At 70.1% G+C, this 55,472-nt stretch carries 56 protein-coding genes and 2 tRNA genes (1 of these 58 running past the window's edge); 33 read left to right on the top strand and 25 right to left on the bottom strand.

Translation table 11 applies throughout. The features are described from left to right. Positions 1-798, bottom strand: partial view of a hypothetical protein gene (locus tag DJ73_RS15120; protein WP_094558368.1) — the 5' portion only. 240 nt of this gene lie to the left of the window's left edge; the window shows 798 of its 1,038 coding nt (coding positions 1-798); it begins with the start codon at positions 796-798; the stop codon falls past the left edge of the window. Between the two features lie 88 nt (positions 799-886). On the opposite strand from DJ73_RS15120, the gene DJ73_RS15115 reads away from it, so the two are divergent. Beyond that, positions 887-1,249 (top strand): DUF5518 domain-containing protein, encoded by a 363-nt coding sequence (locus DJ73_RS15115; RefSeq protein WP_094522521.1) that lies wholly within the window; start codon positions 887-889, stop codon positions 1,247-1,249. Positions 1,250-1,294: 45 nt separating this feature from the next. Here the strand turns inward: DJ73_RS15115 and DJ73_RS15110 are convergent, their stop codons facing one another. Together DJ73_RS15110 and DJ73_RS15105 are read right to left on the bottom strand one after the other, a co-directional pair. Beyond that, positions 1,295-1,768 (bottom strand): redoxin domain-containing protein, encoded by a 474-nt coding sequence (locus DJ73_RS15110; RefSeq protein ID WP_094522519.1) that lies wholly within the window; start codon positions 1,766-1,768, stop codon positions 1,295-1,297. 108 nt (positions 1,769-1,876) lie between these two features. Further along, complete coding sequence (locus DJ73_RS15105) at positions 1,877-2,380, bottom strand: DUF367 family protein (RefSeq protein WP_094522517.1); 504 nt, start codon at positions 2,378-2,380, stop codon at positions 1,877-1,879. Positions 2,381-2,842: 462 nt separating this feature from the next. Between DJ73_RS15105 and DJ73_RS15100 the strand changes: the two genes are divergently transcribed. The 3 genes from DJ73_RS15100 (at position 2,843) to DJ73_RS15090 (ending at position 6,487) form a co-directional block, all read left to right on the top strand. Continuing rightward, positions 2,843-3,601 carry a coenzyme F420-0:L-glutamate ligase gene (locus tag DJ73_RS15100; RefSeq protein WP_094522515.1) on the top strand — a complete coding sequence of 253 codons (759 nt, stop codon included), beginning with the start codon at positions 2,843-2,845 and terminating at the stop codon, positions 3,599-3,601. 24 nt (positions 3,602-3,625) lie between these two features. Beyond that, positions 3,626-4,609: a 5,10-methylenetetrahydromethanopterin reductase gene (locus tag DJ73_RS15095; protein ID WP_094527480.1), complete on the top strand. Its 984-nt coding sequence runs from the start codon at positions 3,626-3,628 to the stop codon at positions 4,607-4,609. 159 nt (positions 4,610-4,768) lie between these two features. Further along, a complete protein-coding gene (locus DJ73_RS15090; protein WP_094558369.1) occupies positions 4,769-6,487 on the top strand; it encodes a methyl-accepting chemotaxis protein in 1,719 nt (572 codons plus the stop codon). A gap of 89 nt (positions 6,488-6,576) precedes the next feature. On the opposite strand, the gene DJ73_RS15085 is transcribed toward DJ73_RS15090, so the two are convergent. Then, positions 6,577-6,819 (bottom strand): hypothetical protein, encoded by a 243-nt coding sequence (locus DJ73_RS15085; RefSeq protein ID WP_094522512.1) that lies wholly within the window; start codon positions 6,817-6,819, stop codon positions 6,577-6,579. Between the two features lie 168 nt (positions 6,820-6,987). On the opposite strand from DJ73_RS15085, the gene DJ73_RS15080 reads away from it, so the two are divergent. The 9 genes from DJ73_RS15080 (at position 6,988) to DJ73_RS15040 (ending at position 16,987) form a co-directional block, all read left to right on the top strand. After that, positions 6,988-8,853 (top strand): site-2 protease family protein, encoded by a 1,866-nt coding sequence (locus DJ73_RS15080; protein WP_094558367.1) that lies wholly within the window; start codon positions 6,988-6,990, stop codon positions 8,851-8,853. An 88-nt stretch (positions 8,854-8,941) separates the two neighbouring features. Continuing rightward, positions 8,942-10,243 carry a TIGR00300 family protein gene (locus tag DJ73_RS15075; protein ID WP_094558366.1) on the top strand — a complete coding sequence of 434 codons (1,302 nt, stop codon included), beginning with the start codon at positions 8,942-8,944 and terminating at the stop codon, positions 10,241-10,243. Beyond that, a complete protein-coding gene (locus tag DJ73_RS15070; protein WP_094522508.1) occupies positions 10,240-10,752 on the top strand; it encodes a GNAT family N-acetyltransferase in 513 nt (170 codons plus the stop codon). Before DJ73_RS15075 ends, DJ73_RS15070 begins: the two co-directional genes overlap by 4 nt. 59 nt (positions 10,753-10,811) lie before the next feature. After that, a complete protein-coding gene (locus DJ73_RS15065) occupies positions 10,812-11,786 on the top strand; it encodes a Gfo/Idh/MocA family protein (RefSeq protein WP_094558365.1) in 975 nt (324 codons plus the stop codon). 71 nt (positions 11,787-11,857) lie between these two features. Continuing rightward, positions 11,858-12,283 (top strand): universal stress protein, encoded by a 426-nt coding sequence (locus DJ73_RS15060; RefSeq protein ID WP_094522504.1) that lies wholly within the window; start codon positions 11,858-11,860, stop codon positions 12,281-12,283. 135 nt (positions 12,284-12,418) lie between these two features. Continuing rightward, on the top strand, positions 12,419-13,291 hold the full coding sequence (locus tag DJ73_RS15055) for a sulfurtransferase (RefSeq protein WP_094522502.1): 873 nt from the start codon (positions 12,419-12,421) through the stop codon (positions 13,289-13,291). Between the two features lie 188 nt (positions 13,292-13,479). Beyond that, on the top strand, positions 13,480-15,279 hold the full coding sequence (locus tag DJ73_RS15050) for an FAD-binding domain-containing protein (protein ID WP_094558364.1): 1,800 nt from the start codon (positions 13,480-13,482) through the stop codon (positions 15,277-15,279). A 52-nt stretch (positions 15,280-15,331) separates the two neighbouring features. Then, complete coding sequence (locus DJ73_RS15045; protein ID WP_094522498.1) at positions 15,332-15,565, top strand: DUF2892 domain-containing protein; 234 nt, start codon at positions 15,332-15,334, stop codon at positions 15,563-15,565. Between the two features lie 186 nt (positions 15,566-15,751). Then, entirely contained in the window at positions 15,752-16,987 is a 1,236-nt protein-coding gene (locus tag DJ73_RS15040) for an FAD-dependent oxidoreductase (RefSeq protein WP_094522496.1), read from the top strand. A gap of 43 nt (positions 16,988-17,030) precedes the next feature. On the opposite strand, the gene DJ73_RS15035 is transcribed toward DJ73_RS15040, so the two are convergent. Both DJ73_RS15035 and DJ73_RS15030 read right to left on the bottom strand, forming a co-directional pair. Beyond that, complete coding sequence (locus DJ73_RS15035; RefSeq protein ID WP_094558363.1) at positions 17,031-17,621, bottom strand: NAD(P)/FAD-dependent oxidoreductase; 591 nt, start codon at positions 17,619-17,621, stop codon at positions 17,031-17,033. A 144-nt stretch (positions 17,622-17,765) separates the two neighbouring features. Continuing rightward, entirely contained in the window at positions 17,766-18,641 is an 876-nt protein-coding gene (locus DJ73_RS15030) for a hypothetical protein (RefSeq protein WP_094522492.1), read from the bottom strand. 152 nt (positions 18,642-18,793) lie between these two features. On the opposite strand from DJ73_RS15030, the gene DJ73_RS15025 reads away from it, so the two are divergent. From DJ73_RS15025 to DJ73_RS14990, 8 genes are all read left to right on the top strand, one after another. Next, a tRNA-Tyr gene (locus tag DJ73_RS15025) sits at positions 18,794-18,867 on the top strand. Positions 18,868-19,507: 640 nt separating this feature from the next. After that, on the top strand, positions 19,508-20,365 hold the full coding sequence (locus tag DJ73_RS15020; RefSeq protein ID WP_094558362.1) for a hypothetical protein: 858 nt from the start codon (positions 19,508-19,510) through the stop codon (positions 20,363-20,365). A 228-nt stretch (positions 20,366-20,593) separates the two neighbouring features. Then, positions 20,594-21,112, top strand: a complete 519-nt coding sequence (locus DJ73_RS15015) for a hypothetical protein (protein ID WP_094558361.1) — start codon at positions 20,594-20,596, stop codon at positions 21,110-21,112. An 80-nt stretch (positions 21,113-21,192) separates the two neighbouring features. Further along, positions 21,193-21,789, top strand: a complete 597-nt coding sequence (locus tag DJ73_RS15010; RefSeq protein ID WP_094558360.1) for a hypothetical protein — start codon at positions 21,193-21,195, stop codon at positions 21,787-21,789. Continuing rightward, entirely contained in the window at positions 21,779-22,171 is a 393-nt protein-coding gene (locus tag DJ73_RS15005; RefSeq protein WP_094558359.1) for a hypothetical protein, read from the top strand. The genes DJ73_RS15010 and DJ73_RS15005 overlap by 11 nt, the downstream gene beginning before the upstream one ends. Continuing rightward, a complete protein-coding gene (locus DJ73_RS15000; RefSeq protein WP_094558358.1) occupies positions 22,168-23,484 on the top strand; it encodes a helix-hairpin-helix domain-containing protein in 1,317 nt (438 codons plus the stop codon). Before DJ73_RS15005 ends, DJ73_RS15000 begins: the two co-directional genes overlap by 4 nt. After that, positions 23,481-23,783, top strand: a complete 303-nt coding sequence (locus tag DJ73_RS14995) for a hypothetical protein (protein WP_094558357.1) — start codon at positions 23,481-23,483, stop codon at positions 23,781-23,783. The genes DJ73_RS15000 and DJ73_RS14995 overlap by 4 nt, the downstream gene beginning before the upstream one ends. A gap of 153 nt (positions 23,784-23,936) precedes the next feature. Next, complete coding sequence (locus DJ73_RS14990) at positions 23,937-24,410, top strand: universal stress protein (RefSeq protein WP_094558356.1); 474 nt, start codon at positions 23,937-23,939, stop codon at positions 24,408-24,410. Positions 24,411-24,415: 5 nt separating this feature from the next. Here DJ73_RS14990 and DJ73_RS14985 read toward each other — a convergent pair whose 3' ends face one another. The 4 genes from DJ73_RS14985 to DJ73_RS14970 all read right to left on the bottom strand — a co-directional run bounded on the left by DJ73_RS14985 (position 24,416) and on the right by DJ73_RS14970 (position 27,335). Continuing rightward, positions 24,416-25,057: a DJ-1/PfpI family protein gene (locus tag DJ73_RS14985; protein ID WP_094522479.1), complete on the bottom strand. Its 642-nt coding sequence runs from the start codon at positions 25,055-25,057 to the stop codon at positions 24,416-24,418. A gap of 43 nt (positions 25,058-25,100) precedes the next feature. Beyond that, positions 25,101-25,787 carry an SCO family protein gene (locus tag DJ73_RS14980; RefSeq protein ID WP_094522477.1) on the bottom strand — a complete coding sequence of 229 codons (687 nt, stop codon included), beginning with the start codon at positions 25,785-25,787 and terminating at the stop codon, positions 25,101-25,103. A 73-nt stretch (positions 25,788-25,860) separates the two neighbouring features. Beyond that, a complete protein-coding gene (locus DJ73_RS14975; RefSeq protein ID WP_094558355.1) occupies positions 25,861-26,712 on the bottom strand; it encodes a sulfite exporter TauE/SafE family protein in 852 nt (283 codons plus the stop codon). A gap of 119 nt (positions 26,713-26,831) precedes the next feature. Further along, positions 26,832-27,335, bottom strand: a complete 504-nt coding sequence (locus tag DJ73_RS14970) for a winged helix-turn-helix transcriptional regulator (protein ID WP_094522475.1) — start codon at positions 27,333-27,335, stop codon at positions 26,832-26,834. Positions 27,336-27,457: 122 nt separating this feature from the next. Here DJ73_RS14970 and DJ73_RS14965 point away from each other — a divergent pair, with 122 nt between their 5' ends. Beyond that, positions 27,458-27,826 (top strand): hypothetical protein, encoded by a 369-nt coding sequence (locus tag DJ73_RS14965; protein WP_241881518.1) that lies wholly within the window; start codon positions 27,458-27,460, stop codon positions 27,824-27,826. 25 nt (positions 27,827-27,851) lie between these two features. On the opposite strand, the gene DJ73_RS14960 is transcribed toward DJ73_RS14965, so the two are convergent. Genes DJ73_RS14960 through DJ73_RS14950 form a run of 3 tightly spaced genes read right to left on the bottom strand, consistent with a single transcriptional unit; the run spans position 27,852 to position 31,583 of the window. After that, complete coding sequence (locus DJ73_RS14960; protein ID WP_094558354.1) at positions 27,852-28,715, bottom strand: ABC transporter permease subunit; 864 nt, start codon at positions 28,713-28,715, stop codon at positions 27,852-27,854. Beyond that, positions 28,712-29,527, bottom strand: coding sequence for an ABC transporter ATP-binding protein (locus DJ73_RS14955; protein WP_094558353.1), 816 nt, complete (start codon positions 29,525-29,527; stop codon positions 28,712-28,714). The genes DJ73_RS14960 and DJ73_RS14955 overlap by 4 nt, the downstream gene beginning before the upstream one ends. Then, entirely contained in the window at positions 29,520-31,583 is a 2,064-nt protein-coding gene (locus DJ73_RS14950; protein WP_094558352.1) for a NosD domain-containing protein, read from the bottom strand. Before DJ73_RS14950 ends, DJ73_RS14955 begins: the two co-directional genes overlap by 8 nt. A gap of 105 nt (positions 31,584-31,688) precedes the next feature. On the opposite strand from DJ73_RS14950, the gene DJ73_RS14945 reads away from it, so the two are divergent. Continuing rightward, positions 31,689-32,258 carry a nitrous oxide reductase accessory protein NosL gene (locus DJ73_RS14945; RefSeq protein WP_094558351.1) on the top strand — a complete coding sequence of 190 codons (570 nt, stop codon included), beginning with the start codon at positions 31,689-31,691 and terminating at the stop codon, positions 32,256-32,258. 19 nt (positions 32,259-32,277) lie between these two features. Here DJ73_RS14945 and DJ73_RS14940 read toward each other — a convergent pair whose 3' ends face one another. Beyond that, entirely contained in the window at positions 32,278-33,366 is a 1,089-nt protein-coding gene (locus DJ73_RS14940; protein WP_094558350.1) for a hypothetical protein, read from the bottom strand. A 281-nt stretch (positions 33,367-33,647) separates the two neighbouring features. On the opposite strand from DJ73_RS14940, the gene DJ73_RS14935 reads away from it, so the two are divergent. The 3 genes from DJ73_RS14935 to DJ73_RS14925 all read left to right on the top strand — a co-directional run bounded on the left by DJ73_RS14935 (position 33,648) and on the right by DJ73_RS14925 (position 35,977). Next, positions 33,648-34,355: a hypothetical protein gene (locus DJ73_RS14935; RefSeq protein ID WP_094558349.1), complete on the top strand. Its 708-nt coding sequence runs from the start codon at positions 33,648-33,650 to the stop codon at positions 34,353-34,355. Positions 34,356-34,491: 136 nt separating this feature from the next. After that, the gene (locus DJ73_RS14930) at positions 34,492-35,064 is read left to right on the top strand and encodes a hypothetical protein (protein WP_094558348.1); all 573 of its coding nucleotides are present in this window, start codon (positions 34,492-34,494) and stop codon (positions 35,062-35,064) included. Beyond that, complete coding sequence (locus tag DJ73_RS14925; protein ID WP_094558347.1) at positions 35,054-35,977, top strand: hypothetical protein; 924 nt, start codon at positions 35,054-35,056, stop codon at positions 35,975-35,977. The genes DJ73_RS14930 and DJ73_RS14925 overlap by 11 nt, the downstream gene beginning before the upstream one ends. 12 nt (positions 35,978-35,989) lie before the next feature. On the opposite strand, the gene DJ73_RS14920 is transcribed toward DJ73_RS14925, so the two are convergent. Both DJ73_RS14920 and carB read right to left on the bottom strand, forming a co-directional pair. Next, positions 35,990-37,138, bottom strand: coding sequence for a signal peptidase I (locus DJ73_RS14920; protein WP_094558346.1), 1,149 nt, complete (start codon positions 37,136-37,138; stop codon positions 35,990-35,992). 183 nt (positions 37,139-37,321) lie between these two features. Continuing rightward, positions 37,322-40,585 (bottom strand): carbamoyl-phosphate synthase large subunit, encoded by a 3,264-nt coding sequence (carB, locus tag DJ73_RS14915; protein WP_094523754.1) that lies wholly within the window; start codon positions 40,583-40,585, stop codon positions 37,322-37,324. 158 nt (positions 40,586-40,743) lie between these two features. On the opposite strand from carB, the gene DJ73_RS14910 reads away from it, so the two are divergent. Then, the gene (locus DJ73_RS14910) at positions 40,744-41,781 is read left to right on the top strand and encodes a S66 peptidase family protein (protein WP_094558345.1); all 1,038 of its coding nucleotides are present in this window, start codon (positions 40,744-40,746) and stop codon (positions 41,779-41,781) included. A gap of 73 nt (positions 41,782-41,854) precedes the next feature. Here the strand turns inward: DJ73_RS14910 and DJ73_RS14905 are convergent, their stop codons facing one another. The 4 genes from DJ73_RS14905 to DJ73_RS14890 form a co-directional block, all read right to left on the bottom strand. Then, positions 41,855-42,070, bottom strand: a complete 216-nt coding sequence (locus DJ73_RS14905; RefSeq protein WP_094558344.1) for a hypothetical protein — start codon at positions 42,068-42,070, stop codon at positions 41,855-41,857. A 145-nt stretch (positions 42,071-42,215) separates the two neighbouring features. Next, a complete protein-coding gene (locus DJ73_RS14900; RefSeq protein ID WP_094523757.1) occupies positions 42,216-42,749 on the bottom strand; it encodes a DUF5815 family protein in 534 nt (177 codons plus the stop codon). 80 nt (positions 42,750-42,829) lie between these two features. Further along, positions 42,830-43,129 carry a hypothetical protein gene (locus DJ73_RS14895; RefSeq protein WP_094558343.1) on the bottom strand — a complete coding sequence of 100 codons (300 nt, stop codon included), beginning with the start codon at positions 43,127-43,129 and terminating at the stop codon, positions 42,830-42,832. A gap of 63 nt (positions 43,130-43,192) precedes the next feature. Then, positions 43,193-45,412: a CDC48 family AAA ATPase gene (locus DJ73_RS14890; RefSeq protein ID WP_094523759.1), complete on the bottom strand. Its 2,220-nt coding sequence runs from the start codon at positions 45,410-45,412 to the stop codon at positions 43,193-43,195. A 229-nt stretch (positions 45,413-45,641) separates the two neighbouring features. Between DJ73_RS14890 and DJ73_RS14885 the strand changes: the two genes are divergently transcribed. Both DJ73_RS14885 and larC read left to right on the top strand, forming a co-directional pair. After that, on the top strand, positions 45,642-45,830 hold the full coding sequence (locus tag DJ73_RS14885) for a hypothetical protein (protein WP_094523760.1): 189 nt from the start codon (positions 45,642-45,644) through the stop codon (positions 45,828-45,830). An 82-nt stretch (positions 45,831-45,912) separates the two neighbouring features. After that, positions 45,913-47,391, top strand: a complete 1,479-nt coding sequence (larC, locus tag DJ73_RS14880) for a nickel pincer cofactor biosynthesis protein LarC (protein ID WP_094558342.1) — start codon at positions 45,913-45,915, stop codon at positions 47,389-47,391. 25 nt (positions 47,392-47,416) lie between these two features. Here larC and DJ73_RS14875 read toward each other — a convergent pair whose 3' ends face one another. Then, entirely contained in the window at positions 47,417-47,833 is a 417-nt protein-coding gene (locus DJ73_RS14875) for a hypothetical protein (RefSeq protein ID WP_094523762.1), read from the bottom strand. A 563-nt stretch (positions 47,834-48,396) separates the two neighbouring features. On the opposite strand from DJ73_RS14875, the gene aspS reads away from it, so the two are divergent. From aspS to DJ73_RS14860, 3 genes are all read left to right on the top strand, one after another. Next, the gene (gene aspS, locus DJ73_RS14870) at positions 48,397-49,701 is read left to right on the top strand and encodes an aspartate--tRNA(Asn) ligase (RefSeq protein WP_094558341.1); all 1,305 of its coding nucleotides are present in this window, start codon (positions 48,397-48,399) and stop codon (positions 49,699-49,701) included. A gap of 319 nt (positions 49,702-50,020) precedes the next feature. Next, on the top strand, positions 50,021-50,326 hold the full coding sequence (locus tag DJ73_RS14865) for a hypothetical protein (protein WP_094558340.1): 306 nt from the start codon (positions 50,021-50,023) through the stop codon (positions 50,324-50,326). Between the two features lies 1 nt (position 50,327). Next, entirely contained in the window at positions 50,328-51,053 is a 726-nt protein-coding gene (locus DJ73_RS14860; RefSeq protein ID WP_094523765.1) for a DUF4382 domain-containing protein, read from the top strand. A gap of 269 nt (positions 51,054-51,322) precedes the next feature. Here the strand turns inward: DJ73_RS14860 and DJ73_RS14855 are convergent, their stop codons facing one another. From DJ73_RS14855 to DJ73_RS14845, 3 genes are all read right to left on the bottom strand, one after another. Then, positions 51,323-52,000, bottom strand: a complete 678-nt coding sequence (locus tag DJ73_RS14855) for a TVP38/TMEM64 family protein (RefSeq protein ID WP_094523766.1) — start codon at positions 51,998-52,000, stop codon at positions 51,323-51,325. A gap of 103 nt (positions 52,001-52,103) precedes the next feature. Further along, positions 52,104-52,631, bottom strand: a complete 528-nt coding sequence (locus tag DJ73_RS14850; protein ID WP_094523767.1) for a hypothetical protein — start codon at positions 52,629-52,631, stop codon at positions 52,104-52,106. A gap of 71 nt (positions 52,632-52,702) precedes the next feature. Then, on the bottom strand, positions 52,703-53,530 hold the full coding sequence (locus DJ73_RS14845; protein ID WP_094523768.1) for an NAD(+)/NADH kinase: 828 nt from the start codon (positions 53,528-53,530) through the stop codon (positions 52,703-52,705). Between the two features lie 121 nt (positions 53,531-53,651). Here DJ73_RS14845 and DJ73_RS14840 point away from each other — a divergent pair, with 121 nt between their 5' ends. After that, positions 53,652-55,133, top strand: a complete 1,482-nt coding sequence (locus DJ73_RS14840) for a KaiC domain-containing protein (RefSeq protein ID WP_094558339.1) — start codon at positions 53,652-53,654, stop codon at positions 55,131-55,133. A gap of 111 nt (positions 55,134-55,244) precedes the next feature. Here the strand turns inward: DJ73_RS14840 and DJ73_RS14835 are convergent. After that, a tRNA-Gly gene (locus DJ73_RS14835) sits at positions 55,245-55,315 on the bottom strand. Between the last annotated feature and the right edge of the window lie 157 nt (positions 55,316-55,472).

Genomic DNA, 55,472 nt, shown 5'->3' with positions numbered 1-55,472 from the left:
GAACAGCCACGGGGTCGACCGGTACCACGCGTTCCCGCGGTAGGCGAGCAGGAAGACGGTCGCCCACGGGAGGTCGATCCGCCGCGTTCGGACCACGGCACCGAGGTCGTCCGAGCGCGTTCGGTCGTGGCTCCTGTCCGTCCGCTCGATCGTCCCGGCGGTCGGGTCGAGCCGCAGATCCGTCCCGCGCGAGCCCGCGATCATCGGAAGGAACACGAAGAGCGAAACGAGCATCGGGGCGAACCCCGAGAACAGCGACGGCGAGGCCGAGAACGGACCGGGGCCGATAGCCGCCACCGCCACCGCGAGCACGGCTCCGGCCCCGGCGACCGTCCAACCGGCGCGGAAGCGAGCGGGGTCGAACGAGTAGTCGCCGAACTGCGAGAGGAGCTCTCGGCGCCGCTCCGGCGAGGTCCGGTCGTACGCGACGACCCAGTAGAGCAGCGACATCGGGCCGCCGACGAAGAGGACGACGGCCATCGCCCACGTCGACGGCGGCGGTCCCTCCCCGCCGAGCAGGGAGGCGGCGACGCCGACGCCGACGAACAGCAGCGCGGCGAGGACGAGCCCGCCCGCGGTCACGGTCGCGCCGAGCGCCAGCGAACGCAGGCGCTCGAAGCGGACCGGGCCCCATTCGACGGCGCGATGCGATTCGGCGGCGGAGTCGGTCGCGTCGCTCTCGGCGGCGGAGTCGGGGGTGTCACTCTCGGCGACGGAGCCGGCGGTGTCACTCTCGGCGGCGGAGCCGGCGGCTGCCGAGACCGTCTCCTCGGCCGAGGAGGGCGAATCGGAAGGCACGCCGTGTGTATAGCGCGCTTGATGTGTTAAATCCCGACGCCCGGGCCGTCCCGGCGAATACTTATTCCGCGGACGGCTACCCGAGGGCATGACAGACTGGCACGCCGTCGGCTACGGGTTCGTCGTGATGCTGATCGCCGGGCTGCTCGCGACGTTCGCCCCAGTAGTCGGCCACGTCGGTGCCGGACTGATCGGCGGGTTCGTCGCCGGCTACGTCGCCGGCGGGGGGCTCCTCTCCGGGACGTGGCACGGCCTGCTGGCCGGCTCCGTGAGCGGGGTCGTCGTCACCCTCCTGCTGGCCGCGTTCGGCGGGCTCGTGGGGCTCGCCGGCGGGCCGGTCGGGAGCCTCCTCGGTGGCGCGGGGGTCCTCGTCGTCGGCCTGTTCCTGACGTTCCTGTTCGCGATCGACTCGGCGCTTGCGGGGGCGATCGGCGGCGTGCTCGGCGACTGACCGGATAAATAGAAGCGGAGCGAACGGCGACGCGGTCGCCGGCGTTCAGGCGGACTGCGCCGCGTCGAGCACGGCCTCGTAGTCGGGCTCGTTCGTCGGGTCCTCGGCGACCCAGTCGTAGACGACCTCGCCCGCCTCGTCGAGCACGAAGACGGCGCGATTGGCGATGCCGTGGAGCCCCAGTTCGGCGATGTCCATCTCCAGGTCGTACGCCCGGATCGCGTCGCCGCCCATGTCGCTCACGAGGTCGAACTCGATGCCGTGTTCCTCGCGGAACGCGCCCTGCGAGAACGGGGAGTCCGCGCTGATCCCGAAGATCGTCGCGCCGGCCTCGTCGAAGGCGTCGGCGTGCTCCTGAAACGCGACCATCTCGTTCGTACAGGGCGGCGTGAACGCCCCGGGGAAGAACGCGAGCACGACCGCGCCGTCGCCGAGGTGGTCGTGAAGCTCGAACGGTTCGTGGTCGCTCGTACCGATCTTCGCTGAGATGTCGGGTGCGGTGTCACCAGTAGAAACCATCGGCACGCAATACGTGCGATTCGGTCAAAAGGCTTGCCGCACCCCCGTTCGGATCCGGTACCGCTCGCGCCGCGTCACGCGAGTCCGGAACGGGCATCCGATCCCCCGCTACTTCCGGTCCAGGTACTCCTGTTGAACGGCGACGATCTCGGCCGAGTCCTCGCAGTCGGCGTACCGCCGAAGCGGCTCCTCGTTGAGGTCGAGGAACGTCTCTCCCCACGTGAACTTCGCCATGACTCGCTCCGCGTGGTCGGGCTCACCGAGGATCGCGAGCGCGGCCGCGAACGCCTCCACCGTCGTGAGCCGCATCGGTCGGCCGAAGTTCACGGGGTTGCCGGCGACGAGGTACGGGAGCGCGCGGTGCTCGCCGGGGAGGCTGAACATCTTCTCGCCGGCCGACTCCCACGAGCAGTCCAGCGCGACGAGCGCGTTCTCGCGGGCGAGTTCGGCGTCGGCGGGTGAGAGGGCGCGCTCGGCGTGCGGGTTGAGCACGACCCCGTAGGGAGTCGCGCGGTCCGAGCGGTGCAGCTCGGCGAGGTCGAACCGCGCGAGCTTCCGGGCCGTGCACTTGTCGGGGTCGTCGTCGCCCTCGTACCGGACGTGCAGGTCCACACCCGGCGTTCGCGGGAGCCGCGTATAAGCCGTGCGGACGGGACGAGGCGAAAAAATGTCGCGGCGGTCGTTCCCGCCCGATCACGGGGCGCGAGTCCGCGTCACGAACGGGCCGCGGTTGTCGCTTTCCGGCGGGACGCGCGTTTGCGTCCCGATCGGCTCCGATTCGCCTTCGGTTGTGGGTTCACTCATCGCGGTCAGTGCTCGTGGCCGACCACGTAAATGCGTTCGGCTGAAAAAATCATTATTTCGCATATTTCCTAATATGTGTTTGCTTACTATCTCTAACTTTGCTTATACGTTTTCTAAACACGCTTTCAACTGGACGTTAGGCTGGTTTGTAAAGGCATGACGGGAGACGGATTCGCCGTCGCGGTCTCCACGCTCCGCGGGGTGTCCCGAATACCGTCAAACCGGCCCGGTACCGGCGGGGTTTTTCCTCGTCGCCCCGCAGGAGTCCGTATGGAGCTGTTCGCCGTCCCGGACCTCCCGGAGATCCGGGAGGGAGACGACCTCGCGGCCATGATCGACGAGCGCGTCGACCTCCGCGAGGACGACGTCGTCGTCGTCGCCAGCACCGTCGTCTCCAAGGCCGAGGGACGGACGTTCGACCTCTCCGACTTTCCGGCCGGGCCGCGCGCGAACGAGGTCGCCGACCGGCTCGCGGAGCTCTCGGGCGAGGAGAAGGACCCGCGCTTCGCGCAGGCCGTCATCGAGGAGTCGACGGAGCTCATCATGGAGGCGCCGTTCCTCCTGACGGCGACGCGCTTCGGCCACATCGGCGTCAACGCCGGGATCGACCGGTCGAACGTCCCCGACGGCGACCTGCTGCTGCTCCCGGAGCGCCCCTCCGAGAGCGCGGAGCGGATCCGCGAGGGGCTCGCGGCCGACCGGGTGGTCGTCAGCGACACCTGCGGGCGACCGTTCCGCCACGGCCAGCGCGGGGTCGCGATCGGCTGGGCCGGCCTGCCGGCGAGCCGCGACTGGCGCGGCGAGCGGGACCGCGACGGCCGGGAGATGGGCGTCACCGTCCAGAACGTCATCGACGAGCTCGCCGCGGCGGCGAACCTCGTCGCCGGCGAGGGCGACGGCGGGACGCCGGTCGTCGTCGTCCGGGACTGGACGTTCGGCGACCACGAAGGCTCTGAAAACCACTTCCGCGAGGTCGCGGGCGACTTCGTCCGGCAGGCGCTGCGCGACTGGAGCTACGAGGACAGCTGAACCGGAGCTACGAGGACAACTGACATGCTCGGTATCGAACTCACCCCCGAACACGACCTGCACCGCCTCGTCGACCTCGGCGTCCGCGCCGAGGAGGCCGGCTACGACGCCGTCTACTCGACGTGTCACTACAACAACCGCGACCCGTGGGCGTTCCTCTCGCAGCTCGCGACCGCCACGGAGTCGGTCCGGATCGGCCCGGGCGTCGCGAACCCCTACGAGACCCACCCCGTGACGCTCGCCTCCCGGGTCGCCACCGTCGACGAGCTCTCCGAAGGACGCGCCGTCTTCGGGCTCGGCCCCGGCGACCCCTCCACGCTGGCGAACCTCGGGCTCGCCGACGAGCGCGGGCTCCGCTCCGTGCTGGAGGCGTTCAAGACCGCGCAGAAGCTGTGGGCAGGCGAGCGCGTCGACCACGACGGCACCTTCGACGCCAGCGAGGCGGGGCTCAACTACGAGCCGCCGCAGGGCGCGGACATCCCGATCCACGTCGGCGGCGAGGGCCCGCACATGTGCCGGATGGCGGCGAAGCACGCGGACGGCCTGCTGTACAACGGCTCGCACCCGAAGGACCTCGAGTGGGCCCGCGAGCAGGTCGACGACGGGCTCGCCGACCGGCCGGATCACCGCGGCGGCTTCGACCTGATCGCGTACGCCGCGGTCTCGATCGACGAGGACGAGGACGCGGCCCGCGAGGCCGCCCGACCCCCGGTCGCCTTTATAACTGCGGGCGCGGCGCCGCCGGTGTTGAAGCGTCACGGGATCGACCCGGACGCGGCGTCCGAAATCGGCGAGCGCGTCTCCGCGGGCGAGTTCTCGGCGGCGTTCGACCTGGTGACGCCGGCGATGGTCGACGCGTTCTGCATGGCCGGCTCGCCGGCGACCGTCCGCGAGCGCGCGGCGGCCGTGGCCGACCACGCCGACGGGCTCGTCGTCGGCTCGCCGCTCGGCCCGGACCTGGAGTCGGCGGTCGACCTCGCGGCCGAGACCGTCGACGGCCTCTTTTAACTCCACCCCCGCGCTCCCGCGGTCCGAGAATCGAGAATCGCTCCTGAGAACTCGGGGCAGAGGTTCTTAAGCCGCTTCGGCCCAGTTCGGATCATGTCGAGCGACCGAGAGCGACGCCGGGGAGTTCGCGAGCGGTACGAGGCCCTCCTCTGGGCCACGATGGACCGCCTCGGCGTCTCCGAGTCGATAGAGCGCAAAATCCTGACGGCCGTCGGCATCCAGTTCCTCGTCACCGTCGGCATCTTCCTCACCCCGTTCGTCCTCTCCGGGGCCCTCGCGTCCGCGGTCTCCGGCACGCTGTTCCTCGGGGCGATCGCGGCGATCTACAACACGCTGCTCATCGTGCGCCGGGACTTCGTCGCGCCGCTCCGACGCCTCGAAGCCGGAGCCGACTCGATCGCGGCGGGCGACGTCCGTCGTGACGGGTCCGGCGATCAGGCGGACGAGCCGGTGGGCCGCGATCGTTCTGACGAGCGGGTTGTCCGCGATCGTTCTCACGGACCCGTGGGCCGCGACCAGCCCGACGAGATCGGCGGCCTCGTCCGCTCGTTCGTCGAGGTCGAACGCTACTTGGGGACCGTCTCGGCGCAGGCCGAGGCGCTCGCCGCGCAGGAGTTCGACGACCCGGTCCTCGACGAGGAGGTCCCGGGGGAGTTCGGCGACGCCTTAGACGAGATGGCCGCGAACATGGCGGCGTACACGACAGAACTGGAGTCGGTCGTCGGCGCGTTCGGAGACGCCGCCGAGCGCGCGCAGGCGGGCGACCTCACCGCGACGATCGACGCCGAGTCGCTCGGCACCGACGACGACCGGTACGCCGAGCTCGTCGGGAACTACAACCGACTCGTCGCGACGGTCGGCGAGACGATCGGCGAGGTCCGGTCGTTCACCGAGGGCGTCGCGGCGTCGAGCGACGACGTGCGGGCGAGCATGGACGAGGTCGACGACGCGTCCGAGGAGGTCGCGCGGTCGGTACGGGAGATATCCGACGGCGCGAGCGAGCAGACGGACGACCTGGACGCCGTCTCGGCGGAGATGAACACGCTGTCGGCGACCGTCGAGGAGATCGCCGCCTCCGCCGACGACGCGGCGACGACGGCCCGGAGCGCCGCGGACCGCGGTCGAGCCGGCCGGGAGGAGGCCGCCGAGGCGATCGCCGAACTGGAGGCCCTCGAAGCGCGGATCGGGGAGACGGCGACCGCCGTCGAAAGCCTCGTCGACCGGATCGACGAGATCGACGAGATCGCGGCCGTGATCGACGGGATCGCGGAGGAGACGAACCTGCTCGCGCTGAACGCCTCGATCGAGGCCGCTCGGGCCGACGGCTCCGGCGACGGGTTCGCGGTCGTCGCCGACGAAGTGAAGGCGCTCGCGGAGGAGACCCGGGCCGAGGCGGCGGCGATCTCGGACCGGATCGACGGCATACAGTCGGTGTCGACCGACACGGCGGCCGACGTCGACGCGATGGAGTCGCAGGTGTCCGAGAGCGTCGGCGCGGTCGAGTCGACCCTCCGAGAGTTCGAGGAGGTCGTCGAGGACGTGACCGTGGTCGACGAGACGGTTCAGGAGATCAGCGAGGCGACCGACGACCAGGCCCGGACGACCCAGGAGGTCGTCGACATGGTCGAGGACGTGGCGGCGGTGAGCGGCCAGACCGCGAGCGAGGCCGAGACCGTCGCCGCGGCGGCGGCGCAACAGACCGCGAGCGTCTCCGAGGCGACCGACAGCGCGCACGCGCTCTCCGACCGGTCCGACGAACTCCTCGCGAGGCTCGACGAGTTCGAGGTGCCGGCGGAACCGGTCGCGGGGACGCCGCGGCCGACGGGGTCGGAGTCGGGGACGTCGGCCCGGACGCGGCCGGCCTCGACCGACGACTGAGCCCGGTCGCGACCGCGGTCGACGCCGTCGCAGAGGATCCGGTCGCGACCGCGGTCCACGTCGCCGCGGCGAGTGAGGTCGACGCCCGCTTACTGCTCGGAGCGACCGCGACCGCCGAGCGAGGGGATCTTCACGCCGATCTCCTGTAACAGGGCGCCGACCGCGGCGTAGCCGAGCGCGGCCACGGAGGCGACGATCAGGACCTGCCCGACGAGGACGAGCAGCGCCGAGAGCGGGTCTCCGGCGCCGAGGATGAGGTCGTTCAGGAAGATGTCGAGGAAGCGGCCGATGTCGCCGACGACCCGCGCGACGAAGTCGATGAGCGCGAACATGGACGGGCGTTGATCCGCGGGGTACTTGGGTGTTGAGTTCTCGGCCGCTATCCCTTCGGAATACGGACGGCGCCCCGCTCGGAGGCGGGCCGACGCGACGGCTGCTCCCCGCCGAGTCGGTTCCGATAACCGAACGCCTTACACCGAACGGACACGGACGTGACGGTAATGAACGCGTTGACGGACCTGTTCGCCGAGAACACGCTCCTGTGGGTCCTCACCGGTGTCCTCGCGTACTCCGCGGCCGCGCTGTGGCTCCGGGACCGCGGGATACTGCCGGAGTCGGTCGGCGTCTCCGGTCCGATACTGACCCTCCGCACGCTCCGGGGCCGGGAGTTCCTCGACCGGCTCGCGGCCCCGAGACGCTTCTGGCGCGGGCTCGCGAACCTCGGGCTCGGCGGGGCCCTCGTCGCGATGATCGGGTCGTTCTTCCTGATCCTCTCGTCGGCGGCCTCGGCGCTGAACACCGCTCAGCCCTCCGCGATCCGGCAGCCGCAGAACTTCCTCATCATCCCCGGCGTCAACGATTTCCTGCCGCTGTCGGTCGCGCCCGAGATCGTCGGCGGGCTCGCGGTCGCGATGGTCGTCCACGAGGGCGCGCACGGCCTGCTGTGCCGCGTCGAGGACATCGACATCGAGTCGATGGGACTCGTCTTCTTCGCGGTCCTGCCCGTCGGCGCCTTCGTCGAACCGGACGAGGAGGCGACGCAGGCGGCCTCCCGCGGCGCCCGCGCCCGGATGTTCGCGGCCGGCGTCACCGCCAACACGCTGCTCACGGTGCTCGTGTTCGCGCTGCTGTTCGGCCCCGTCGCCGGCGCCATCTCGCCGGCGCCCGGCTACGCCGTCGGCGAGGTGAACCCCGGTTCGCCGGCCGAGGCCGCGGACCTCGCGGCGGGTGACCGGATCGTCGAGGTCGGCGGCGCGCCGGTCGACACGGCCGCCGAGTTCGAGGCCGCGCTCGCGGACGCGGGCGACACGGTGACCGTCACGGCCGACGACGGCGACGGGGAGCGCACCGTCGAGGTCGAGCGCTCGCTGCAGGCGGTCGGCTCCGCCGGCGGGAACCCCCTCGGCGTGATGATCGCGGAGGCGCCGCTGACCGTCGAGTCGGTGAACGGCGACCCGGTGGCGACCGAGCGCGGCTTCTACGAGGCCGTCGGCGACGCGGAGCGAGCCACGGTGTCGGTGAGGAGCGCCGGCGGCGACGGGGGCAACGCGACGACCGCGGAGATCCCGATCGGCGCCTACGCGCTCGGCGTGCAGGAGGACGGCCCGCTCGACGACGCCGGGGCGGCGCCCGGCGAGCCGCTGACGATCGTCTCGATCGACGGGGAGCGGATCCACGACGCCGGAGACCTCTCGGCGGTCCTCGGCGAGCGCGACCCCGGCGCGACGGTCGAGGTGATCGCCTACGACGCCGCGGACGAGCGGCAGACGTACGACGTCGAGCTGGCCCCGCACCCGAACCGCGACGGCGGGTTCGTTGGCGTCTCGGTGTTCCCCGGATCGAGCGGGCTCGCGCTCGACGACTTCGGCGTCTCCGAGTACCCCGCCGGCGCGTACCTCGAACTGCTCGGCGGCGACGGCGGCGAGGCCGCGGGCGACGGAATGGCGCTCGGCGGCCTGACCGACTCGCCGCTCGGGCTCGTGTTCGTCTCGCTCATCCTCCCGCTCGGCAGTCTCTTCGGGCTCCCGTTCAACTTCGCGGGGTTCACCGGCGACGTGACGAACTTCTTCGTCGTCGACGGGGCCTCCGGCGCGCTCGCCGGCGGGGTCTTCCTGCTCGCGAACCTCCTCTTCTGGACCGGCTGGATCAACATCCAGCTCGCGCTGTTCAACTGCCTCCCGGCGTTCCCGCTCGACGGCGGGCGGATCCTCCGGATGGTCGCCGAGGCGGTGATCAGTCGGATCCCGCTCTCCGACCGGCACGCCGCGGTCCGGACGATCACCGTCTCGTCGGGGCTCGTCATGCTCGCCGGGCTGATCGCGATGGTGTTCGGCAACCAGATCCTCGCGGCGCTCGGGCTGATCTGAGGCTCCGGGACCGCCGGCCGGGCCGGAGTTCCCGCGGTGTCCCCGCCGAAGGGGAAACGGGTTTCTCCGCGGGCCGAAACGGTGCGGTATGAGCCACGAACGCACCGTCGAGATAGAGGGGCACATCATCGACAGCGGGACGATGCAGCGCTGTTTCGGCGCGGTGATGGACCTCGGCGGCTCCTTCGACGTCGAGCGGTTCGACGTGGGAAAACACGAAGATGAGGAGTCCTACTGCCGGATGACGGTCTCGGCCGACGACGCGGAGACGCTCCGGGCGATCCTCCACGAGCTCCACCAGAACGGCGCGGTGCTCGAGAGTCCGACCGACGTTGACCTCGTCGCGGCCCCCGAAGACAGGGTCGTGCCGCCCGACTTCTACTCCACCACGAACCACCCGACCGAGGTGCTGTACGACGGGGAGTGGACCGAGGTCGAGCGGATCGAGATGGACTGCGCGCTGGTCGTGGAGCCGGACGGCGGTCCGAACGGCGAGCCGCGAGCGCACACGAAGGTGCTCAACGCGGTCGAGGAGGGTGACCTGATCGCGACCGACCAGTCGGGGATCCGAGTGCGGCCGCCGGAGCGCCCGCGGAGCGGCGGCGGCGCCTTCGGCTTCATGCAGGGCGGGGTCTCCGCGGAGCGGCCCTCCGAGTCCACCATCCGCGAGGTCGCCGCGGAGCTCCGCGCGGTGAAGCGCTCGGGCGGCACCGTGATGGTCGTCGCGGGGCCGGCCGTGATCCACTCGGGCGCGGGCGACGCGCTCGCGGACCTCGTCGCCGCGGGGTACGTCGACGCGCTCTCGGCCGGGAACGGCTTCGCGACGCACGACCTGGAGCGCTCGCTGTACGGCACGTCGCTCGGGATGGACGTCGAGACGCTCGAACACCCGCGGAAGGGGCACAAACACCACATCTGGACCATCTCGGAGATCATCCGCGCGGGCGGGATCGAACCCGCCGTGGAGGAGGGGATCGTCACCGAGGGCGTGATGTACGAGTGCGTCGAGCGCGACGTCGACGTCGTCCTCGCGGGGTCGATCCGCGACGACGGGCCCCTGCCGGACACGATCACCGACGCCGTCGAGGCGCAGAACGCGATCCGCGAGCAGGCCCACGAGGCCGACATCGTGATCATGCTCGCGACGCTGCTCCACTCGGTCGCCGTCGGCAACTGCCTCCCGTCGACGACGAAGACCGTCTGCGTCGACATCAACCCCGCGACCGTCACCCAACTGCTCGACCGGGGCTCGGCGCAGGCAGTGGGGATGGTCACCGACATCGGGACGTTCGTGCCGACGCTCGCGGAGTTCGTGCTGGAGGACGGGGACGACATCGATGCCGGGAACGGGGGCGACATCGAGGCCGGGAACGGGGGCGATGAGGCGTGAATGTCGCGCTTCGACCGTACGATCCCGCGAGCGACGCCGACGACCTGTACGAGTGTAAGCTCGCCTTCGAGCGCGGGCTCGGCGCGAACACCGGCGGCGACGACAAGGCGGCCGTCTACGAGGGGAAGCTCACCGACGAGTACCGGAAGGAGTGGCTGGCGTGGGTCGAGCGATGCGTCGCCGACGACGAGCGGTGCGTGGCGGTCGCGGTCGACGAGGGGGAGGGCGAGTCGGTCGTCGGCTACGTCTTCGTGCTTCCCGAGCGGCTGGCGATGATCTGGGACGCGGCCGTGATAAACGAGCTCTACGTCGCCCCGGAACACCGCGGCACGGGCGTCGCCGACGACCTGATGGCCGCCGCCGTCGACCTCGCGGGCGACCAGTCGCTCCCGCTGGACCGGGTGGTGCTCGACGTCGACCCCGCGAACGAGCGCGCCCGGGCGTTCTACGACCGCCACGGCTTCGAATCGTGGGGCGAGATGGTCGCGCGACCGGTCGACCGCGACTGAGTCGCGGCCGCGAGACCCCCTTCCGAAGGTACAAGCCTCCCTGCCCGTTCCCCGGATCCATGTACGACATCGGCATCGTCGGCTGCGGCGTGATCGGGACCCGGCTCGCCGCCGCGGTCGACGCCCACGATCGGTACGAGCTCGCCGCGGCCTGCGACCTCGACGCGGACCGGGCCGCCTCCCTGGCGGCCGACTACGGCACGGCGTCGACGGCGACAATGACCGATCACGCGGCGCTCGCGGAGCGAGAGGGGCTCGACGCCGTCTACGTCGGCGTCCCCCCGCTCGCTCACGAGGCGGTGGTCACCGACGCGCTCGACGCCGGCCGACACGTGATCTGCGAGAAGCCCATCGCGGCGGACGCCGAGGCGGGCCGGCGGATGAGCTCCCTCGCCGCGGACCGGGACCTCGCGACCGCGGTGAACCTCCCGTTCCGGTACACGCCCGGATTCGTCCGGCTTCGAGAGCTGGTCGAAGCGGGCGCGATCGGCGACCCGCGCCGGGTCGAACTCCGGTTCCGCTTCCCGCAGTGGCCGCGCGAGTGGCAGGACGTCGCGTGGCTGGAGTCGCGCGAACAGGGCGGCCCGCTGCGGGAGGTCGGGACCCACTTCCTCTTCGGCGTCCGGGAGCTGTTCGGCGCCGTCGACGCGGTGAGCGCGGACGTCGGCTACGCGGGGCCGGACGCGTACGAGGACGACGTCGTCGGGACGTTCCGGGCCGACGGCGTTCGGGGGACGATCGACCTGCTCTGCGACCACGAGGGCGAGGAGGAGAACGTCGTCACGGTCGTCGGGGACGACGGGTCGCTCTCGCTGACTGAGTGGCACCGGCTCGTTCGCGACCGCGGCCGCGAGGGCGAGCGGACCCTCGTCGACGAGCGCGGCGACACCACCGCGGCGCTGCTGACCGAGTTCGCGCGGGCGATGGACGGCGACGGGGGCGACCTCGTCTCCTTCGGGGAGGCGACCCGGGTCCAGGCGGCGCTCGAAGCGATCCACGCGTCGGACGGGGACCGCGTCGCCCTCGACGGCTGACGGCGGACCGGAACCGCAGGACGTGAGAACGCCGGACAGGAGTTATATGCGTGCCGCCGCGACCTTCGGATATGAGCTATCTCGTGGCCACCGACGGATCGACTGAGAGCGATGAGGCGGTCCGGTACGCCGCGCGTCAGGCGGTCGCGTTCTACGAGACCCTCGAGATCGCCCACGTGTTGACGCCGGACTCGGAGCTCGTCGACGGAACGATCGTCCTCCCGGGCGAGGAGGCCGCGGTCGAGGCCGGCCAGAGCGTCCTCGCCAACGCCGAGACGGTCGCCGAGGAGGCGGTCGGCGACGAGTCCATCGACGTGGAGACGCAGCTGCTCACCGGTCGCCCGGCCGACGCGATCGCCGACTACGCCGCCGAGGCGGACGTCAACGCCATATACGTCGGTCACCGGGGGCTGAGCGAGGAGCGCGAGCAGGTCGTCGGCAGCGTCGCGAAGAGCGTCGTCGACAAGGCGGACGTGCCGGTGACTGTGATCCGGTAGCGTCGGCCGCGATCGCCGCGCTCGACGGGCGAGGAGTGCCGACCGAGGACGTCCGCGGCGGCCGCGGCGTCAGAGACGACGGCAATGACCACCAGTACCGGGCCTTCAAAACCGTCGCCCGCGTAACATGAGGTGATGTCTGAGGACGTACTCGTCACGGCGGACTGGGTGGAATCGAACCTCGACGCGTTTCAGGACGACGACTCCGATCACCGGCTCGTCGAGATCAACAATCCGACCGTCACAGACGAGTCGGAGTACACGCCGTACGAAGAGGGGCACATCCCCGGCGCGCTGAACTTCGAGTGGGACGAGGTGTTCACCGACGAGACGGAGCGCGACATCGTCTCGAAGGCGGACTTCGCGGCCCGCAACGGGGAAGCCGGAATCGACGCCGACACGACGGTCGTCGTCTACGGCGGCGGCCGCGTCCCGAACTGGTTCGCGCTGTTCGGCTACTGGATCTACAAGTACTACGGTCACGATGACGTCCGCGTTATCGACGGCGGGAAGGGGTACTGGGTCGCCAACGACTACCCGCTCACGACCGAGGAGCCCGACTTCACGCCGCGCGACTACGAGGCCCGCGGCCCCTTCGAGAGCGTCCGCGCCTACAAGGACGACATCGACAAGGCGATCGAGGAGGGGATCCCGATGGTCGACGTCCGCTCGCCCGAAGAGTTCTCCGGCGAGGTCATCGCGCCCGAGGGGCTCAACGAGACCGCCCAGCGCGGCGGCCACATCCCCGGCGCCAGCAGCGTCCCGATCGGGACCACGCTGAACGAGGACGGCACGTTCAAGAGCGCCGACGAGCTCCGCGAGCTGTACAGCGAGGCTGGCGTCGACGGCGACGAGTCGACGATCACCTACTGCCGAGTCGGCGAGCGCTCGTCGATCGAGTGGTTCCTCCTGCACGAACTGCTCGGCTACGACGACGTCCGTAACTACGACGGCTCGTGGACCGAGTGGGGCAACCTCGTCGGCGCGCCGATCGAGACGGGCGAGTAAGCGGCGCTCGGTCGCCGCCGTCGACCCGCTGACGCTATTTAAATAAGTCACTAAGCGAGGAGGACGCCGCGCACGCCCGTTCGGCGGCAAGGTCTCCGCGGTGTCGGCCGCCGGCCGTCCGGGTCTGCCGGCCACCCGGGCCGCCGCCGACAAGGCCTTGCGGCGAGAGCCCGTATCCGGGATCGAACATGGGTGCGGACGACCACGCCCCGACGCCGCCGACGGTCCCGGATCCGGAGGCGATTCGGTCGGTCACCGGGTCGCCGACCGAGGCCGGCACCGTGGTCTGGCACCGCGAGGACCTCCGGATCGCGGACAACCCCGCGCTCGCGACGGCCGCGTCCGCGTCCGCGGCCGCGGCGACGGAGCGCGATACCGACGAGGCGGCGACCGCGGAGGACGCTGACGGGACGGCGGCCGCGGAGGACGCCGACCCCGTCGTTCTCCCGCTGTTCGTCTTCGATCCCGCCTTCTACGGCGACCGCGGCCTCGCGTGCGACGCCCGGATCGCGTTCCTTCACGACTCCCTGCGCGACCTCGACCGACAGTACCGCGACGTGGGCGCGCCGGGCCTGACGTACGCCCACGGCGACCCGATCGAGGTGCTCGGTCGCTTCGTCGACGCCGGCTGGGACGTGGTCGCGACGCGGAGCGTGACCGGTCGGTACGGACTCCGGCGCGACGAGCGCGCCCGCGACGAGATCGGCGTCGAGTTCGTCGACGGCGACGGACTGGTCCGCGACGCCGATCGCTCGCGCCGGGAGTGGAAGGGAGCGATCGAGTCGTGGCTGGCCGCCGACGCGCACGACTGGGACCCGCGACGCGTCGACGTGGAGCGGATAGCGACCGGACCGGGATCGGGATCGGGCTCCGACTCGTCCCCGGACACCGGCGACTCGTTCGTTCCGTCGCCCGAGGCCGTCGCGGCCGCCTACGACGTGACCCCCGAGAAATCGATGGTGCCGGACGGCGGTCGGGCGGTGGGCCGCGATCGGTTGGCGTCGTTCGCCGGGCGGCTCGGCGACTACCCCGGGAACATCTCCTCGCCGGTCGACGCCCGCGAGGGCACGAGCGGCCTCTCGCCGTACCTGCGGTTCGGCTGTCTCTCGCTTCGGGAGGTCCACCGGTACGTCGACGAGCACGCGCCGGACGGCCGGGGGAAGTCGATGTTCGTCTCCCGGCTGTTCTGGAACCGCCACTACCGGCAGAAGCTGGTCGACTGGCCGGGGTGGCTCGACGAGGCCGTCAACCCGGTGTACGCCGGATTCAACCGGGACCGACACGACCCGGAGCTCGTCGCGGCGTGGAAGGCCGGCGAGACCGGGTTTCCCATGGTCGACGCGAGCATGCGTTGCCTCCGCGAGACCGGTTGGCTCAACTTCCGGATGCGGGCGCTCTGCGCGAGCGTCTACTTCCACGTCCTCCAGCAGCCGTGGCGGATCGGCGCGGACCACTTCCACGAGCACCTGATCGACGCGGACGCCGCGATCAACTACACGCAGTGGCAGTCGCAGTGCGGGCTCGTGGGTCGCCCCGGGCTCCGGCTCTACAACCCGCGCAAGCAGGTCCGCGACCACGACCCGGACGGGGAGTTCATCGCGCGGTGGGTTCCCGAACTGGAGCCGCTCCCAGTCGAGCACCTCGACCGCCCCGAGCACGCCCCGCTCGCCGTTCAGGCTGAGTGCGGCGTCTCGATCGGCGAGGAGTACCCCTACCCCGTCATCGAATTCGAGGCGGCCCGCGAGGAGTTCCAGCGGCGGTACTACGACGCGCATCCCGAGGCCGCCGCTAGGCTGGCGGACGAGCGGATCGCCCGCCGCGCCTCCCTTTCGGGCGGACTCGACGCCGCACGGGCGATCGCGGAGGAGCACGGGAGCGAGGCCTCGGAACGAGGGGCCGAAGCGAGCGGCGGTGCCGGCGAGGCGACCGCTGACGGGCGTCGGCGCGGTCGTCAGACCGATCTGTCCGCCTTCGACGACGACGGCTGACCGACGAGCCGGCGTGGGAACGTATTTACATGTGTGTACCGTATTGTGAATCATGAACCAGAATGTCGGTTCCACGGACAAGCGCGTCAGAACGGCCCTCGGTGCGGTGTTCGGAATCGCCTCGCTCGCGACGCTCGCGGGAGCGGTTCCGGTGCCGGCGTTGGCCGCGCCCGTCCTCGGCGTCGTCTCGCTGATCATGCTCGGGACCGCCGCGACCGGCACGTGCGCGCTCTACTCCCTGCTCGGCGTCGACACGTGCCCGGCGTCGGCCGGCGGCTCCCGGTAAGACCCTCGACCGGTCCGAGCTTTCACGTACAGAAGGGTTGAGACGGTTCTTCTCGACGGTTTCGAACCACCGGCGACGGTAGCCTCAAGTGTGGCTAGTCGTAACGTGTGACATGAGCCTGCGACGCAGACCGATGACTGTCGTGTACGTGCGCGCGAACCGCTTCGCCGACCGAGGTGGCCGATCGTGAGCGACACCCCGACCGTCCTCGTGATCGGAGGCGGCGCGACCGGGGCCGGAGTCGCCCGCGACCTGGCGCTCCGCGGCGTCGACGTGACGCTCGTCGACCGCGGCGGGCTCGCCGGCGGCACCTCCGGGCGCTCGCACGGCCTGCTTCACAGCGGCGCCCGCTACGCGGAGGACGACCCCCGAGGCGCCGAGGAGTGCCTCCGCGAGAACCGGACGCTCCGCGAGATCGCCGGGGCGTGCCTCCGCGAGACCGACGGGCTGTTCGTCCGCCTCGGCGGCGACGACCCGGACTACTTCGAAGAGAAGGTGGCGGCCTGCGAGGAGATCGGGATCGAGACCGAGCGGCTCGACGCCGACGAGGCGCAGGCGGTCGTTCCGGGGCTCTCCGACGACGTCGCGGAGGCGTTCCGCGTGCCGGACGGCGTGATTTATCCCTCTCGGCTGGTCGCCGCGAACGCGGCCGACGCCGAGCGACACGGCGCCACCGTCCACACCGACGCGCCCGTCGAGGCCGTCGAGACGGCCGACGGCGCGGTCTCGACCGTGCGCGTCGGCGGCGACGTCGACGCCGCGCTCCGACCGGACCACGTCGTCAACGCGACGGGGGCGTGGGCCGACCGGATCGCCGACCTGGCCGGCGTCGATGTGGGGATGGCGCCGAGCCGCGGCGTGATGATATCCGTCGAGTACGACGGGCTCGATCCGGTGTTGAACCGGTGTCGCGACCCCGACGACGGCGACATCGTCGTCCCCCACGAGGGGGAGGCCGTGCTCGGCACGACGAGCGTCCCGGTCGACGACCCGGACGAGTACGAGACGGCCGACTGGGAGGTCGAGCGCTCGATCGAGGAGTGCGCGGCGATGCTCCCCGCGGTCGCCGAGGCCCCGGAGGTGAGACGGTGGTGGGGCGTCCGCCCCCTGTACGCGCCGGACGAGACGGGATCGAACCGGCGCGGGATCTCGCGCGGATTCACCGTGATCGACCACGCCGACGAGGGCGTCGGGAACCTCCACACGGTCGTCGGCGGGAAGCTGACGACCTACCGGGAGATGGCCGAGCTGACGGCCGACCGCGTCTGCGAGCGACTCGGCGTCGACGCCGGCTGCGACACCGCGACGGAGCCGCTCCCCGGCGCCGACGACCCCGCTCGGCTCGACGAGTTCGTCGAACGGTACGGCGGGGCGAACCCGACCGACGCCGGCGTCGTGAGCGCCGCCGCTGACGACGACTGAAACGGCGGGGATCGGACGGGGAGGGCGCCGGGGGCGAGTCCGGCTACTCGACGTCGTCGATCAGGTCGCCGAACACCGAGGTCGCGGTGTCGGGGACGTCGAAGTCGTGGTAGTGCTCGCCCTTCTCCTTCGAGAGGATGTTGAGGGCCGCGGCGGCGCCGTCGCCGGCCGAGATGACCGCCTGCCACTCCTCGGCGCGGACCATCCCGCCCGTCGCGTAGGCGCCGTCGACGCTGGTCTCCATCGAGACGTCGACGTCGACCGTCTCGTCGTCGCCGAGCGCGCAGCCGAGCGACTCCGCGAGGTCGCGGCTCGCGCCCGTGGCGAGCACGAGGTAGTCGGCCTCGTACTCGCCCGCCTCGGTCGTCACCGCGAACCCAGCGTCCGACTCGGCGACGTCGGTGACTTCCTCGCCCTGCTTCCGATCGACGCCGAAGTCGTCCGCCTGCTGGCGGAGGGTCGCGAGGAACTCGTCGCCACCGACCGAGCCGATCCCGGGGTAGTTGAACAGGTGCGCCTTGTGCATCCAGGTCTTGTCGGTGTCGAACAGGACCGCGTCGAGCCCGTTCTTGCCCGCGAACAGCCCCGCGCTGAGTCCGGCCGGTCCGCCACCGACGATCGCTACGTCTGCCATGCCGTCACTTCCCAAGCCGGGCTGATAAGCGTTGGCGGAACCGGCGACACGGGTGCGGTAGCGGACGGTCGGCGATTGGCGATTGGCGGTCGGCGGTCGACGGGCGGCGGTCGGCGGTCCGCTGGTCCGCGGGTCAGCCGGCGACTACGACGAGAAGTCTGAGAGTGACCCGTCGGCGTCGTCGGATCCGTTCCGACTCTCGCCCTCGCCGGTCCGGTCTCCCTCCGCGCTCTCGTCGTCCCCGCCGCCGACCGTCTCGGGCTCGCGCCACGGGTCGTCCGGGTCGACGGGCTCGACGGCGCGGTCGAGCTCGGCGGCGGAGTAGTCGCGGTCGTCGTCGAGCAGCATCGCGAGGCGCTGCCAGCGGGCGCTGTGCTCGCCTTCCCCCTCCGGTCCGACCCGCGCGCCGCGCGTCTTGAAGAAGCGCGTGCCGCGCCCCAGCTTCGACCCCTCGCCGGTGTGGCCGTCGAAGATCGCGTCGAACTCGCCGCCGGGTTCGAGGTCGCCGACCGGGAAGTCGTGGGCGGGCTCCTCGCCGCGCTCGCGGGCCTCGGCGCGGCGGTCGGCGACGGCGCGGAAGTACTCGTCGGCGTTGGGGCCCTCGCGGGTCGACCGCGCGCGGGCGGCCGCCAGCGCGGCGTGGATCGCGCAGAGGCGGCCCTTCCACTCGGCGGGCTCCCAGCGCTCGGTAGCGAGCTCCTCGTAGCGCTGGATCGCGAGCGCGACGTCGCTGCCGGCGCGGAGGTCCTCGACGACGTAGAGGTTCAGGCGGTCCCAGAGGTTCCACGAGTAGCCGGAGCGCGCCAGCTCCCAGGCGGCCCACGCGGCGACCTCCTCGTCGGAGCGGCGCACGGCCTTCTGGAGCAGGCTGGAGACGGCGTAGCGGTTGTACCCCCCGTCGGTCTCGTTCGCCTCCTTCGGCTCGCCGAAGTCGTTGTCGCCGGTCGCGTCCGGCGTCGTGTCGGTCTCCAAGCTCCCGTCCGACCCGAACGTCGCCTGTCTGTCGTCGCCGTCGGCCATACGCCCGCTCCCGCCGCGAGCGACTTAAAAACCGCGCGCGGCGGGCGAGATCGGAGCGAGCCGGGCGGTGCCCGAGGCGCCCGCGGTACGGCGGATCACACCTGCGCTGAAAGGGAACCCTTAAGTCGAATCCAGCGGCTATGTTTCAGTGACCGCCCTTAGCTCAGCCTGGTAGAGCAGTCGACTGTAGATCGACTTGTCCCCCGTTCAATTCGGGGAGGGCGGACTGGTTTTCAAGCCGATTCATGGTCGACTGTAGATCGACTTGTCCCCCGTTCTCGTGAGCGAAGCGAACGAGGGCTCGGAAGGCGCGCGCAGCGAAGCGAGCACGTCTTCCGGCGTTCAATTCGGGGAGGGCGGACTTCTCCTGCGAACGACGTGAGCAGTCAGGAGTTTCGCGGATCGAATTGAGCAGACGAGTCACAGCCCGGAACGGCGAGCGGAGCGAGCCGCACGTCCGGACTGTCTCGGCGATTTCAACTCGGGGAGCGTGAACTGAATCCTCGCAGAAGGGTTCTATCGCTACTCCGAACCGATCGCACATGTTACCGGTGGGAAACAATATCGACTAATCGAGTAAATCGGGGTCCGGAGAGGCGATTCGGACGTCGACCAACCGACGCTGACGCATCTAGCGCGTATGCGACGGCAGTGACAACCGCGTGCTATTATCCCAGCGTTAAGACGTCTATAATGATACTACCGCGGTATGACGTTCGGATATGGGAACGGATCTCAAACGCTGGGTCGGGCAGACGGCCTCTGCGGCCGCGAACCGTGATATCGATGGTCTCATCAAAAGTTTGTTTTTTGTGTATGCCGGCGCGTGGCTTTCGGTCACTTCTCGGTATCCGATAGGCACGAACGTGTACGAACGCGACTGGGACGCGTTGATCGTTCTCGATTCCGCTCGGGTCGACGCGATGCGGGAGGTGGCGCCCGAGTACGATTTCATCGAGACCGTCGACAGCATTTGGAGCGTCGGAAGCAACTCGCAGGAGTGGTACGTCCAGACGTTTCGTGAGCAGTACGCTGAGAGCATTTCCGAGACCGCACTCGTGAGTTCGAATCCGAACGCGAGGGCGGTGTTAGCGGAACACGACTTGGAACCGAGGGGCACGACCCCGTTCCTCTTCGCAGACTGGAGCACGGTCGACGTCGACTGCTTCGACTACGTGGAGTTCACGCGTGACCACGACCGACCGTTCAGTGACGTCTCGGACCGCACGTCGACCGTCGGAACGATACAAGGCCCGGCGTACATCACCGAGCGGGCGGTCGCGGCGGGACGCGGCGAGTCCGACCGGCTCGTCGTTCAGTACTTCCAGCCCCATCGCCCTTTCGTGCACGGCCTCGTCGCCGAGGATCGCGATATGACCGTCGCCGAAGAGTACCCGTACCAGACGATAGCCGACGGCGAAATAACCCGCGACGACCTGTATTCGATGTATCTGGATAATCTGCGCGTGGTGCTCGACTCGATCGAAGAGCTCCTCGAGAACCTCGACGCGGAGAAGGTCGTAATAACGTCGGACCACGCCGAACTGTTGGGGGAACTCGGACAGTACGGTCACTTCCTCGGCGTGCCGCATCCGGCGCTGAAAAAGGTTCCGTGGGTCGAGACGACCGCGGAGGACCGCGAGACGATACGCCCCGAGGCGAAACCAACGATAACGGATGAGCCCGACGTGCGAGACCAACTGAAAGAACTCGGCTACCTCTGATCGGGGCGGAAGGTCTGTACGGGCGGACGCCGAGACCGGCGACGCGAATCTCGTTCGGCGAGGTGCCGGGGCCGACGGGAGCGCCCCCGGGTCGCCGCCGAGTCGGAATCCGTGACACCCGAGGGTCGTCGACCGACGGCGCGAGCGCTGTTAAGCAGACAAAAACCGGAAAAACTTATCTAATTTATTACATACTAGTTTAATATCTATTATGATTATTGCTTAAGAATGTCTGTAGGACAGGAGCTACTCGACGTACCGTTCCCCGAGATGGTGGCCAGCATGGGGCAGGGGATCGCGGACGCGCAGAACCAGTTGGACATGAACTCGGTCGAGGTCGCCAAGACGCTCGCGGAGACCGAGATCGAGGTCGTCCCGGCGATCACGCGGACGATCGACTCGAACGGCGACGTCACCTACTCCTCGGCGGACGCGATAGACGTCTCGCTGCTGCAGGCGGGGCTGTTCCCGACGTTCTACCAGTTCTCGGAGGCCGTCATCGAGGTCGAGATGGACATCAAGACGACCACCGAACGGGAGACGAACATCGACGTCAGCGCCGAGGCGCACGCCGGGTTCGGTCTGTGGGGCGGCAGCATCCAGACCGACGTGAGCCACAACCGCAAGTTCGGGAAGGAGGTCCACGGGACGAGCAAACTGAAGACCACGATGGTCCCGGTGCCGGAGCCGCCGTACCTCTTCCCCGAGGTCGAGACGGTCGACAACCGCACCACGACCGAGGAGTGATCGAATCGGGTCCCGGTCGCCGACACCCGAGAGCGCGGCTCTCGCCGGCGACCGCATCCGCACCCGCGACACCGACACCTATGCCACTACGAGCCCATCACGTTTCCCCGCCTAGTACAACCCGCCGCCGACCGACTCAGCCGGTCGCGGACGTCCCGTTCGACGACCTCGTCTCCCTGCTGGCCGCGGGCGTCGCCGACGCGCAGACCGCGCTCGACGCGCACAGCGCGGCGACGGGGGCGTCGCTCGCGGAGACCGAACTCGAGGTCGTCCCGTCGGTCACGCGGACGATCGACACCGACGGCTCGGTCACGGCGACGCCGGCCGCGACGGAGCGTCGGTCCCTGCTGGAACTCGGGATCACGCCCGCGTGGTACCGGTTCAGCGAGGCGACGATCGAAGTCGAGGCGGACGTGCGAGTGGCCGAGCGCGAGGGCAACGACGCCGGCGCGGGTGACGACGGGACGGACGACGCCGACCGACTCGGTGACGACGGAAACGATCCCGCGAGCGGGCTCACGGCGAGCACGCAGTCGGTGATCGACCGGCGGCGGTTCGACCGGGAGGTCGGCGCGAACGCTCGACTGGCCGCGCGTCTCGAACCGACGCCGCTGCCGAGGCGGGTCGGCCCCCCGGCGGAAGCGGACGCGGAACGCGGAGGCGACCGTGCCGACTGACGAGTGGCTCGCGCGACCGCTCTCGGAGTTCGTCCGCTCGGTCGCGTTCTCGGTCGCGGAGGGCCAGGAGGAGTTGGACCGCCGATCGATGGCGGCCCAGCGCGCGCTCGAACGGGAGATCGAGAGCGGCGAACTCGCGTACGACCTCGACGCCTCCTGGCTCCGGTTCTCAGAGGTCGAGGCGGACCTGGAGCTGACGCTCTCGGTCGAGGGCAAGGAGATCCGAGACCCGGAGACCAACGAGGTCCGCGGGTACAAGCCCGTCGTGAGCGCGGTGCCGCTCAATCACCGCGCCGTCGACGAGTACGAGGTGGACGCCGAGATCGCGAGCGAGGTACGCCTCAAGATAGCGCCCGTTCCGCCGGAGTCGCGTCGGCCATGAGCGACCGGTTCGACGCCAAGAGCGAATCGTATCGCATCGCTGAGACGTTTCAGTTGGAGGAGATCCCCCAGGTCGACGTCGAGAAGTTCGAAACCGTCGAGCGGGCGGCGGTCGAGCGGGTGATCACCGAGCAGCAGGAGTCGCTCGTCCGGCTCCAGACCGACGTGCTCGACGTGCGGACCGAACGCGACGCGCTCGAACACCAGCTCTCGAAGCTGACGGACGACCGCGAGCGGCTTCAGGAGCGCGTCCGGGAACTGGAGATGGAGCGCCCGGCGCTGGAGCCGAAGACCGTCTTCTCGAACCTCGGCGCGGCGCTGGAGGCGGCCGACGAGGACCTGTCGAGCGAGCGCTACCGCGTCGACGACGTCGACTTCACGCTCAAGGCGAACGTCACCCAGACCGAGGAGGGGGTCCGGATGCACCTCCCCTCGCTGGACGAGTCGTCGCTCTCGGCGAACCTCAGCGAGGTCTCGTTCCGGCTGCGGGCGCCCCGCACCGAACCGGAACGACCGGAGACGGAGTACGTCGACGTGCCGGAGCTACGAGGGCTGTCGCGCGAGGCCGCGGTCAGCCGACTGACGGCCGCCGACCTCGCGGTCGGAACGGTCGAACGCGCTCCCGACCCGACGACGACGCCCGGGGCCGTCGTCGAGCAGTTCCCCGACGCCTACGCCGTCGCCGAGCCCGGGGCTCCCGTCGACCTCGTCCTCGCCGAGGAGCCCGGCGACGATTCGGAGTCGGCCGACGAGTCGAGCGCGGAGGCGGATACCGGCGCCTCGACCGACTCGGACGCGACGGGAGGGAGCGATTCGAACGCGGACGAACCCGCGGACGACGCGCCCGCCGACGAGACCGGAGAGGAGAACTCCGACGAGACCGCTGAGGAGAGGCCCGAAGAACGGACCGACGACGAGGAGAAGGCGCGCATGGAGGCGTTCCGCCGCGCGATTGTTGAGGTCGACCCGGAGAACGGCTCGGCCGTCGCGGACCGACTGCGCCGCGCCGGCGTCACCGACCTCGACGCGCTCGTGGAGCGGGACCCGGAGGAGCTCGCCGAGCTGTTGTCGATCCCGGTCGAACGGGTCCGCGCGTTACAGGAGGAGCTCGGCGGCCGCGAGGAGCCGATCGAGCTCGAATCCGTCTCCGGTATCGGTCCGACGTACGCGAGTCGACTCCGCGAGAAGGGGATCGGATCCGTCGCGCGGCTGTCGACGCTCGAGCCGGAGACGGTCGCCGAGATCACGCGGGCGTCGACGAGCCGAGCCGCCGACTGGATCGAGCAGGCGACCCGGCTGACGGAGGAGCGGTGACCCTCGCGGAGCGGTTCGGCGCGTCGATCGAGGTCGCGGGACCCGACCCCGACGCGGAGGCGTTCTTCTTCGTGAAGCGTCCGGAGTCGGTCGACCAGGACGCGTTCGTCACCGGGCTGCTCGGGCTCGTGGGGACGGGCGGCCGGCTCGTGCTCCATCACCGATCGGGGTTTGCGGTCGTCCGCGTGTCCCACGACCGCGCTCGGCGGCTGCGGCGGCTTCCGTGGGTCGACAGCGTCGGCGGCGTTCGGTTCGATCCGGAGCAGTTCGCGGCCGTGACCGGCGCTCCTATCGCGTGATCGGCGCTCCCATCCCATGATCGGGGCCCCGTCGTGTGACCGACACCCTCGTCGTGTGGCCCCTGCTCCCGTCGTGCGAGCGGGGCCATTCGATTCTCAGCGCGAGTATTCGCACCGACAGCGTATTTATCCCTCCACTGCAACTCTCCGGACATGACTCTCGTCGTGGTCCCGGTCCGGTTCCCGCCGTCGTCGCACTCGGCGGCGACGCTGCGAGAGGCCGTCCGCGTCGCCGATGAGCGCGACGCCGACCTCACGATCCTCCACGTTGACCTGTATCAGAACTCGGGCGGCGTCTCCCGCAGCGACCTCAAGCGCGCCGTCGAGCGGCGGATCGGGGCGGTGGACCGCGCGCGGTACGTCGTCCGACGCGGCTTCCTCGTCGAGGAGACGATCTTAGAGGAGATCGTCGCCGAGAAGGCCGACGTCGTCGTCATCGGCTCGAAGCAGGCGGGTCGCTGGCGGCGGATGGTCCAGAAGCTCCTCTCCGACCCGGACATCGACTCGTTCCTCCGGAGCGAACTCGACTGCACCGTGATCACGGTCGAGGCCGACGGCGAGGTCACGAGCAACGAGGGCGAGGAGAGCGAGGCGGACGCCCCGATCCCGGACGACGGCGGCGACTGACAGACTCAGTCGCCCCCGCCCCCGCCCGCGACCTCGTAGCGGCGCTCGTACTCGATGACCGTCGCGACCCGGTCGGCGACGTCGCCGCCGAACTCCCGCTCGACGAGGTACAGGGCCAAGTCGATCCCGGAGGTCACACCGCCCGCGGAGAGCAGGTCGCCGTCGTCGACGACGCGCGCGTCCACGACCTCGGCGCCCGACTCGCGCAGCTCGTCGATCGCGCCGGCGTGGGTGACCGCGCGCCGCCCGTCGGTGACGCCGGCCTCCGCGAGCAGCATGGACCCGGTGCATACCGAGGCGATCCGCGTGCCGGCCGCGTGGTGGGCCGCGAGCGCGCGGGGAACGTCCCCCTTCCGCGCCTCCGCCCACGCGCTCGCCTCCGCGTCGCGCGCGTTCCAGCCGCCGCCCGGAACGAGCAACAGGTCGGGGACGTCGTCCGCGTCCGGCTCGGGCAGGGTCCCGTCGACCCCGACGCGCGTCCCGTGGCTCGCGGTCACCGAGTCGCGCTCGCCGAGGGTCACGTACCGGACGCGCCCGGCCGGGTCGTCCCCCTCTCCGGCGTACTCCAGCGCGTAGTCGAACACCTCGTACGGACCGATCCCGTCCAGTTCGTCGAAGCCGTCGTACAGCAGCACGTCCACGTTCATACCGACTCGAAGGGGGGCGGACGGCTTGTGCGTTCCCCCGCTGTCACTCCGCGGCGAAGGCGTCGGCGACCGCCTCGATGTCGCCGGCGACGCGGTCGCGGTCGATCCGCTCGCCGCGGTACGCGCGCTCGACGATCCCGTCGGGATTGACGAGCATGGTGACGACGACGTGGGTGAAGTCGTACCCGGGGAGTCGCTCGCTCTCGGTCGTCCGCTCGAAGCCGATCCCGAGCCGGTCCTCGACGACCGCCTTCGCCCGCTCCGGCGTCTCCGGGCGGAGGTAGTGCCAGTTGCCGCTGTCGAGGTTCACGCCGATCGTCTCGGCGTTCTCCCGAAGCGTCGCCGCGTCGTCGCGCTCGGGGTCGAAGGTGATCGGGAGGAAGGCCGTCTCGTCGGTCAGTCCCGCGTCGGCGACCCGCCGCTGGACGGACACCAGCCGTCGAAGGAGGATCCCGCACTCGACGGGACAGGTGGTGAACACCCCGGTCACGATCGCGGTCCGATCGAGCGCCTCGCTGTCGATCGTCACCCCCGCGATCGGGTCCCGAAGCTCGAACGCGGGGAGTGGTTGGCCGTACGCGGGATACGCGAGATCCTCGCTGTCCGCGAGTTGGTCCTCCTGCGGGCCGAGCACGACCCCTTCCGGCTCGTCGCCGAGCACCGAGGCGCAGCCGGCGACCGCGCCGGTCGTCGCCGCAGCGATCCCGCCGAGCACCGCTCGCCGTTGCATACCGAAGTCGTCGGACCGCGCTCGCATAACCGGTCTGGTGCGCCCGTCGAACGCGGCTCGTCGCTCGCGGGATTTATAACGGCGAGTAGTACGGGATCGGGGGGTGCGGCAGCGGGACGCCGAGCGTCGCGAGCCCGTGCTGGAGCGGGATGTACCCGAGCGCGACGAAGGCGACGCCCAGCGCCCGGTGGATCCGCATGCGGGTCTCGACGCTCACGGCGCCGAACGCGGTGCCGAAGACGAACAGCGCCGGGACGGTGCCGAGGCCGAGCGCGGCCGCGCCGCCGAGCGCGCTCCCCTGGACGAACGCGTACAGGAAGGCGGGGTACAACAGCGGGCACGGCAGGAGGCCGTGGGCGGCGCCGAGCCCGACGATCCGCCAGCTGCCGACCCACGCGTCCACGCGGGGCACGATCCGACCGGTCACCGCTCCGGCGGCGGCGGCGAGCCCGGGAACCGGGATCCGCTGGAGTTCCAGCCGGAGCGCGTACCGCGCCCCGATCGCGATGACGACCCCGCCGACCGCGATCCCCGCGAGCGCGTGGACGTCGCCGGCGACCGTCGTCACGGTGCGGCCCGTCACGAACGCGAGGCTCCCGGCGAGGCCGAACAGCCCGCCGATCGCGGCGTAGCTGGCGGTCCGTCCGAGGTTGAACAGCGCGTGCTGGCGCACCTGTCGCACGGTGAGGTCGTCCCGGCCGCCGGCTCGCCCTTCGGCGGCGCCCTCGCGCATCCGGTCCGCGTACGTGGAGACGAGCGGTCCGCACATGCCGAGGCAGTGCGCGCCGCCGAGGAGGCCGACGAGCAGGAAGACGCCGAGGCTCAGCGGCTCCGCCGAGTGGATCGTTCCGGTGGGCTCGCACGTCGCCGTCGCGGGGGCGAGTGAGGCCCCGAGCGAGCCGACGCCGCCCCCGAGTTCGCGCATGTCCGAACCCACGCACGCGGCGGCCCTAACGGATCTGGTGCGATCGGCGAACGGGGGCCCGCGATCTACCGGCGGCGGGGAGCGCGGTCACGGCGTCGGACCGCGACCGCGAGGGCGGGCTACTCGAACAGGTCGTCGACGGTCCGGACGAACCGGTCCACGATCCGGTCCGGGAGCGACGCCGACACCTCGTCGAGGAGCGCCGCGGTCCGCTCGGGACGCGCGAGCGAGACGCGCACGGGCCGGTCGTCGGACTTCTCGACGACCCCGCTCTCGGTGAGGTTCGAGACGTGCCACGAGACGGTGCTCCGCGCGAGGTCCAACTCCGCCGCGAGCGTCGCCGGGCGGGTCGCCCCCTCGGCGTGGAGCCGAACGAGGATCTCGCGGGCGGTCTCGCGGCGGAGGAAGGCGACGGCCCGTCGCTCCCACGGGTCGAACGCCGGATCGAAGTAGTGGGCGCGGCCGCCGATCCGCTCCACGGCGACCTCGCCGTCCCGGACGAGCCGGCGCAGGTGGTACTGCGCCTGCCCGGTGGCGATGTCGAGGTCGCGGCTCACCCGGTTGAAGTGGACGCCCGGCGTGTCGCGGACGTGTCGGCGAACCCGGACTCTGGTCTCCGGCATTGGTGCTCGCTTGGAGCTACCGGATCGGCACCTAAAACGAGCCCGCGCGTTCTCTCCGCGTGGGAGCGGCCGGGGGAGTATTCTTGTCGCTCGCCGCAGTAGACACCGAGAACGTGAGTCCGATTCTCGCGAGCCAGATTGCGAGCGCGACCGCGACTGCGAGCGCGACCGCCGGCGGATGGGGCGTAGAGGGTTCGCTGCCGCTGCTCGGCGTCGTGTTCGTCGCCGGCCTCGGAACGGGGCTGCTCTTCCTCGTGAGCCTCGTCGCCTACCGCCGCCGGCGGAGCGCCCAGTACGGCCTGATAAGCGTCGCGGTCGGCGCCCTCCTCGCCCGCTCGGTCGTGGGCGCGGGCACCGTCCTCGGCGTCGTCCCGATGCCGGTGCACCACTACGTCGAACACAGCCTGGACTTCCTCATCGCCGCGGTCGTCCTCTACGCGGTGTACGCGTACGCCCCGGGGTCGGTCGGGGACGACACGACCGCCGACTGATCGGCGGGCCGCCTCACGCGGCCGCTCAGTCCCCGATCTCGCGGCGAACGCGCTCGACCGCCGCGTCGACGCGCCGCCCGTAGGCGAGCGTGACGCCCGCGACGACGGCCCCGAGGAGCGTCCATCCGACCAGCGACGCGACCGCCCGGGCGGTCGAGACGAACCCGCCCTCCGGCGCGAAGGCGACGCCGATCACGTGCTCGAAGACGAGCCCGCGGAACGCCCCGTTGGGAGCGAGCGCGATCGACGCGGGGACCGTCGTCGGTGATGCCCCGGCGGCGAGCGATCGGAGCAGGACGAGGTCGCCGCCGAGCACGCCCGCCACCAAGGCGAGGCTCCCGAGCGCGATCGCGCTGCGGCGGCTCGCGGCGAGCGCGGAGACGGCCGCCGCGAGCGACACGTACGCCGCGCCGAGGAGGAGGACGAACGCGAGGAACCGCAGGTACAGCAGCGGCGAGTCGACGCCGGTGTGGGTCGCGAAGATCCCCGTGTCCGGCGCGGCGGTCAGCCAGACGACGGCGCCGATAGCCGCGTACGGAACGCCGACCGCGGCGACGAGCGCGACCAGCCGCGCGAGCAACACCCCCGCGACGTACTCGCCGACGCGGACCGGGTACGTCCGGATCACCGCGAGCTCGCCGCTCGCGGCATCGGTCAGCAGCGCGCGGTAGCCCAACACCACCGCGACCAGCGGGACCAGGGCCTCGGTCGGGAGGAGCAGGTCCACGACCGCCGGCACGAAGCCGGTCGCGCCGCCGCCACCGGCCGCGAGGAGGCCGCCGAGGGCCGCGAGGAGGCCGACCGCCAGTACGCCGTAGCCGGGAGTACGGACCACCGTCGCGATCTCGCGCCGGAACACGGTCGAGACTCCCGCGAGGCGGCCGCTCATCGGTCCGACACCCCCGTGACGTGGACGTCCGGCTCCGCGTCCTCGTCGCCCTCGCCGTCGCTCCCCTCGCGCTCGCCGTCTCCCTCCGCCGCGTCGCCGGCGTCCGCGGCGCCCCGACTCGCGCCGGGCTCGCCGACCACGGCGCGGTAGAGTTCGCTCGCGTCGGCCGCGCCGTGCTCGTCGAGCAGTGGATCGAGGGGGCCCGCGGCGCCGACCCGTCCCCGACGCAGGATCACGATCCGGTCGGCGTGGGCGTCGACGAGGTCGAGGGCGTGCGACGAGACGACGACCCCGGTGTCGCCGTCGGCGCGGTTCGCGGCCGCGCGGAACGCGCGCTCGCGCATCCCGGGGTCGAGCCCGCTCGCCGGCTCGTCGAGGACCACGAGCGAGGGGTCCCCGAGGACCGCCTGCGCGATGCCCAACAGCCGACGCATGCCGCCCGAGAGCGCCTCGACGTGCCTGTCACCCGCGTCGCCGAGGCCGACGCGCTCAAGCGCCGCGTCCGGGTCGTCGCCGACGAGCCGCGCGTAGAACGCGAGCGTCTCGCGGGCGGTGAACCCGTCCCGGAACGGGACCCGCTGGGGGAGGTAGCCGATCGGCTTCGGCCCGGTCGCACCGGTGTACCGGACCTCGCCCGCGGTCGGCTCCGTCGCGCCGACGAGCACTCGCAGCAGCGTCGACTTCCCGGAGCCATTCGGGCCGACGACGGCGGTGACGCCGGGCTCGACGTCGAGCGAAACGTCGTCGAGCACCCGGACGCCGCCGTACGTCCGCGCCGCCCCGGAGAGGCTCGCGACGAGGCCGTCAGACATCCGCCACCCCGCTCGTCGCGGCCCCGCGTCTCGTCGCGTTCGGTGCGTTCGTGTTCGTCCCGATCGCGTTCGTCCCGGTCGCGTTTCTATCGCCCTCTCCGCCGCCGGACCGGGCGCGCCAGTCGGCGTGGACCGGTCCCGCGTCCGGGTCGAGCGCCGCCGCTACCCGGTCGGACGCGTACGGCTCCGTCGCCGGGGCGGGGTCGATGATGCTCCCCGAACGCGCGCCGGGGACCGTCCCGCGGAGGCGGTCGAGGAGGGCGACCGCGGGCGACTCGCGCACGGCGACTAGGGAGACCTCGCGGTGGAGCGCGCCGTCGACGGGCGAGGTGGGTCGATACGCGCGCTCGCCAGGGTCGTGGATCCCGACGTTCGCGCCCTCCCAGTAGTTCCCGCGGCCGCCGTCGGCCCAGACCCTGAGCGCGCCCGCCCCGGCGGCCGCGTGGTCCGCGTTGGCGACGAAGTCGTTCTCGACGACCCGACTCGACGGGACGACGGTGGTCGCGCGGGCCCCCAGCTCGTTGTTCGCGGCGACGTTGCGCTCGTACAGGGACCCGCGCGAGCTGGTCGAGAAGCCGAGTTCGTTGCCGACGAGGGTGTTGTACCCGATGTACGCCCTGGTCCCCGAGGCCTGGATCCCCGCGCTGGAGTTCCGGACGTCGTTGCCGACGATCGCGTTGCCCGAGGGGCGCGTCATCACCGTTACCCCGCCGAAGAGCTCGTCTCGGAAGGCGTTGTCGGCGATCAGCGCGTCGCTCGTGTACATGAGGTGGACGCCGTAGCGGTTGTCCGCGAACTCGGAGTTCCGGACGACGGAGTCGTCGGCGCGGTGGAGGTAGATCCCGTCGCGGCCGCCCGCGAACTCGCTGTCCGTCACCGTCACCCGCGACTGCATGCCAGTAATTCCCATGAACCCGTCCTGCCACTCCTCCGTCCCGTTGACGCGGAGGTCGCGGACCGCGGCGTCGGAGCCGTCCCGGAGGAGGATGCCGCTGGCGCTCGCCTCGATCGTCACGTCGTCGACGAACAGCCCGGGCGCGTCGATCGCGCGGATCCCCGCGTCGCCGTGGCCGTACCCGAGCTGGATGTTGGTGTCCCACGCCCCGCCCTCGGGGTCGCGGCCCGATCGCGCCGCATCCGGGTCGCGCGTTTCGTTCCCGCTGCCGTCGACCGCGACCCCGGTGATCGCCACGTCCGGCGCTCGCACCGTGATCACCGAGCCGTTCCCGTCGCCGCGTATGCGCGCGTCCTCCCCGGCGATCGTGACCGACTCGTTCACCGTCAGGGTCTCCTCGTAGGTGCCCGGCGGGACGGCGACGGTCGTGTTCGCCGGCGCGGCCGCGAGCGCCGCCCCGATCGTCGGCGCGTCCTCGCCGACGACGACGGAGACGGGTCGGTCGGCGCGCCGGTCGGCGGCCGCGATCCGCTGGTCGGCCGCCGTCCAGCGGTCGGGGGCCATCCCGCGCACCGCCGCCGCGGAGTCCGTGTCGAACGACCGGTCCCGGACCGCGCCCCAGTCGATCACCCGCCCGCCGTGGTCGGCTGTGAACGCCTCGGCGGCGGCTCGCTCGCGGAACGGGACGACCGTCTCCCCCGCCGGGCTCCGGGCGTCGCTCCCGACCACGTACACCGCCTCCGGCGCCGGCGTCCACTCGCCGGCCAGCTCCGCGTCGAACAGGCCGCGCTCGGTCGTCCCCGGCCGCGCGTCGTCGAACGTCTCGACGTAGGCGACGACCGGGTAGCCGAACTGCCGCTCCGCCCGGTCGTCCTCGAGCGCCGCCGCGAACGACTCGACGCCGTTGTAGCCGACGACGTACTGGAGCTGCGAGTAGAAGACCTGCGTCCGCGGGATCGTCGCCGATCCCGCCATCAGCGCGTCCGTCTCGGAGGAGAGGCCGAGCTCGACGACGTCGTCGTAGGCGACCGGCGACGGCGCCGCCGTCTCGGGATCGGCGACGAACGCCCCCGCCGTCGCCGCCGCGGCGGCGAGGACGAGCGCCGCGAGCGCCAGCCGGACCGGGAGCGACGGATCGCCGAAGGGGTCGAATCTCGTCACGGTGACGTTTATTTCTCCCGGGGTTTATCCGATCTGGTTCGTTCCTCGAACGGGGGATTGAATCGGTCCAGAGGGTCTAAGACGATGGTTCAGCAACTGTTACGCATGGGAGACCACCAGCATCCGCCGACGTCGCGTCGGCGACTGCTCTCCGGAGTCGGCGCGGGGATCGCGCTCGCGGCCGCCGGCTGTCTCGGCGAAGAGAGCGCGTCGATCACGCCGATCTCGCTCGACGGGGAGCGCGCCTGCGACCAGTGCGGAATGATAATCGAGGACCACCCCGGGCCGGTCGGACAGGTCCACTTCGAGGACGACGAGCCCGAGGGCGGGCGACCGGGGCAGTTCTGCAGCAGCACCTGCACGTACACCTACCGGTTCGACGCCGAGGACGCCGGACGGACCCCGCTGGCGACGTTCCTCACCGACTACTCGCTCGTCGAGCAAGAGGTGTTCGAGGAGGGCTCCGACGTCATGTTCTCCTCGCACGTCGAGAGCGAGGCGTTCTCGCGAACGACCGATCTCACCGTCGTCGCGCGTAGCGAGGTCGTCGGCGCGATGGGGCCGGAGCTGATCCCGTTCAGCGAGGAGGCGGACGTGACGGCGTTCGTCGATGAGTACGGCGGGGAGCCGATGCCGGCGACGGACGTCGAGCGATCGACGCTGGAAGCGCTGTGAGAACCGTGGCCGGAGGCGATTAACGGCGCTCTGTGAGGTCCGGAAGGCCGCGTGCCCCGGACACGGTGCCGACGATCGCCGAGAACGCCAGCGTCGCGACGAGCCGCGTGATCCCGGTGATTCCGGCGTTGGACAGGACGCCCGCCACCAGCACGGTGAGCGCTATCACGGCAACCGTGATCACCGCCTCTCGGGCGAGGACGTTCCGCACGCGCTCCCTGCGGTTCGACCGCTCCGTCTTCAGCGCCGGGAGCACGTCCCTGATCCGGGTCTGGACGAGGTAGTTCGTGAGCCCCGCGAGGAAGCCCGCGAACAGCGACCACGCGACGGGCACCCCGTTGAACCGGATGCCGGCGGGCTCGGCCGTCGGCCCCTCGTCGTCAGCGCCGGAGGCCTGGTCGGCGGAGCCGCCGGATTCCGCGTCGGAGTCGCCGTCGACCGATCCGACCGGCCCGTCAGCGTCGTCGCCACCGGTCTCGCCGTCGGCGTCCCCCGTCCCGGTGTCGCCGCCGGCGGTTCCGCTCTCGTCCGTCCCGTCGCTGGTCCCACCGTCACCCGCCCCGCCGTCACCGGTCCCACCGTCATCCGCTCCGCCGTCACCGGTCCCACCGTCGCCCGGACTCGTCTCGGATCCCGACCCGTCCTCTGGGACGTCGACGGTGAACCGCACGATCTCCGTGTAGCTCCCGACCGTCGGCGGGACAGTCGCGCCGAGCGTGACGGACGAGTTCGGTCGCAACGTGAGCTCGCCGCCCGTCACGCGCTCGCCGGTGTCCATCCGGTACAGCGTCACCCGGTCCGTCTCGGTTTCGATCCGGACGGTCGTGGCGTTCTCCCCGGTCTTGTCGCCCTCGTAGCCGGCGAACCCGACGAGAAACAGGTCGTCGACGCTCGTCCGCGCGTCCGGCGGGACCGATCCGAAGCGGAGCCGCAGCTCGCCGGCGTCGTCGTACGCGACGTACCTGTCGGCGTTCTCGCTGTCGGCGGGCGACAGGTAGACGCCGGAGTCCGTCGCGACCTCGTCGCCGTCGGTAAACGAGGCCCCGGTCGCGGCTCCGCCCCCGAGCAGCACGACGACGACGGCGAGCGCGACGATGGCGCGGTTCATGTTCCCACCGAGTTCGTCGTCCGAGTCGGGTCTCGCCGCGCGACGACAGGGCCGAGGCTACTCGGCATCGTCGCTATCGTCGGCATCGGCGCGGCCCGTACGCTCACGGTAGGGCCCACGCCACCGACGGTGTTAGTAGTGAACCGCGTTAGGCGTTTCAGCGTCGGGTTGAATCGTCTAACTGCGGGCGTTACGACGGGAAATCGTCTTCAATGACGGCCTGAAACCCGCTAACGCGGCCTAATAGTAAGTGGGTATCCGACCAAGCAGATGACGTAACAATGAAGCTGAATCGCAGAAGCGTGTTGGGGGCCATCGGGATGATCGGGGTCGGAACTGGTGCGGCGTTCGGGTCGGGAGCGTTCACCACGGTCGAAGCGCAGCGCGCGGTGGAAGTGAACGTGCTCGGTAACGATTTCGGTGACGATGGGGTCGTTCAGTTGAATGACGGGGATCTGAGCGATGAACCCGCCGGTAACATAGACGGGACAGCTGTATCTACTATCGAGGACAACATCGCGAACACTATTCTTGGTAACGACGGCACTGCCGACGTTCTGGTAAACACCGCGTCGAGTAACGTCACGGTGAAAGCCGACGATACAGAGTACGACGGGCGATCGCTGTTCCCGGTTTTCGACGACACGTACGGTACTACTGTCGATAGAAACTACGTGAGCCTCGTCGCCAACGACGTCACAATCGTCTTCGGACCGACAGACGAACCCGGACGCAAGCTGCCGCCGAACGCAACGCTGACCGAATCATCGCTCTTCGGCGTTGTGAGGAACGGTACCGTCGACGTGACATTCAACAAAGGAGACACGGACAACGGACTGCTCACAAACGTGGATGACACGAACGTAAGTACCGGTGCCGGCACCCCTGGGGGTAACGTGACTCTCCCCGGAACCGTTGAAACGGGTGAGCCGGGGAGCACTGAAACGGAAGATCTGATAATCACGATCGGGAGCAGCGGCAGCAGCTAACGCGTTTTCTCCCGATACGGCTGATCCACGTGGGTGTCGAAGCGTTTGTTTTTAATACTCAAATCTATTAAATAGAATATATGATGAACAGAGTATTTCACAATAGTGTTCGATCCTCAGCGGTGAGTTCGAGGTGATGAGCCTCGATCAAGCGACTGTCGATCAACAATCAGCGCCCTCTCTTTCCCGGAACGAAGTTTATGAAATATTAAGTAACCCACGAAGACGCTATTCCCTCCACGCGATTAAGAACGAGGACGGCACCACGGAGCTCTCGGACGTCGCCGAGCAGGTCGCGGCGTGGGAGAACGACAAATCGGTCTCCGAGATCACCTCCAGCGAGCGGCACCTCGCGTACAGTTCGATACAGCAGAACCACATCCCGAAGTTAGAGCGCGCGGGCATCATCACCCACGACAGCGGGACGATCGAGCTGACCGAGGAGGCGCGGGACCTCGACGTGTACGTCGACGTCGTGCCCGGCGACTCGATCCCGTGGGCCGAGTACTACCTCGGTCTCGGTGCTGTCTCGCTCGGCCTCGTCGCCGCCGTGTGGGTCGGCGTCTTTCCGGAGTCGGTGCCGAGCCTCGCGTGGGCGGCGGTAATCGCGGTGTTGTTCACCGCCTCCGCGGCGTTCCACGTGTTCCAGAACCGGGAGATGAACCTCGGCACCGACGGGAAGCCGCCGGAGCTCAGAGATGGGCGATAACAAGAAGTGGACGCGACGGGCCGCCGTCGGCTCCCTCGCCAGCGGCGGCGGACTCCTGCTGTTCGGCACCGGCGGATCGACGCAGATCTCCACGTATCGGGATGTCGAGGTCAACGCGGGCGACGGCGACGACGCGGTGTTACAGTTCGTCGATAAGTCTTCAAAAGCGGAAACCGTCGAGTTCGGTGGCTCGGCTGTGGTGTACAAAATAAAGGACAATATCGGCGCCTTCGACTCAGAAAAGAGCGAAGTCACTGTCGTTGGACCCGAACCTTCTAAAGCGGTGTTTTCCGACGGTGACGAGGACGACTCGTACGTGGTGGAAGTGAGTTGCTCTGACGGATCGAGCGTCTACGGCTCATACAATATCGAGTTGGCTTTCAGGGCGGTTTTTGAGGGAAAGGAGTTCACAATTACCGCAACTCGTACCACGGACGATCCAGTTGACATCAACTGCTACGACTACGGCAGTTCTAACAATTACAGGGATTCCGGTGACGAAGGACAGGCCGACCATCCGGAAGATGCCGCGGGAAACATCCTGCTTCCCGGAAATGTAAATAAGAAAGACACCGATTACGCAACTATTTCGAAGTCGGGGGAAAGGGCAAAAGTCGGTTACGCCCTTCCCCCAGTCTCGTTCGACGGCCCGTATCAATTAGCAGTTGACGTGAGCAAAGTTTCTGGAAACTGGTCTGTATACCTCGTTGACGGCGATGGAGATCGGCTAACCTACAACCAGGGCAGCAAGGGCAAATTGCAAAATACGAGAACAGTAATAGTCGAATTCACCGACGATGAAAGCGAAGCGATAGAAAATAGTGGGGAACTATATCTTATATTTGGAACGAATGACACTGGAAATAATCGCGTGGAAGTCGGCTACTTCGAATTGCAAGAAAGAGCCGAGTAGGCTCCCTCGGAATTATTTAAACAGCCGCCGAAGTTGAACGCTCAGCGATGCACCGCGTCTCCGTTCTCGAACCCGCCTCGATCCGGACCCGAGGAACGCCCCTAGCAGCGTGGCGATGCTCCCGAGCACTAACAGATTGAACGCGCCCACCGCGACGGCCGGATGGATCGAGTGGAGCCGGAGGATCACGGCGGGCGGAACCACGAGGAAGTACCGGTGTTCGGAGACCGCGACCGTCGCGCGTTCTCCGGGTCCCGGGGCGGTCGTCGACAGCGTCGCCGTCGCCGACTCCCCCCGCGGAACGGCCAACTGATTCCGGTCGAACTCGCTCTCCGGATGGCTCGTTTCGAGCACGACGAGCATCGTGATGAGCCCGTTGTTCTCCGCGGTGAACCCGTTCTCGACCTGCCCGCCGGGAGCCGTGCCCGCCGGGAGGTCGTCGCCGTCGACGGTCACGTGATGCGTGCTGCTGGGCGCGATCATCGCCGCGTTGGCCGGAATGAGTATCAACAGCGCCAGGAGGAGCGCGACCCAGCGAGCGTCGAGCCCGTCGTCGCCCCGCGACCGGTCGCGGCTCCGCGTCCGCCGCCCGTTGTTCCGGAGGTCGTCGACGAGGACGACGAGGAACAGCGCGAGTCCGACGGAGATGAACAGCCCGCTGAGCCCGCGTTGGTCCGGCGACCAGTCGAGACCGACCGCCGTCGCGAGCCCGACGACGGCGCCCGTCGCCGCCTCTCGGAGCCCCGTGATCGCGGTCCCGAGTCCCGGGACCCGCACCACGTCGCCGTTCACCTGCAGCGCCGTCGCGACGATCCGGTCGTCGGTGACGGGCGGTTCGTCGCCGTCCTGGTCCCGAAACGGGTTGTTGTCGCCCTTCGTCAGGTAGCCGTCCGGAGTCGTCCCCACGACGCGGTGCGTCGTCGTTCCGCCGCCGTCGAGTTCGAACGCCTCGAAGACGACGACGTCGCCCTCGTCGACGGGGCCGGACACCGCCGCCGGCACGGCGACGAACCCGTCCCCGGCCTCCAGCGTCGGCGCCATGCTTCCGGAGGTGACGTATCCCAGAAACACCGGCTGTCCGGCGAGCTGACCGACGACGAGCGCGATGACGACGAGCACGGCGAGGACGGCGAACGCGTCTCTCGCCGCCTCCCGTGACATGTAGGTATGAACACGGCGTCGGGACTTAAAACATCGAACGCGATTCGGTGACGCGAGACCCGCTCTCAAGCCGCGTCCCGCGACCGGTCGACGTCCGGTCATCGCGAATCAGTACGTTCGGCGCGGGCGGAATCGTTCGGTGGAACCGGGCAGCGCAGATAGCGCCGGGGAGCCGGTCCGTCTCTACTCGCTCGCGCCCCAGCTCTCGACGCGCTTCGGCCGGTCGGAGACGGCCATCACGTCGAGGTCGTCGTCGGCGTGCGCGATCGCTTCCAGCGCGGCCTTCGCCGAGGCGTGCGTCGAGAAGTAGGTGATCTCCTCTTCGACCGCCACTTCGAGCAGCTCGCGCTGCCGAGAGACGATGAGATCGATCTCGCCGCGCTTCGCGGCCTCGATCAGGTCCGTCGCCGTCGAGAGCTCGAAGTGCTCGGCGTACCCCTCGACCAGCGCCTCGCCGGCCTCGGTGTCGGGGTCCGGGAACTCCTCCGCGGAGAGGTCGACGACGGCCGTGCCGGACTCGGGGATCGGCTTGCCGGTGGAGTCCTGCGCCTTGTCGTACGCCTTGCCGAACGACCGGGCCGTGCCCATCACTTCGCCGGTCGACTTCATCTCGGGGCCGAGCCGCGGGTCCGACCCCGGCAGGCGGTCGAACGGCAGGACGACCTCCTTCACGCTGCGGTGTTCGGGGATCTGCTCGTCGGCGTCGAGGTCGGCGAGCGTCAGGTCGTCCGTCATCACCTTCGCGGCGAGCTTCGCGATCGGGACGCCCGTGGCCTTCGAGACGAACGGGACCGTCCGCGAGGAGCGCGGGTTCGCCTCCAGCACGTACACCTCGCTGTCGACGTCGTCGCCGACGCCCGTCACCGCGAGCTGGACGTTGAGCAGGCCGACCGTGTCGAGTGCGCGGGCGATGTCCTCGGTGACCTCGCGGACCCGCGCCATCGTCTCCTCGTCGAGCGAGCGCGGCGGGATCATGCACGCGGAGTCGCCCGAGTGGACGCCCGCGCTCTCGACGTGCTCCATCACGCCGCCAAGGAGCACGTCCTCGCCAGGGCGAGACTCCGTCTCGCTTGCAGGCGCGTGTGACGCGCCGACGTCCGCCACGGCGTCGACGTCCAGTTCGACGGCGTCGTCGAGGAACTGGTCGATCAGGATCGGCTTATCGGGGGAGACCCGGACGGCCTCCTCGATGTACTCCTCGAGTTCCGGGTCGTCCTCGACGACCCGCATGGCGCGACCGCCGAGGACGTACGAGGGCCGGACGAGGACGGGGTAGCCGATGTCGTGGGCCAGCTCCAGCGCCTCCGCTTCGCTCGTCGCGGTGCCGCCCTTCGGCTGGGCGACTCCCATCTCGTCCATCAGGACGTTGAAGCGGTCGCGGTCCTCGGCGAGGTCCATCGCCTCGACGCTCGTCCCCATGATCTCGCAGTCGAGCCCGCGGCGTTCCAGCTCGGCTTCGAGCGGTTCGCCGATGTTCACGGACGTCTGTCCGCCGAACTGGACCATCACGCCGTCGGCGCCGGTCGCCTCGGCCACGTCGGCGACCTCCTCGGCGGATATCGGGTCGAAGAACAGCCCGTCGGAGGTGTCGTAGTCCGTCGACACGGTCTCGGGGTTGTTGTTGACGACGTGCGCCTCGATGCCGAGCTCGCGCAGCGCCTGGATCGCGTGGACCGAGCAGTAGTCGAACTCGACGCCCTGCCCGATGCGGATCGGGCCGCCGCCGACGACGACCACGCTGTCGACGCTCTTGTCGACGACGAGCTCGCCGGCCGCGGCGTCGCCCTTCAGCGGTCCGCGGTTGAACTCCGACTGACGGGCGGAGTAGTAGTACGGGGTCTCGGCGGCGAACTCGCCGGCGCAGGTGTCGACCTGTTTGTACGTCCGACCGGGGACGTCCTCCTCGACGGCATCGACGTCGACGCCGCCGGCGAGGGCGGCGATCTCGGCGTTCGTGTGGCCCGCGGTGGCCGCCTGCGCGAACTCGCCGTCCTGAGCGGCCTGCGCGGAGTCGCTGACGCGTTTGAACCGTTCGAGGTACCACGGCTTGATCCCGGTCAGCGCCTCCACGTCCGCGACCGTGTAGCCGCGGTCGAACGCCTCGAACATCGCGTACGGGCGGTCCGGGCTCGGGCGTTCGAGGTACTCGGTCTCCAGCGTGTCGTCGTCGACGGTCGCCCAGTCGACGGCGGGGTCGTACTCGGACGAGCGGAGCGACTTCAGGAGGCTCTCCTCGAAGTTCCGGCCGATCGCCATCGCCTCGCCGGTGGACTTCATCGCCGTGCCGAGCTCGAAGTCGACGTCGTCGAACTTGTCGATGGGCCAGCGCGGCACCTTCGTCACCACGTAGTCGATGGCTGGCTCGAAGGCTGCGGTCGTCTCGCCGGTGATCTCGTTGTCGATCTCGTGGAGGCGCTTGCCGAGCGCGACCTTGGCCGTCACGCGGGCGATCGGGTAGCCAGTCGCCTTCGACGCGAGCGCCGAGGAGCGGGAGACGCGCGGGTTCACTTCCACCACGCGGTACTCGCCGCCCGGCGTCCCGTCGTCGTGCCACGCGAACTGGATGTTACAGCCGCCCTGGATACCGAGGTCGCGGATGACTTCGAGCGCGGCGTCGCGCATCTCTTGATGCCCGTCGTCGGGGATCACCTGGGACGGGGTGACGACCGTCGATTCGCCGGTGTGGATCCCCATCGGGTCGATGTTCTCCATGTTGCAGATGATGATACAGGAGTCGTCGGCGTCCCGCATCACCTCGTACTCGAGCTCGACCCACCCCGCGATGGACTCCGTGATAAGCACCTCGCTGTTCCGCGAGAGGCGGAGCCCCTTGCGGACGCGCTCGACGAGCTTCTCGAAGTCGTCGACGACTCCGGAGCCCGAGCCACCGAGCGTGTAGGTCGTGCGGGCGATGACGGGGAGCCCGCCGACCGCGTCGACCGCCTCCCGGACGCGCCCGCGGAACGCCTCCTCGTCGAAGTCGGTGACCGACTCGCCCTCGTCCAGCGAGATGGTCGTCGACTTGGGCACCGGCTGCCCGAGGCCCTCCATCCGCTGACGGAACAGGTCGCGGTCCTCCGTCGCGTAGATGGTGTCGAGCGGCGTCCCCATCACCTCGACGTCGTGTTCCTCCAAGATCCCCTCCTCGGCGAGCTCGGCGGTGACGTTGAGTCCGGTCTGGCCGCCGAGCCCGGCGATGACGCCGTCGGGCTCTTCGATCCTGATGACCTCGGCGATCGCCTCCGGCGTGATCGGCTCGATGTACACCCGGTCCGCGGTCTCCGGGTCGGTCATGATCGTCGCCGGGTTCGAGTTCACTAGCACGACGCGGGCCCCCTCCTCCTGGAGGGCGCGACACGCCTGTGCGCCGGAGTAGTCGAATTCCGCCGCCTGTCCGATCTGGATCGGCCCGCTACCGATGAGTAGAATGGTCCGGTCCTCGCTCATTATCGCGACGGAGTACGCTCATCGTAATAAGGCCGACGATAGAATACGAATCTCGCAGCGAGTTTGCGATTTTCGCAAGGTACGTCGAGACATAGCACGCGAGACGGTTTGGCACACGACCCGGTGACTTATGCCGACGTCGGACGCAAGCCGCCAGCATGTCGTTTACGACGCCCCCGCCGCTCGGGGACGACCAGGCGCTCGCGGTCGTGGCGCCCTCGCGGCCGGCCGAGGCGACGAAGCTCTGGATCGGCCGCGAACGACTCTCGGCCCTCGGCGTCGAGACGCGCGTGTTCCCGACCGCGGACCCCGATCGAGAGGAGCCGGCGTCGCCGGCGGCGCGCGCGGCCGACGTCGAGGACGCCTTCGCCGACCCGGAGATCGGCGCCGTGATGGCGTACACCGGCGGCGACGACCAGATACGCGTCCTGCGGCACCTCGACGGCGACGCGCTCGCCGCGAATCCGACCCGCTTCTTCGGGTACAGCGACAACGACAACCTCCGGCTGTTCCTCTGGAACCGCGGGATCGTCAGCTACGGGCTCGGGATCCACCCGGACCTCGTCTGTGACCCAGAGCTACACCCCTACACCGAGCGGCACCTCCGGCGCGCGCTGTTCGAGGACTCCCTCGGCGCCGTCGAACCGGCAGACGAGTGGACCGACGACTGGTTCGACTTCGAGACGGGCGAGGCGCGCGCGTGGCGCGAGAACCCGGGGCCGACGACGTGGGTCGGTCCGGACGCCGATCCCGAGGACCCCGTCCGCGGCCGAGTGTGGGGCGGCTCCTTCGGGATCGTGAAGTGGCACCTCCAGGCGGGCCGATACCTGCCGGACCCCGAGCGGCTCGACGAGGCCGTCCTCGCACTGGAGACCTCGGAGGACGTGCCCCCGCCGCGCGAGGTCGGCTACACCCTCCGCGCGATGGGCGAGCGCGGGCTCTTGGAGCGGTTCGACGGGGTCCTCGTCGGTCGTCCGCGGACGAACGCGCCGACCCTGGAGTGGGACCCGGACCCGAACGAGTACCCGGCGGAACTGGAGCGCGTCGTGACTCGCGAGGTGGAACGGTACGCCTCCGACGCGGCGGTCGGGTTCGGCTACGACTTCGGCCACACGGACCCGTCGTTCCCGCTCCCGATCGGCGCGGTCGCGACGCTCGACCCGACGGACGGCGCGCTCCGGTTCGGGCCGGATTGACTGCGGTCCCCTCGTTCGCCGGCGGGGGCGCCGCGACCCCGCCGCCGGGATCGCCCCGGCCGCGCCGCCGCGGTCAGGTCTCCAGCCGGTACCGGTACGGGCGGTCCGAGATGACCTCGACCTCGCCGCGCTCGGCCCACCGGCCCAGCACGGTCGCGACGCGGTGCGGGCTGTCGATCTCCTCGCACTCGTCGGCGAGCGCGAGGATCTCCCGCGCCGTCAGCGGCTCGTCGGCCTCGGTGAGCACGCTGCGGATTCGGTCGTATCGGTCGTATTCGCCGCCGCTCATACGTCCTACGTACGGTAGGGCGACATATAGGCTTCAGTGAGACAGGAGTCGGACAACTGTCTGACACGAACGTCGAAACGGACGCTCACCGCGGATTCGGAGGGCTTCGACCGTCTCGTCCCGTCCTCCTTTCACCCGTCGGCCGTCAGGCGTACGGGTCTTCGGCTTCCAAGTCGCGCTCGGCGCGGTACTGCTCGACGAACTCGGTCACGTCGAACTCGACCATCTCCGCTTCGAACGCCGAGAGCGCCTCGTCGTCGTCGGCGTGGCTCACGGCGTGTTCCATCAGTTCGACGACGAGTTCGACGACGATCTCGTGGAGCCGCCGGGAGTCGAAGTCGGCCACCCACGTCATCGCGTAGCCGACGTCCGCGTTCTCGCTGGCGTCGTACGCGACGACGGCCTCCGGGAACTCCTCTAGCACGACGCCGAGCAGGTGCGGCGTGTCGAACTCCGGCATCTCCTCGCTGGTCGTCTCGATCGCCTCGCGGAGCACCTCGACGAGGAAGTCGGGGAGGAAGCGCTCCGGTGGGTGCACGTCCATCACGACCGCGTGCGTCTCGCCGCAGTCGCACTCGAACTCGCGCATCCCGAGGTCCAGCTCGCCGGCCGCTATCGTCTGTCCGCAGGGCAGCTCCAGCGTGTTCTCGTCACCGCCCGGGACGCGCGGCTGGGACATGGGATTCCTTGGTCGCTGTCGGGGTTAAAAGACGCGGAACGAGACGCGCCTGGGCCGCGCTCGCGGTCGGCGACGCTGACCTACTCGTCGTCGTGTTCCTCGGGATCGGAGCCGTCGTCGTCCCCAGAACTCTGCTCGTCGTCGTCTCCAGCGCCATGCTCGTCGTCGTCTCCAGCGCCATGCTCGTCGTCGTGCCCAGCGCCCCGCTCGTCGAGTTCCTCATCGCTACCGTGCGTCTCCACCTCGGCTTCGATATCGATCTCGACGCCGCCGGCCTCGTAGCTCGCTTCCACGAGCTCGGCGTCGTCGCGCTCGATCTCCAGCTCGTCGCTGTCGACCTCGACTTCCACCTCAACGTCGACGGTGACCTCGTCGGACATAGCCGGGCGTCGATACGCCCCCCAGACGAAAAAACGGTCGGCGGTGGGAGACGGCGGTGCCGCCTACTGAAACCCGATCCGGCCGCCGGTGTCGCGGAGCGTCTCGCCGCCGCCGCCGAACTGCTGTTCGATCTCCTCGTAGTACGAGAGGATGTCGTCGTTGACGGTCGGCCGCACCGACTCCATGGCGCGCCGGAAGTGCTTCATCTCGACCTCCTCGGCGTCGTCGTCGTCGCGTAGCGCCTCGATGGCGGCCTCGCGGGCGATCCCCTCGAGGTCGGAGCCGACGTAGCCGTCCGTGATCTCCGCGACCTCGCGGAGGCTCACGTCGGGCGCGAGCGGCGTGTCCTGCGTGTGGATGTCGAGGATCTGTTCGCGGCCCTCCTGGTCCGGCTGGCCGATCATCACGAGCCGGTCGAACCGGCCAGAGCGAAGCAGCGCGGGGTCGATCATGTCGGGGCGGTTCGTGGCCCCGATCACCATCACGTCGCCCATGTCCTCCAGCCCGTCGAGCTCGGTGAGCAGCTGGTTGACGACGCGCTCGGAGACGTTGTTCCCCATCTCCTGGCCGCGAGAGGGCGCGAGGCTGTCGAGCTCGTCGAAGAAGATGATCGTCGGGCTCACCTGCCGGGCCTTCCGGAAGGTCTGCCGGATCGCCTTCTCCGACTCGCCGACCCACTTCGAGAGCAGCTGCGGCCCCCGAACCGAGATGAAGTTCGCGTTCGTCTCGTTGGCGACGGCCTTCGCCATCAGCGTCTTCCCGGTGCCGGGCGGGCCGTACAGCAGGACGCCCTTCGGCGCGTCGACGCCCATCCGGTCGAACTTCTCCGGCGAGGTGAGCGGCCACTCCACCGACTCCTGGACCTGCTCTTTGGCCTCGCTGAGCCCGCCGACGTCGTCCCACGATATCTTCGGGAGCTCGACGAGCACCTCGCGCATCGCCGACGGCTCCACCTCCGTGAGCGCGCCGGAGAAGTCGTCGCGCTTGACGATCATCCGGTCGATCAGGCTCGGCGGCACCTCCTCGTCGTCGAGGTCGATCTCGGGGAGGTAGCGCCGGAGCGCCTTCATCGCGGCCTCCTTCGTCAGGCTCTCGATGTCGGCGCCGACGAAGCCGTGCGTCTCGTCGGCGAGGTGGTCGAGGGAGACGTCGTCCGAGAGCGGCATTCCGCGGGTGTGGATCTGGAGGATCTCCTTGCGGCCCGTCTCGTCGGGGACGCCGATCTCGATCTCGCGGTCGAACCGGCCGGGGCGGCGGAGCGCCGGGTCGACGCTGTCCACGCGGTTGGTCGCCCCGATGACGACCACCTGCCCGCGCGTCTCGAGGCCGTCCATCATCGTGAGGAGCTGCGCGACGACGCGGCGCTCGACCTCGCCCGTCACGTCCTCGCGCTTGGGCGCGATCGAGTCGAGCTCGTCGATGAAGATGATGCTCGGGCTCTCCTCTTTCGCGTCCTCGAAGATCTCCCGGAGCTGCTGTTCGGACTCGCCGTAGTACTTCGAGATGATCTCCGGGCCGGCGATCGAGAAGAACGACGCCGACGTCTCGTTGGCGACGGCCTTCGCGAGCAGGGTCTTCCCCGTGCCCGGCGGACCGTGCAGGAGGACCCCCTGCGGCGGCTCGATCCCGAGCTTCGAGAAGATCTGCGGGTGTTTCATCGGCAGTTCGACCATCTCACGGACGCGCTGGATCTCTTTCTGCAGGCCGCCGATGTCCTCGTAGGTGATCCCGCCGCCCGTCTTCTCGAATCCGGAGATCGGCTCCTCGCGGAGCTCGACTTCGGTGTCCTCGGTGATCAGACAGACGCCGTCGGGCTCGGTCTCCACCGCGATCAGCGGGATCGCCTGCCCGGGCGACCGCATGAACGGGTGGTTCGTCGAGGACATCACCGGCACGATGTCGCGCTCGACGACCGGCCGCTTGAGGATCTGACGTTTCACCATGCCGGCGGCGTCGGAGCCGAATTGGACCGACGCCTCCTCCGGCGGGGCCAGCACGAGCTTGTCGGCCTTCTCCGCCTCGGCCTTCCGGATGGTCACGCGCTCGCCGATACCGACGTCGGCGTTCTGCCGCGTGAAGCCGTCGACGCGGACCGTGTCGGTGTTCCAGTCTTGGCGGTCGGCGCGCCAGACCTTCGCGGCGGTCGTCTCCGAGCCCTCGATCTCGATGATGTCGCCGGGCGAGAGCTTGAGGTGCAACAGCGTGTCGGGGTCGAGGCGGGCGATGCCGCGTCCCGAGTCGTTCGGGTACGCCTTCGCCACTTCGAGTTGGACTTCGTTCATGATTCCTCGCGGGGGTTACCCGTATCTCCATCCGGTTCGGGAATAAGCCTGTTGCCCCTGGCGGTGCCGCCGGCCAGTCCGGGAGAACCGGGGCCCGCGGCGGACTGTGTCATCATATGGCATGGTACGGACCCCCGACGTAAAACGCCGTCGTAAGCGTGCGTTTTCGCCGTCGATCCGGAGGGGATCGCGACGGACGCTTTTTGACCGCTCGAACCGACGTTCGGGTGTGTTCGACTCGCTCTCGGGGCCGATGCGCTCGCTGCTCTCTCGGGTCGCGTTCCTCGCGGCCGGCGCGCTCGTCGGCCTCGGACTGTACGCGCTCGACGCCGGCGGCGTCCTCGTCGTCCCGCTCTCGGTGATCGGGGCGCTGGTGCTCGGCGAACTGTACCTGTTCGCGGCCGCCGAGGCCTCGTAGCGCCGCCGTCGCCGTCGACGACGGTCCCGACGTCCGGTCCCGGATCACGGGGTATATGTCCCGCGCTCGCCTCCGGTCCGCCATGCGAACGCTCGTCTTCGACGGCCGGACAGGCGCCGCCGGCGACATGATCTGCGCCGCGCTGATCGCGGCCGGCGCCGACCCCGACGCCCTCTCGCCCGTGACCGACAGGCTCCCGGTTCGGTACGAGGTCGGGGAGACGACGAACAAGGGGATCCGAGCGACGACGGTCGACGTGCTACTCGCGGAGTCGGGGGACGACGAGGGTCGCGACGGTGAGGTGCGCGACGCCGGCCGACCCGCAGAGAGCGGTCACGAGGTCGATCCCGAGAGTGACCACGATCACGGGGACGGTCACAGCCATACCCACGACCACGGGGACGGTCACAGCCATACCCACGACCACGGGGACGGTCACAGCCACACCCGCGATCATGGTCACGACCACGGGGACGACGACGAGGACGGCGACCGAAAACGCGCCCACGGCCACGCCGAGGGCGCCGGCGTCCACCGCAGCTACCCCGAGGTCGTCGCGCTCGTCGAGTCGATGGACCTCCCCGCGTCCGTCGAGTCGCTCGCGCTCGACGCCTTCGAGCGCCTCGGTCGCGCCGAGGCGTCGGTCCACGGCACCGACCTCGACGAGACGCACTTCCACGAGGTCGGCGCGGACGACGCGATCGCCGACGTGGTCGGGGCGGCGCTCCTCCTGAACGACCTCGACCCCGACCGCGTCCTCACCACGCCGGTCGCGACCGGCGGCGGCGAAGTCGAGATGAGCCACGGCGTCTACCCGGTCCCCGCGCCCGCGACGACCGAGATCGCGGCGGCCGCGGACTTCTCGGTGGTCGGCGGCCCCGTCGACCGCGAACTGCTCACGCCGACCGGGGCCGCGATACTGGCCGCCGTCGCCGAGGGCGTCGACCGGCTCCCACCGCTCGACGTGGACGCCGTCGGCTACGGGGCGGGCGACGCGACGCTCCCCGACCATCCGAACGTCCTCCGCGTCCTCGCCGGCGACGGCGGCGACAACCGCGACGAGGGCGCGGCGGCGAACGTCGACGACGGGCTCGTCCGCGACGAGATCGCGGTCCTGGAGACGAACCTCGACGACGCGTTGCCGGAGGTGCTCGGCGGGCTTCAGGAGACGCTCACGCGCGCCGGCGCCCGCGACGTGACCATCCTCCCGACGACGATGAAGAAGTCGCGGCCGGGACACCTCGTGAAGGTCGTCTGCAAGCCCGACGACGCCGAGGCGGTGGCGGAACGGCTCGCCCGCGAGACGGGGACCCTCGGCGTCCGGCAGTCGGGCGCGAGCCACCGGTGGATCGCGGACCGCGCCTTCGAGACGGCGACGCTCGCGGTCGACGGCGACGCCCACGAGGTGTCGGTGAAGGTGGCCTCGACCGCCGACGGCGACGTCTACGACGTGAGCGCCGAGTACGACGACGCGGTCGCGGTCGCCGAGGCCGCGGGGCTCCCGATCCGGGACGTGCTCCGGCGGGCCGAGGCGCAGGTCCGCGACCGGGCGGGCGAGTGACGGAAACCGATCGAAACCGTCCCGGTCACTCCGGAGGATCGACCCGTTCGACGCGCTCTGGTTCCACGCCGAACCGGTCCGCCAGGCGCGACGCGATGCGGTCCGCGACGCCGCCGGGCGGCTCCGATCGCGGGCCCCCACCGGGTCTCCCTCTCGTCTCGTCGTTGGGTCTCCCTCTCGTCTCGTCGTTGGGTCTCCCTGCCGTCTCCCCGTCGGGGTCGGCGACCGGACCCTCGTCCTCGACGGAGAGGGTCGCGACCGCCTCGACCGTGGTGTCGTTCAGGCCCGGCCGGACTCCGGCGATCGTCAGATCCTCGACGGTCACGCCGTCGACGCGCTCCAGCTGTCGCCGGGCGCCCGCCGCGAGGTCGCCCCCGGCCGCCTGCGAGACGCGAACGGTCACCGTCGCTTCCACCGTCTGCGTGCGGATGGCTGCTGCCATGAGGCCCTCGCCGCGAGTCGAACGCGGTGCGACCTCGAACGCCGCGGGTCGCCGTCGACGCCCGCGGGAGCGGGCGGCGAGGCGGCGTCGGCGCTCGCGAGGGGAGGGTCGCGTCCGGGCAGTTCAGCGGTCGACGCGGCGGCTGGAGAGAACGGGATACGGTCCGTCCCGCGGGGGAACCTCCCCAGCCGACGCGCGTTACGCGGTCGGCCGGACGGACCGTGTGTTCGGAGCCCCGTAGCCGTTCCAGCCGAGGAGCGCGCCGCTGTCGGCGGCGGACGTCGGAACGGGGGAACGGGCGTGGGTCATACGTGGACTCCGCGGCGCGAATGCGCCGTTACTCCGTCAATATGTCGGATGGTTATTAAATCTATGGCGAGGTTGTGAGGCAGTGTCACGCGACGTCGCCTCGGCGAGGAAGGCGGTCCAGAGACCGACGGGTTCCCCGGGCGTGATCGCCGCGAATCCCCGCCGAGACCGTCGCGGGCGACGGGTTCCGTCGACGGCGAGACGACAGGCCTATGCCGAACGCCCGACCAGATACACGTAACGAAGCCACCGTTATGATCGAGCGAATCCACACGTCGGACGTCGAACCGGACGCGGACGAGGTCGCCATCGCCGGCCACGTCCACGAGATCCGCGACCTGGGAGGCCTCGTCTTCCTCATCGTGCGCGACCGCGAAGGACTCATTCAGGTCGTCTTCAAAGAGGAACGCGAGCCGGAGCTGTTCGAGGCCGTGCAGGACGCCGGCGCCGAGGACGTGGTCCGCGTGGTCGGCGAGCCGCTGGAGAGCGACCAGGCGCCCGGCGGCGTCGAGATCGCGCCGACCGAGTACGAGGTCATCGACGAGGCCGACTCCCCGCTCCCGCTGGAGATCTCGAAGGACATCGAGGTGGACCTCTCGACCCGGCTCGACAACCGCGCGCTCGACCTCCGGAAGCCGGAGACGCTCGCCGTGTTCAGCCTGCGCTCGAAGCTGATGACGGCGATGGAGGAGTGGTTCGACGACGAGGGGTTCGTCGACATCAAGACGCCGCTCATCTCGAAGGGCGGCGCCGAGGGCGGCGCGGAGCTGTTCCCGATCCTCTACTACAACAAGGACGCGTTCCTCTCGCAGAGCCCGCAGCTGTACAAGCAGATGCTGATGGCCTCCGGCTACGAGGCCGTCTACGAGACGGGCACCGCGTTCCGCGCGGAGGACTTCGCCACCTCCCGGCACGTCTCCGAGATCGCGATGTTCGACGTCGAGCTCGCGTACATCGACGACCACGACGACGTGATGGACGTCCAGGAGGAGTCGCTGCGGTACGCGCTCCGCGCGGCCGCCGAGAACGCCGAGCGCGAGTTCGACCTCCTCGACGTCGACCTCGCCGTGCCCGAGGACGACTTCCCGCGGATCACCTTCGACGAGGCGCTCGATATCCTGGAGACCGAGTACGGCCACTTCCCGGACGACCCGACCGACCTCGACACGAAGGGGGAGAAGCTGCTCGGCGAGCACTTCGAAGAGCAGGGGCATCCGGCGTTCTTCGTCGTCGGCTACCCCGACGAGAAGTTCTACTACATGCAGGACGTCCCCGAGGACGACATCGCCTCGCGGAAGTTCGACCTCATTTATAAAGGTCAGGAGCTCTCCTCGGGCGGTCAGCGCGAGCACGACGTCGACCGCATGGTCGATGTCATGGAGGAGGAGGGCGTCGAGACCGCGAACTTCGAGTTCTACATCGAGGCGCTCAGCTTCGGCACGCCGCCCCACGGCGGCTACGGGCTCGGCATCGACCGCCTCGTCCAGAAGGTCGCCGACCTCGACAACATCAAGGAGGCGATCATGTTCCCGCGCGACCCGAACCGGCTGGAGCCGTAGCCGGGTCGACCCGGGACGACCCGCCGCGTGACGGTCCGTCGCGGAGGATGGTGTTCCCCGGGAGGCGGTCGGTCGTCGCCGGTCCGGAAGGCGGTCGGTCGTCGCCGGTCCGGAAGGCGGTCGGTCGTCGCCGGAGACGTCGTCCGCGGCCGCGCCGTCGACCGCGACCGTTCGGCGTGTTCTTTTATAAGTGGTGGCCGGGAAGGTCGCGATCGAGCCGTCAGGCCGCCTGCATGCGATTAAACCGCGTTAAATCGGAGCCAAATGGGCTGAAGGGCTTCTTCCATTAAAGGAGGTCGCGCCCCGAGCGGGAATCGTCATGAACGCGATTCGAACGACACTGATCGTGGCGCTGGCCGCGGTGGTACTAGTCGGGACCGGCGCGGCCGCCGGTGCCGTCGCGGCGACGCCCGGACCGGACGACGCGTCGGGCGACGCGGGCCCGCCGAGCGACCTGCCGGACCAGGTGCCGGACTTCGTCGGCGACATCCTGAGTAGCGTGAACGACTTCCTCTCGGGCGGCGTCGACGACCTCGGTGACTCCGTGAGCGACGTCGCCGGCAACGGGGACGACGCCGACGCCGGTGACGACGCCGAGACCGACGACGAGTCGGGGGGCGCGTAACGTGACGGACCGCACGCCCGCCGCCGACGCGGCCGAGACCGATTCGGTCTCCCGACGGACCTACCTGCAGGCGACCGGCGCCGCCGCGCTCGGGGCCGCCGGGCTCGCCGGCTGCGTCGGCCGCGCGACCGGAACGCTCGCGACCAGAGTGACCGACCAGCCGGCCGACATCGGCGATTTCGAGTCGCTCGTGGTCACCGTCCAGGGGATCTGGCTCGGAGCCGCAGGCGCCGAGAGCGGCGCGGACGGAAACGAGACCGACGGTGACGGCGGCGACGACGCGAACGCGACTGACGGCGACGACGACGGCAACGAGACCGACGACGGTGACGGCGACGAACCCGCCGGTCGCGAGTACCACGAGTTCGACGAGTCACAGGAGGCGGACCTCGTCCGGCTGCAGAACGGCGAGACGCAGCTGATCGACGAACGGGAGCTGTCGGTCGGCACGTACCAGTTCCTCCAGCTCGACGTCACGAACGTCGACGGTACCCTGGAGGGCGGCGACGAGGCTGACGTCGACCTGCCCGGGAACGCGCCGCTGACGTTCAACGAGGCGTTCGAAGTCCGCGAGAACACCCGGACGAGATTCACCGCCGACTTCGCGCCGGTGCGCCGGGGGAACGGCTCGTACCTCCTGCGCCCGGTTCCGCGCGGGATCGAGGTCTCCTACGGGGGGACCGACGAGGGTGACGGCGGCGGGAACGAGTCCGACGGCGGTTCGTGAGGATCGACGGTAAGTAACCCGTAGACCCCCGTTGAAGCCGTCTCGGATCGGCGTCGCGACGGCGCCGCCGCCGCGGCTTCGGGGTTAGGGCTGGGTTCGTCCCGGGATCCGGGGTCTATGGGAATGCACGCTCGCATCGGCTATCAGAGAGGCACACGGTTCGCATCGACCGTTCGGGGGCTCGGTGCTTCCGAACGATCGGCGCGTTCCTCCCGCAGTCGCGGTCCCGATCGGGACCGCGCGAGGGCATCGACCGCCGACCGCGGCGGTCACGCCGTTGCAGCGGATTCTTCTCGCACGAACGTCCGATACAGCGGGCCGGCGAGCAGCAGCGCTCCCGTGCCGGCCATCGCGACCAGCACGGTCGGATCGACCGCGGAGAGGTCACCCGCGGCGAGCCGGTCCAGCGAGACGCCGACGGCGACGCCGACGATCACCCACGGGAGTTCGCCGGCCGCGGTTCCGAGGAGGAACGGTCGCGTGCGGACTCCAGCGGCTCCCGCCCCGACCGAGACCGCGTCTGAGGGGAGCGGAAGCAGACGGGTGGCCGCCACGGCACGGAGGCTTCCGGCGGCGGTCGCCAGCCGCTCGCCCGCGTCGCAGAGGCGGTCCGCGGTCCGAGAGGCGCCGCGGACCCGGACGCTCCCCGCCCGCGCGAGGCGGTAGGGGACGACGGCCGTCGCCACCAACAGGACGACGCCGAGCGGGACGCCGACCCAGCCGTATCCGAACCCGACGGCCACGGCGAGCAGCGTCGTCGGCCACGCTAACAGCGGCCTGACGGCGGTCAGCGCGAGCAGCGCGACCCCGAACCGGACCGGGTCGTCGGCGAGCAACGCGAGCCGTGCGACGGCGGCCTCGGGCGACGCGATCCAGGCGGCGACGGCCGCGCAGGCGACGGCGAGGCCCGCGACGAGGTATCCGAACAGCGCGAACCGGCGGTTCACGCCCAACGGTTCGCTCCGCGGCATAAACGCTTTGTGGGCCGGCGTCGCCCCGCAGTCGCGCGGTCGCGGCCGTCCGCGGCGGACCGCCTCTCCCGCCGCCGACTCACTCGTCGGCGAACGCCCGCCGGAACTCCTCCGGGAGGTGCTCCCGCTGCCACTCCTCGACCGCGTCCTCGCCGAGGACGCTCGCCCAGAGCGCGAGGAGCCCGGCGCCGAAGGCGACGCCCGGGGCGATCAGGGCCGCCGCGTCGAGGAACAGCCCGGGTTGGAAGACGAGGAACCCGATCCGGTCGCGGACCGCGCCCCAAGCCGGGCCGAACGCGATCCACCGAAACGCGAACGGTACCACCGTCACCGTCGCGACCGGGTAAGCGAGGGCGTCGGTCACCGGACCGCCCTTGCCGCGCACGAACGCGGCGGTGTAGAATCCCCAACAGGCGAGCGACGCGAACGCGGACGCGACGCGGCGCGGTCCCGCGGGTTCGCCGTGATCGAGCGCGCCGACGCCGAAAAGCAGGGCCGCGGCGCCGACGTAACCGATCAGGCACGCGACCGCGCCCCCCGCGAGCACGGCGGCGTGTTCGCCGCGGGACTGTCCGGCGAACGGCGCCAGTCCGAGGGGAACCTCCATCGAGCGCGGATGCGACCGGCGGTCGGTTGAAGCTTTCGCGTCGAGGGAGCGGTCGCGGGTGAGACGCCCGCTCAGGAGAGCTTCCCTAGCGCCTCGAAGAAGTCCGACGGGGGGCCGGCGATCCGCATCGGGGGCGTCGTCCGCTCGACGGTCACCTCGACCGGCGCCTCTAGGGTCGTCACGTTCCGCCCGTCGCTGACGACGGTCGCCTCGTCGACGCCCTCGACCGCGACCGTGACCGCGGCGTCGACGTCGACGACGAGCGGCGGCATCCCCGACTCGGCGGCCATCTCGTTCACGATGATCCCGCTCACGCCCGGGCCGACGAGCGGGCCGCGCTCGGAGAGGTTGTACGCCGTCGACCCGGTTGGGGTCGCGACGAGGACGCCGTCCGCGTGGCCGCCCGCGTAGCGGCTCCCGTCGACGCGGACCTCGTAGTCGACGCCGGCCCCGGGACCGCGGCGGTCGCTCTGGATCACGACCTCGTTCGCCGCCGGCACCGACGTCCAGTCGCCCGCGTGCGCCGCGAGCCGCGGCGCCTCCCGCACGTCCAGTTCGCCGCGACCGAACGCGTCGACCTCGGCGAGCACGGCCGCTTCGGCGTCCGACGGGGGAACCGCGTTGAGGAAGCCCACCTCCCCGAGGTTGACGCCGACGATGGGCGTGTCGCCGGCGTTGCGCGCGACGAAGAGAAACGTCCCGTCGCCGCCGACCGCGACGGCGAGGTCCGCGTCGTCGAGGGCGTCGACCGAGCGGCCGCGGTCACCCTCGCCGAGCGCGTCGGCCGTCTCCGCGTCGAGCCAGACGGACGCGCCCGCGGCGACGACGGCGTCGCGCAGCTCCGCGGCGAGGCTCGCCGCGCGCTCGCTTCCCTTCCGCGCCACGATGCCGACCTCCATGCGCCACCGATTCTCGCCACCGGACAAAAGGATGCGGACTTCGGCCCCGGCTTCCGGAAAGTTTCAAGCCGGCCGGCCGCGTTGCCAAGGACATGTCGACCGCCCACGGCCGGCTGAAACGATGAGCGAAGAGGACGACTGGTTCGAGCGCGCGCTGCGCGACCTCGACGACGAGTCCGACCGCTCGGGAGACGCCGAGGCCGACGATTTCGGGAGCGAAGACGCCGAGACCGACGACGCCGAGGCGGTGGGCGACGACGCCGAGACCGACGATGCCGAGCCGGTGGGCGACGACGCCGAGGCCGTGGGCGACGAATCCGGGAGCGACGAGGCTCCGGACCGCGGGGAGGGGGACGACCCGTTCGGCGGAGTCCGCGACGGGACGGACGAGACCGACGAGACTGGCCCGGAAGGCGGTGACGACGGCGGCGCCGAGAGCGACTCACTCGGCGGGGGATCGTTCGGTGACGACGATCCGTTCGGCGGAAGAGAGTTCGGTGAGCCTGGATCGCCGGGCGAGGCGACCGGCGAGGACTTCGGCGGCGGCGACGACTTCGGCGGCGGCGACGACTTCGGCGGCGAGGAGTTCAGTGAGGACGATTTCGGCGGCGGCGACGACCTCGGTGACGACGACTTCGGCGGGGACGCTTTCGGTGACCCGGACCCGTCCGGTGCGGACGAGAGCGCGGGGGATCCGCTCGGCGGCGCCACCGGGCCGGACGGCGACGACCCGTTCGGCGGCGGGTCCTTCGGCGAGGACGACCCGTTCGGCGGGTATCGAAACCGCGCTCCGGGCGGATCCGACGGCTTCGGCGAGTTCGGCGGCGGTGACGGCGCGGGCGGTGCCGGCGGCGCCGGCGGCGCCGAGCCCGGATTCGACGTCGACCCCGACGAGTTCGAGTCCTCGATCGAGCGCACCGACGTGGGCATCGAGGGACTCGACGAGATGATCCTCGGCGGCGTCCCGCGTCGCTCCCTGCTCTCCGTCATCGGCGGGGCGGGGACGGGGAAGACGACGTTCGCGCTCCAGTTCCTCAACGAGGCGCTCGAATCCGGGGGCAAGGGCGTGTACATCACGTTAGAGCAGACGCGCGAGTCGATCCTCTCGACCGCGTCGGAGAAGGGGTGGACGTTCCGCGACCACGCCGACGAGGGCCGCCTCGCCGTCGTCGCCATCGACCCCATCGAGATGGCGAACTCGCTGGCCTCGATCCGGAACGACCTCATCCGCCTCATCGCCGACTTCGACGCCGACCGGCTGGTGCTCGACTCCGTCTCGCTGCTGGAGATGATGTACGACCACCCGGCGAAGCGGCGCTCTGAGGTGTTCGGCTTCACCCGGTCGCTGAAGGAGGCCGGCGTGACGACGCTGTTGACCTCGGAGGCCAGCGAGGAGAACCCCTACGCCTCCCGGCACGGGATCGTCGAGTACCTCACCGACGCGGTGTTCGTGCTCCAGTACATCCGCGGCTCTGACTTCCGCGAGACGCGGCTCGCCGTCGAGATCCAGAAGATCCGCGACGCGAACCACTCGCGGGAGACGAAGCCGTACGAGATCACTGACACCGGCATCTCCGTCTACGGGCAGGCGAACATCTTCTAGTCGGGCGCGCGTTCCGTCCGCCCCGTGCCGCCGCTCGCGTCGCGCCGGTCGCTACGCGCGACTGATAGGGTTCAATTCCGTCCGGTGATTTCTCTCACTACGTTCGAGAAATGCACCGTCCGGGAATTGAACCCGGGCTATTAGCTTGGGAAGCTAATGTCCTACCACTGGACCAACGGTGCTCGCCCGGAATTATCCGACGACCACACTTTAACATAGCGTTTCCGGTGCCGGGAGCCACATGCTTAACAGGCTGCCGGGGCAGTCTATAGCATGCACTCGCAGCCGACCGAAGCCGACGTGTCCGCCGACGCGGAGGCCGTCGAGCGCGTCCGCGAG

Source organism: Halorubrum sp. Ea1, from assembly GCF_002252965.1.
In the GTDB taxonomy this organism is placed as follows: domain Archaea; phylum Halobacteriota; class Halobacteria; order Halobacteriales; family Haloferacaceae; genus Halorubrum.
This window is presented reverse-complemented; position numbering and strand designations above follow the sequence as displayed.

Bases quoted from the DNA above. Each gene is read 5' to 3' on its own strand.
- DJ73_RS15115 (WP_094522521.1), top strand. From the start codon at position 887: ATGACAGACTGGCACGCCGTCGGCTACGGGTTCGTCGTGATGCTGATC.
- DJ73_RS15110 (WP_094522519.1), bottom strand. From the start codon at position 1,768: ATGGTTTCTACTGGTGACACCGCACCCGACATCTCAGCGAAGATCGGT.
- DJ73_RS15100 (WP_094522515.1), top strand. From the start codon at position 2,843: ATGGAGCTGTTCGCCGTCCCGGACCTCCCGGAGATCCGGGAGGGAGAC.
- DJ73_RS15095 (WP_094527480.1), top strand. From the start codon at position 3,626: ATGCTCGGTATCGAACTCACCCCCGAACACGACCTGCACCGCCTCGTC.
- DJ73_RS15090 (WP_094558369.1), top strand. From the start codon at position 4,769: ATGGACCGCCTCGGCGTCTCCGAGTCGATAGAGCGCAAAATCCTGACG.
- DJ73_RS15085 (WP_094522512.1), bottom strand. From the start codon at position 6,819: ATGTTCGCGCTCATCGACTTCGTCGCGCGGGTCGTCGGCGACATCGGC.
- DJ73_RS15080 (WP_094558367.1), top strand. From the start codon at position 6,988: ATGAACGCGTTGACGGACCTGTTCGCCGAGAACACGCTCCTGTGGGTC.
- DJ73_RS15075 (WP_094558366.1), top strand. From the start codon at position 8,942: ATGAGCCACGAACGCACCGTCGAGATAGAGGGGCACATCATCGACAGC.
- DJ73_RS15065 (WP_094558365.1), top strand. From the start codon at position 10,812: ATGTACGACATCGGCATCGTCGGCTGCGGCGTGATCGGGACCCGGCTC.
- DJ73_RS15060 (WP_094522504.1), top strand. From the start codon at position 11,858: ATGAGCTATCTCGTGGCCACCGACGGATCGACTGAGAGCGATGAGGCG.
- DJ73_RS15055 (WP_094522502.1), top strand. From the start codon at position 12,419: ATGTCTGAGGACGTACTCGTCACGGCGGACTGGGTGGAATCGAACCTC.
- DJ73_RS15050 (WP_094558364.1), top strand. From the start codon at position 13,480: ATGGGTGCGGACGACCACGCCCCGACGCCGCCGACGGTCCCGGATCCG.
- DJ73_RS15045 (WP_094522498.1), top strand. From the start codon at position 15,332: ATGAACCAGAATGTCGGTTCCACGGACAAGCGCGTCAGAACGGCCCTC.
- DJ73_RS15035 (WP_094558363.1), bottom strand. From the start codon at position 17,621: ATGGCAGACGTAGCGATCGTCGGTGGCGGACCGGCCGGACTCAGCGCG.
- DJ73_RS15030 (WP_094522492.1), bottom strand. From the start codon at position 18,641: ATGGCCGACGGCGACGACAGACAGGCGACGTTCGGGTCGGACGGGAGC.
- DJ73_RS15015 (WP_094558361.1), top strand. From the start codon at position 20,594: ATGTCTGTAGGACAGGAGCTACTCGACGTACCGTTCCCCGAGATGGTG.
- DJ73_RS15010 (WP_094558360.1), top strand. From the start codon at position 21,193: ATGCCACTACGAGCCCATCACGTTTCCCCGCCTAGTACAACCCGCCGC.
- DJ73_RS15000 (WP_094558358.1), top strand. From the start codon at position 22,168: ATGAGCGACCGGTTCGACGCCAAGAGCGAATCGTATCGCATCGCTGAG.
- DJ73_RS14990 (WP_094558356.1), top strand. From the start codon at position 23,937: ATGACTCTCGTCGTGGTCCCGGTCCGGTTCCCGCCGTCGTCGCACTCG.
- DJ73_RS14985 (WP_094522479.1), bottom strand. From the start codon at position 25,057: ATGAACGTGGACGTGCTGCTGTACGACGGCTTCGACGAACTGGACGGG.
- DJ73_RS14980 (WP_094522477.1), bottom strand. From the start codon at position 25,787: ATGCAACGGCGAGCGGTGCTCGGCGGGATCGCTGCGGCGACGACCGGC.
- DJ73_RS14975 (WP_094558355.1), bottom strand. From the start codon at position 26,712: ATGCGCGAACTCGGGGGCGGCGTCGGCTCGCTCGGGGCCTCACTCGCC.
- DJ73_RS14970 (WP_094522475.1), bottom strand. From the start codon at position 27,335: ATGCCGGAGACCAGAGTCCGGGTTCGCCGACACGTCCGCGACACGCCG.
- DJ73_RS14960 (WP_094558354.1), bottom strand. From the start codon at position 28,715: ATGAGCGGCCGCCTCGCGGGAGTCTCGACCGTGTTCCGGCGCGAGATC.
- DJ73_RS14955 (WP_094558353.1), bottom strand. From the start codon at position 29,527: ATGTCTGACGGCCTCGTCGCGAGCCTCTCCGGGGCGGCGCGGACGTAC.
- DJ73_RS14945 (WP_094558351.1), top strand. From the start codon at position 31,689: ATGGGAGACCACCAGCATCCGCCGACGTCGCGTCGGCGACTGCTCTCC.
- DJ73_RS14940 (WP_094558350.1), bottom strand. From the start codon at position 33,366: ATGAACCGCGCCATCGTCGCGCTCGCCGTCGTCGTCGTGCTGCTCGGG.
- DJ73_RS14935 (WP_094558349.1), top strand. From the start codon at position 33,648: ATGAAGCTGAATCGCAGAAGCGTGTTGGGGGCCATCGGGATGATCGGG.
- DJ73_RS14930 (WP_094558348.1), top strand. From the start codon at position 34,492: ATGAGCCTCGATCAAGCGACTGTCGATCAACAATCAGCGCCCTCTCTT.
- DJ73_RS14925 (WP_094558347.1), top strand. From the start codon at position 35,054: ATGGGCGATAACAAGAAGTGGACGCGACGGGCCGCCGTCGGCTCCCTC.
- DJ73_RS14920 (WP_094558346.1), bottom strand. From the start codon at position 37,138: ATGTCACGGGAGGCGGCGAGAGACGCGTTCGCCGTCCTCGCCGTGCTC.
- carB (WP_094523754.1), bottom strand. From the start codon at position 40,585: ATGAGCGAGGACCGGACCATTCTACTCATCGGTAGCGGGCCGATCCAG.
- DJ73_RS14910 (WP_094558345.1), top strand. From the start codon at position 40,744: ATGTCGTTTACGACGCCCCCGCCGCTCGGGGACGACCAGGCGCTCGCG.
- DJ73_RS14905 (WP_094558344.1), bottom strand. From the start codon at position 42,070: ATGAGCGGCGGCGAATACGACCGATACGACCGAATCCGCAGCGTGCTC.
- DJ73_RS14900 (WP_094523757.1), bottom strand. From the start codon at position 42,749: ATGTCCCAGCCGCGCGTCCCGGGCGGTGACGAGAACACGCTGGAGCTG.
- DJ73_RS14895 (WP_094558343.1), bottom strand. From the start codon at position 43,129: ATGTCCGACGAGGTCACCGTCGACGTTGAGGTGGAAGTCGAGGTCGAC.
- DJ73_RS14890 (WP_094523759.1), bottom strand. From the start codon at position 45,412: ATGAACGAAGTCCAACTCGAAGTGGCGAAGGCGTACCCGAACGACTCG.
- larC (WP_094558342.1), top strand. From the start codon at position 45,913: ATGCGAACGCTCGTCTTCGACGGCCGGACAGGCGCCGCCGGCGACATG.
- DJ73_RS14875 (WP_094523762.1), bottom strand. From the start codon at position 47,833: ATGGCAGCAGCCATCCGCACGCAGACGGTGGAAGCGACGGTGACCGTT.
- aspS (WP_094558341.1), top strand. From the start codon at position 48,397: ATGATCGAGCGAATCCACACGTCGGACGTCGAACCGGACGCGGACGAG.
- DJ73_RS14865 (WP_094558340.1), top strand. From the start codon at position 50,021: ATGAACGCGATTCGAACGACACTGATCGTGGCGCTGGCCGCGGTGGTA.
- DJ73_RS14850 (WP_094523767.1), bottom strand. From the start codon at position 52,631: ATGGAGGTTCCCCTCGGACTGGCGCCGTTCGCCGGACAGTCCCGCGGC.
- DJ73_RS14845 (WP_094523768.1), bottom strand. From the start codon at position 53,530: ATGGAGGTCGGCATCGTGGCGCGGAAGGGAAGCGAGCGCGCGGCGAGC.
- DJ73_RS14840 (WP_094558339.1), top strand. From the start codon at position 53,652: ATGAGCGAAGAGGACGACTGGTTCGAGCGCGCGCTGCGCGACCTCGAC.